At 58.0% G+C, this 56,622-nt stretch carries 55 protein-coding genes and 1 riboswitch (1 of these 56 cut by a window edge); of the genes, 31 read left to right on the forward strand and 24 right to left on the reverse strand.

Annotation, left to right across the window (positions count from 1 at the left end):
• Positions 1–131: 131 nt before the first annotated feature.
• The 3 genes from ftsX to ftsY are packed head-to-tail and all read right to left on the reverse strand — an operon-like array spanning position 132 to position 3,374.
• Positions 132–1,187 (reverse strand): permease-like cell division protein FtsX, encoded by a 1,056-nt coding sequence (gene ftsX / locus CWM54_RS19515; protein WP_008806965.1) that lies wholly within the window; start codon positions 1,185–1,187, stop codon positions 132–134.
• Entirely contained in the window at positions 1,180–1,848 is a 669-nt protein-coding gene (gene ftsE, locus CWM54_RS19520) for a cell division ATP-binding protein FtsE (protein ID WP_008806964.1), read from the reverse strand. The genes ftsX and ftsE overlap by 8 nt, the downstream gene beginning before the upstream one ends.
• A gap of 2 nt (positions 1,849–1,850) precedes the next feature.
• A complete protein-coding gene (ftsY, locus tag CWM54_RS19525; RefSeq protein ID WP_100680911.1) occupies positions 1,851–3,374 on the reverse strand; it encodes a signal recognition particle-docking protein FtsY in 1,524 nt (507 codons plus the stop codon).
• A 183-nt stretch (positions 3,375–3,557) separates the two neighbouring features.
• Between ftsY and rsmD the strand changes: the two genes are divergently transcribed.
• Both rsmD and CWM54_RS19535 read left to right on the forward strand, forming a co-directional pair.
• Positions 3,558–4,154 carry a 16S rRNA (guanine(966)-N(2))-methyltransferase gene (rsmD, locus tag CWM54_RS19530; RefSeq protein WP_002920820.1) on the forward strand — a complete coding sequence of 199 codons (597 nt, stop codon included), beginning with the start codon at positions 3,558–3,560 and terminating at the stop codon, positions 4,152–4,154.
• A complete protein-coding gene (locus tag CWM54_RS19535) occupies positions 4,144–4,419 on the forward strand; it encodes a DUF1145 family protein (RefSeq protein WP_002920822.1) in 276 nt (91 codons plus the stop codon). Before rsmD ends, CWM54_RS19535 begins: the two co-directional genes overlap by 11 nt.
• 13 nt (positions 4,420–4,432) lie before the next feature.
• Here CWM54_RS19535 and CWM54_RS19540 read toward each other — a convergent pair whose 3' ends face one another.
• Positions 4,433–4,783 carry a DUF2500 domain-containing protein gene (locus CWM54_RS19540; protein WP_165784227.1) on the reverse strand — a complete coding sequence of 117 codons (351 nt, stop codon included), beginning with the start codon at positions 4,781–4,783 and terminating at the stop codon, positions 4,433–4,435.
• A 150-nt stretch (positions 4,784–4,933) separates the two neighbouring features.
• Between CWM54_RS19540 and CWM54_RS19545 the strand changes: the two genes are divergently transcribed.
• Both CWM54_RS19545 and zntA read left to right on the forward strand, forming a co-directional pair.
• The gene (locus CWM54_RS19545) at positions 4,934–5,560 is read left to right on the forward strand and encodes a lysoplasmalogenase (protein ID WP_004173987.1); all 627 of its coding nucleotides are present in this window, start codon (positions 4,934–4,936) and stop codon (positions 5,558–5,560) included.
• Between the two features lie 78 nt (positions 5,561–5,638).
• Positions 5,639–7,849, forward strand: coding sequence for a Zn(II)/Cd(II)/Pb(II) translocating P-type ATPase ZntA (gene zntA, locus CWM54_RS19550; protein ID WP_100680912.1), 2,211 nt, complete (start codon positions 5,639–5,641; stop codon positions 7,847–7,849).
• 277 nt (positions 7,850–8,126) lie between these two features.
• Here the strand turns inward: zntA and tusA are convergent, their stop codons facing one another.
• A complete protein-coding gene (gene tusA / locus CWM54_RS19560) occupies positions 8,127–8,372 on the reverse strand; it encodes a sulfurtransferase TusA (RefSeq protein WP_002920858.1) in 246 nt (81 codons plus the stop codon).
• Between the two features lie 206 nt (positions 8,373–8,578).
• On the opposite strand from tusA, the gene CWM54_RS19565 reads away from it, so the two are divergent.
• Both CWM54_RS19565 and CWM54_RS19570 read left to right on the forward strand, forming a co-directional pair.
• Complete coding sequence (locus tag CWM54_RS19565; RefSeq protein ID WP_025710747.1) at positions 8,579–9,244, forward strand: 7-cyano-7-deazaguanine/7-aminomethyl-7-deazaguanine transporter; 666 nt, start codon at positions 8,579–8,581, stop codon at positions 9,242–9,244.
• 73 nt (positions 9,245–9,317) lie between these two features.
• Entirely contained in the window at positions 9,318–9,875 is a 558-nt protein-coding gene (locus tag CWM54_RS19570) for a DcrB family lipoprotein (RefSeq protein ID WP_025710746.1), read from the forward strand.
• Here the strand turns inward: CWM54_RS19570 and CWM54_RS19575 are convergent, their stop codons facing one another.
• On the reverse strand, positions 9,876–11,096 hold the full coding sequence (locus CWM54_RS19575; protein WP_100698188.1) for an MFS transporter: 1,221 nt from the start codon (positions 11,094–11,096) through the stop codon (positions 9,876–9,878).
• A 133-nt stretch (positions 11,097–11,229) separates the two neighbouring features.
• On the opposite strand from CWM54_RS19575, the gene CWM54_RS19580 reads away from it, so the two are divergent.
• A complete protein-coding gene (locus CWM54_RS19580) occupies positions 11,230–12,279 on the forward strand; it encodes an AI-2E family transporter (RefSeq protein WP_061153060.1) in 1,050 nt (349 codons plus the stop codon).
• Here the strand turns inward: CWM54_RS19580 and arnF are convergent.
• The 8 genes from arnF to CWM54_RS19620 form a co-directional block, all read right to left on the reverse strand.
• A complete protein-coding gene (arnF, locus tag CWM54_RS19585; protein WP_074387023.1) occupies positions 12,276–12,656 on the reverse strand; it encodes a 4-amino-4-deoxy-L-arabinose-phosphoundecaprenol flippase subunit ArnF in 381 nt (126 codons plus the stop codon). The genes CWM54_RS19580 and arnF overlap by 4 nt on opposite strands.
• Complete coding sequence (gene arnE / locus CWM54_RS19590) at positions 12,656–12,994, reverse strand: 4-amino-4-deoxy-L-arabinose-phosphoundecaprenol flippase subunit ArnE (protein ID WP_004202083.1); 339 nt, start codon at positions 12,992–12,994, stop codon at positions 12,656–12,658. Before arnE ends, arnF begins: the two co-directional genes overlap by 1 nt.
• Positions 12,991–14,646: a lipid IV(A) 4-amino-4-deoxy-L-arabinosyltransferase gene (gene arnT, locus CWM54_RS19595; protein ID WP_100698190.1), complete on the reverse strand. Its 1,656-nt coding sequence runs from the start codon at positions 14,644–14,646 to the stop codon at positions 12,991–12,993. Before arnT ends, arnE begins: the two co-directional genes overlap by 4 nt.
• On the reverse strand, positions 14,646–15,548 hold the full coding sequence (arnD, locus tag CWM54_RS19600) for a 4-deoxy-4-formamido-L-arabinose-phosphoundecaprenol deformylase (RefSeq protein ID WP_061153057.1): 903 nt from the start codon (positions 15,546–15,548) through the stop codon (positions 14,646–14,648). The genes arnT and arnD overlap by 1 nt, the downstream gene beginning before the upstream one ends.
• A complete protein-coding gene (gene arnA / locus CWM54_RS19605; protein WP_100698192.1) occupies positions 15,545–17,530 on the reverse strand; it encodes a bifunctional UDP-4-amino-4-deoxy-L-arabinose formyltransferase/UDP-glucuronic acid oxidase ArnA in 1,986 nt (661 codons plus the stop codon). The genes arnD and arnA overlap by 4 nt, the downstream gene beginning before the upstream one ends.
• Entirely contained in the window at positions 17,527–18,510 is a 984-nt protein-coding gene (gene arnC, locus CWM54_RS19610; RefSeq protein ID WP_008806952.1) for an undecaprenyl-phosphate 4-deoxy-4-formamido-L-arabinose transferase, read from the reverse strand. The genes arnA and arnC overlap by 4 nt, the downstream gene beginning before the upstream one ends.
• A 1-nt stretch (position 18,511) precedes the next feature.
• Positions 18,512–19,651, reverse strand: coding sequence for a UDP-4-amino-4-deoxy-L-arabinose aminotransferase (gene arnB / locus CWM54_RS19615; protein WP_100698194.1), 1,140 nt, complete (start codon positions 19,649–19,651; stop codon positions 18,512–18,514).
• Between the two features lie 395 nt (positions 19,652–20,046).
• Entirely contained in the window at positions 20,047–20,553 is a 507-nt protein-coding gene (locus CWM54_RS19620) for a phenolic acid decarboxylase (protein WP_012540376.1), read from the reverse strand.
• 97 nt (positions 20,554–20,650) lie between these two features.
• Here CWM54_RS19620 and CWM54_RS19625 point away from each other — a divergent pair, with 97 nt between their 5' ends.
• The 7 genes from CWM54_RS19625 to nikR all read left to right on the forward strand — a co-directional run bounded on the left by CWM54_RS19625 (position 20,651) and on the right by nikR (position 26,934).
• Entirely contained in the window at positions 20,651–21,511 is an 861-nt protein-coding gene (locus tag CWM54_RS19625) for a LysR family transcriptional regulator (RefSeq protein ID WP_061153054.1), read from the forward strand.
• A gap of 139 nt (positions 21,512–21,650) precedes the next feature.
• On the forward strand, positions 21,651–23,219 hold the full coding sequence (gene nikA, locus CWM54_RS19630; protein WP_100698196.1) for a nickel ABC transporter substrate-binding protein: 1,569 nt from the start codon (positions 21,651–21,653) through the stop codon (positions 23,217–23,219).
• Positions 23,219–24,163, forward strand: coding sequence for a nickel ABC transporter permease subunit NikB (gene nikB, locus CWM54_RS19635; RefSeq protein WP_100698198.1), 945 nt, complete (start codon positions 23,219–23,221; stop codon positions 24,161–24,163). The genes nikA and nikB overlap by 1 nt, the downstream gene beginning before the upstream one ends.
• Positions 24,160–24,993 carry a nickel ABC transporter permease subunit NikC gene (gene nikC / locus CWM54_RS19640; RefSeq protein WP_100698200.1) on the forward strand — a complete coding sequence of 278 codons (834 nt, stop codon included), beginning with the start codon at positions 24,160–24,162 and terminating at the stop codon, positions 24,991–24,993. The genes nikB and nikC overlap by 4 nt, the downstream gene beginning before the upstream one ends.
• Positions 24,993–25,757: a nickel import ATP-binding protein NikD gene (locus CWM54_RS19645; protein ID WP_100698202.1), complete on the forward strand. Its 765-nt coding sequence runs from the start codon at positions 24,993–24,995 to the stop codon at positions 25,755–25,757. Before nikC ends, CWM54_RS19645 begins: the two co-directional genes overlap by 1 nt.
• A complete protein-coding gene (nikE, locus tag CWM54_RS19650) occupies positions 25,754–26,545 on the forward strand; it encodes a nickel import ATP-binding protein NikE (protein WP_100698204.1) in 792 nt (263 codons plus the stop codon). The genes CWM54_RS19645 and nikE overlap by 4 nt, the downstream gene beginning before the upstream one ends.
• Complete coding sequence (nikR, locus tag CWM54_RS19655) at positions 26,533–26,934, forward strand: nickel-responsive transcriptional regulator NikR (protein WP_048330886.1); 402 nt, start codon at positions 26,533–26,535, stop codon at positions 26,932–26,934. The genes nikE and nikR overlap by 13 nt, the downstream gene beginning before the upstream one ends.
• A gap of 27 nt (positions 26,935–26,961) precedes the next feature.
• Here nikR and CWM54_RS19660 read toward each other — a convergent pair whose 3' ends face one another.
• Together CWM54_RS19660 and CWM54_RS19665 are read right to left on the reverse strand one after the other, a co-directional pair.
• Positions 26,962–27,321, reverse strand: a complete 360-nt coding sequence (locus CWM54_RS19660; protein ID WP_022066422.1) for a type II toxin-antitoxin system HicB family antitoxin — start codon at positions 27,319–27,321, stop codon at positions 26,962–26,964.
• Positions 27,318–27,593: a type II toxin-antitoxin system HicA family toxin gene (locus CWM54_RS19665; RefSeq protein WP_061153048.1), complete on the reverse strand. Its 276-nt coding sequence runs from the start codon at positions 27,591–27,593 to the stop codon at positions 27,318–27,320. Before CWM54_RS19665 ends, CWM54_RS19660 begins: the two co-directional genes overlap by 4 nt.
• A 158-nt stretch (positions 27,594–27,751) precedes the next feature.
• A riboswitch (M-box (ykoK) riboswitch) is annotated at positions 27,752–27,933 on the forward strand.
• 55 nt (positions 27,934–27,988) lie between these two features.
• On the opposite strand from CWM54_RS19665, the gene CWM54_RS19670 reads away from it, so the two are divergent.
• A complete protein-coding gene (locus tag CWM54_RS19670; RefSeq protein ID WP_100680922.1) occupies positions 27,989–29,002 on the forward strand; it encodes a magnesium transporter in 1,014 nt (337 codons plus the stop codon).
• 34 nt (positions 29,003–29,036) lie between these two features.
• On the opposite strand, the gene CWM54_RS19675 is transcribed toward CWM54_RS19670, so the two are convergent.
• Positions 29,037–29,312, reverse strand: coding sequence for a LysR family transcriptional regulator (locus CWM54_RS19675; protein WP_100680923.1), 276 nt, complete (start codon positions 29,310–29,312; stop codon positions 29,037–29,039).
• A 336-nt stretch (positions 29,313–29,648) separates the two neighbouring features.
• Between CWM54_RS19675 and CWM54_RS19680 the strand changes: the two genes are divergently transcribed.
• The 5 genes from CWM54_RS19680 (at position 29,649) to CWM54_RS19700 (ending at position 35,971) form a co-directional block, all read left to right on the forward strand.
• Positions 29,649–30,602, forward strand: coding sequence for a hydroxyacid dehydrogenase (locus CWM54_RS19680; protein ID WP_004204934.1), 954 nt, complete (start codon positions 29,649–29,651; stop codon positions 30,600–30,602).
• Between the two features lie 10 nt (positions 30,603–30,612).
• Positions 30,613–31,311, forward strand: a complete 699-nt coding sequence (locus CWM54_RS19685) for a methyltransferase (RefSeq protein WP_100698206.1) — start codon at positions 30,613–30,615, stop codon at positions 31,309–31,311.
• Between the two features lie 64 nt (positions 31,312–31,375).
• Positions 31,376–32,770, forward strand: coding sequence for a DASS family sodium-coupled anion symporter (locus tag CWM54_RS19690; RefSeq protein ID WP_100680925.1), 1,395 nt, complete (start codon positions 31,376–31,378; stop codon positions 32,768–32,770).
• Positions 32,771–32,782: 12 nt separating this feature from the next.
• The gene (locus CWM54_RS19695; RefSeq protein WP_100680926.1) at positions 32,783–33,946 is read left to right on the forward strand and encodes a metallo-dependent hydrolase; all 1,164 of its coding nucleotides are present in this window, start codon (positions 32,783–32,785) and stop codon (positions 33,944–33,946) included.
• 141 nt (positions 33,947–34,087) lie between these two features.
• Positions 34,088–35,971, forward strand: a complete 1,884-nt coding sequence (locus CWM54_RS19700; RefSeq protein WP_100680927.1) for a sigma 54-interacting transcriptional regulator — start codon at positions 34,088–34,090, stop codon at positions 35,969–35,971.
• 32 nt (positions 35,972–36,003) lie between these two features.
• On the opposite strand, the gene CWM54_RS19705 is transcribed toward CWM54_RS19700, so the two are convergent.
• Positions 36,004–37,197 (reverse strand): NAD(P)/FAD-dependent oxidoreductase, encoded by a 1,194-nt coding sequence (locus CWM54_RS19705; RefSeq protein ID WP_100698208.1) that lies wholly within the window; start codon positions 37,195–37,197, stop codon positions 36,004–36,006.
• A 230-nt stretch (positions 37,198–37,427) separates the two neighbouring features.
• Here CWM54_RS19705 and pitA point away from each other — a divergent pair, with 230 nt between their 5' ends.
• Positions 37,428–38,924 (forward strand): inorganic phosphate transporter PitA, encoded by a 1,497-nt coding sequence (gene pitA, locus CWM54_RS19710; RefSeq protein ID WP_061153045.1) that lies wholly within the window; start codon positions 37,428–37,430, stop codon positions 38,922–38,924.
• A gap of 60 nt (positions 38,925–38,984) precedes the next feature.
• Here the strand turns inward: pitA and uspB are convergent, their stop codons facing one another.
• Positions 38,985–39,320, reverse strand: coding sequence for a universal stress protein UspB (uspB, locus tag CWM54_RS19715; protein WP_061153044.1), 336 nt, complete (start codon positions 39,318–39,320; stop codon positions 38,985–38,987).
• A gap of 382 nt (positions 39,321–39,702) precedes the next feature.
• Between uspB and uspA the strand changes: the two genes are divergently transcribed.
• Together uspA and dtpB are read left to right on the forward strand one after the other, a co-directional pair.
• The gene (gene uspA / locus CWM54_RS19720; protein ID WP_004145166.1) at positions 39,703–40,140 is read left to right on the forward strand and encodes a universal stress protein UspA; all 438 of its coding nucleotides are present in this window, start codon (positions 39,703–39,705) and stop codon (positions 40,138–40,140) included.
• A gap of 255 nt (positions 40,141–40,395) precedes the next feature.
• Positions 40,396–41,868 carry a dipeptide/tripeptide permease DtpB gene (dtpB, locus tag CWM54_RS19725; RefSeq protein WP_100698210.1) on the forward strand — a complete coding sequence of 491 codons (1,473 nt, stop codon included), beginning with the start codon at positions 40,396–40,398 and terminating at the stop codon, positions 41,866–41,868.
• 145 nt (positions 41,869–42,013) lie between these two features.
• Here the strand turns inward: dtpB and rsmJ are convergent, their stop codons facing one another.
• The 3 genes from rsmJ to CWM54_RS19740 all read right to left on the reverse strand — a co-directional run bounded on the left by rsmJ (position 42,014) and on the right by CWM54_RS19740 (position 46,270).
• Complete coding sequence (rsmJ, locus tag CWM54_RS19730; RefSeq protein ID WP_061153042.1) at positions 42,014–42,766, reverse strand: 16S rRNA (guanine(1516)-N(2))-methyltransferase RsmJ; 753 nt, start codon at positions 42,764–42,766, stop codon at positions 42,014–42,016.
• 7 nt (positions 42,767–42,773) lie between these two features.
• A complete protein-coding gene (gene prlC, locus CWM54_RS19735; protein WP_032733902.1) occupies positions 42,774–44,816 on the reverse strand; it encodes an oligopeptidase A in 2,043 nt (680 codons plus the stop codon).
• Between the two features lie 182 nt (positions 44,817–44,998).
• Positions 44,999–46,270, reverse strand: a complete 1,272-nt coding sequence (locus tag CWM54_RS19740) for an acid phosphatase (RefSeq protein WP_100698212.1) — start codon at positions 46,268–46,270, stop codon at positions 44,999–45,001.
• A 193-nt stretch (positions 46,271–46,463) separates the two neighbouring features.
• Between CWM54_RS19740 and CWM54_RS19745 the strand changes: the two genes are divergently transcribed.
• Together CWM54_RS19745 and gorA are read left to right on the forward strand one after the other, a co-directional pair.
• Positions 46,464–47,306 carry a 23S rRNA (adenine(2030)-N(6))-methyltransferase RlmJ gene (locus CWM54_RS19745; RefSeq protein WP_008806933.1) on the forward strand — a complete coding sequence of 281 codons (843 nt, stop codon included), beginning with the start codon at positions 46,464–46,466 and terminating at the stop codon, positions 47,304–47,306.
• A gap of 72 nt (positions 47,307–47,378) precedes the next feature.
• Positions 47,379–48,731: a glutathione-disulfide reductase gene (gorA, locus tag CWM54_RS19750; protein ID WP_100680932.1), complete on the forward strand. Its 1,353-nt coding sequence runs from the start codon at positions 47,379–47,381 to the stop codon at positions 48,729–48,731.
• Positions 48,732–48,783: 52 nt separating this feature from the next.
• Here the strand turns inward: gorA and CWM54_RS19755 are convergent, their stop codons facing one another.
• Complete coding sequence (locus CWM54_RS19755; RefSeq protein WP_055323085.1) at positions 48,784–49,407, reverse strand: glutathione S-transferase family protein; 624 nt, start codon at positions 49,405–49,407, stop codon at positions 48,784–48,786.
• A 135-nt stretch (positions 49,408–49,542) separates the two neighbouring features.
• On the opposite strand from CWM54_RS19755, the gene CWM54_RS19760 reads away from it, so the two are divergent.
• From CWM54_RS19760 to CWM54_RS19770, 3 genes are all read left to right on the forward strand, one after another.
• The gene (locus tag CWM54_RS19760; RefSeq protein WP_100698214.1) at positions 49,543–50,691 is read left to right on the forward strand and encodes an iron-containing alcohol dehydrogenase; all 1,149 of its coding nucleotides are present in this window, start codon (positions 49,543–49,545) and stop codon (positions 50,689–50,691) included.
• Positions 50,692–50,930: 239 nt separating this feature from the next.
• Positions 50,931–52,583, forward strand: coding sequence for an alpha,alpha-trehalase (locus CWM54_RS19765; protein ID WP_100680934.1), 1,653 nt, complete (start codon positions 50,931–50,933; stop codon positions 52,581–52,583).
• 66 nt (positions 52,584–52,649) lie between these two features.
• Positions 52,650–53,183 carry a GNAT family N-acetyltransferase gene (locus tag CWM54_RS19770; RefSeq protein WP_100698216.1) on the forward strand — a complete coding sequence of 178 codons (534 nt, stop codon included), beginning with the start codon at positions 52,650–52,652 and terminating at the stop codon, positions 53,181–53,183.
• A 34-nt stretch (positions 53,184–53,217) separates the two neighbouring features.
• On the opposite strand, the gene CWM54_RS19775 is transcribed toward CWM54_RS19770, so the two are convergent.
• A complete protein-coding gene (locus tag CWM54_RS19775; protein WP_100680936.1) occupies positions 53,218–53,976 on the reverse strand; it encodes an SDR family NAD(P)-dependent oxidoreductase in 759 nt (252 codons plus the stop codon).
• A 119-nt stretch (positions 53,977–54,095) separates the two neighbouring features.
• Between CWM54_RS19775 and CWM54_RS19780 the strand changes: the two genes are divergently transcribed.
• The 3 genes from CWM54_RS19780 to CWM54_RS19790 form a co-directional block, all read left to right on the forward strand.
• Positions 54,096–54,995: a LysR family transcriptional regulator gene (locus CWM54_RS19780; protein ID WP_061153033.1), complete on the forward strand. Its 900-nt coding sequence runs from the start codon at positions 54,096–54,098 to the stop codon at positions 54,993–54,995.
• Positions 54,996–55,101: 106 nt separating this feature from the next.
• Positions 55,102–56,133, forward strand: coding sequence for an inner membrane protein YhjD (gene yhjD, locus CWM54_RS19785; protein ID WP_100680937.1), 1,032 nt, complete (start codon positions 55,102–55,104; stop codon positions 56,131–56,133).
• A 271-nt stretch (positions 56,134–56,404) separates the two neighbouring features.
• Positions 56,405–56,622, forward strand: partial view of an MFS transporter gene (locus CWM54_RS19790; RefSeq protein WP_100676313.1) — the beginning only. It continues 1,105 nt past the right edge of the window; the window shows 218 of its 1,323 coding nt (coding positions 1–218); the start codon lies at positions 56,405–56,407; its stop codon lies off the right edge, out of view.

The raw sequence follows: 56,622 nt of genomic DNA on the forward strand, positions 1-56,622 counted from the left end.
GTGAATAAATTACGCACAAAATGTGACACCACGATGAACAAGTGAGGGCAGGAAAAGGAGAACAAGCTTGCGGTATCTTTCCCTGCGAACAGGAACTCATTGCAGCAGGGAAAGATTATATCACGCTTTTTTTAATCGGGAGTAAAGTGACGTAAATGTTGCACTGTCGCCAGCCAGGCGGCGACCCAACCGATCATCGAGCAGACAATCAGCATCAACAGGCACTCGTCGAAGCCCAGGCCGCTCAGCTCAAACTGGGTACCGAACACTTTCGCCACTTCGGTCACCGCCGACGAGAGGCGCATCACCAGAATCTCCGACAGGATCAGCGATAAAAACGCGCCGGAGAAGCCCAGCATCGCCCCACCATAGAGGAACGGACGCAGGATAAAGCCGTCGGTGGCGCCGATTAGCTTCTGCACGTTAATGGTATCGCGGCGGGCGAAGATGCTCAGACGCACGCTGTTGCCGATCACCAGGAACACCGCCGCCACCATCAGCACGCCGATCATCGCCGACACGCGGCCCACCAGCCCGGTAAGCGAGGAGAGACGGGCAAACCAGCTGTCGTCCATCCTCACCTCATCCACCCCCTGGATCCGCGAAACCCGTTCGCGCAGGGTATTCAGCGCTTCCGTACTCTGGAAATCCAGCTTCGGCACTACGATGGCGACCGCCGGCAGCGGGTTCTCTTCCAGCATATCCAGTGCGCCGCCAAAGCCTGACCAGTTACGGAATTCACCCAGCGCCTCGTCACGGGACAAATAGTTTACCTTGTCAACGCCCTGCTCCGCCTGCAGTTGGCCCACCACCCGCGCCGCGGCGTCGTCATCCAGCGTTTTTTCCAGATAAACGGTGATCTGCGGCGATGGATAGTACTGTGACGCCGCGCTGCTGACGTTTTTGTAGACCATGTAGCAGACGCTTGGCAGGGTCAACGAAATGGCGATGACCATCACCGTCAGGAAGGTCGCCAGCGGCGTGCTTTTTAGATCCTGCAACGCGCCGTGCCAGGCATAGCGCACCTGTTCGTTGAACACGTTACTCTTACGCGAGGCCGGGTTAGGCGCCGCTTTCGGCCGTTTTGGCGCATTGCGCCCGCCGCCACTGCCGCCCGCCGCGTTGCGCAGGCGATCGAACTTACTGCCGAACTGGCGAATCTGGTTCATTGCGTCGCGCTTATTCACCCCGAATGCCTCCATGCAGATGGCCGTCGCTGAGCGACAGCACGCGGTACGGACGACTGGAGATAAGTCCCAGATCGTGTGTCGCCATCAGTACCGTCACCCCAACGCGGTTAAACTCTTCAAACAGACGTAAAATCCCCTCCGAGAGCGCCTCGTCGAGGTTACCGGTCGGTTCATCCGCCAGCAGCACCGCCGGCTTGTTGACCACCGCGCGGGCAATACCCACGCGCTGCTGCTCACCGCCGGAGAGCTGAATCGGAAAGTTCTTCGCTTTGTCCAGCAGGCCGACCTTGTCCAGCGCCGCCGAGACGCGACGACGAATGTCATCGCCGCTGGCACCGGCGATAATCAGCGGGATCGCCACGTTGTCATACACGGTTCGATCCATCAGCAAATGGTGGTCCTGGAAAATCATGCCGATCTGGCGGCGCAGGAACGGCACCTCACGGCTCTTCAGACGGCTGATTTCATGACCGCTGAAGAAGATTTTCCCGGCGCTGGGCCGTTCGATACCACAGATAAGCTTCAGCAGGGTACTCTTCCCTGCGCCGGAATGGCCGGTCAGAAACGCCATCTCGCCCGGCTGCAGGTGGAAGGTCACCCCCTGCAGCGCTTGTCTCCCACCGAGATAGGCTTTGCTGACTTGTTCAAAGCGAATCATTCTTAATCCTCTCGGGCAAAAAGTGCCTCAATAAAGTCGCCCGCATTAAACGGACGCAGATCCTCAATACGCTCGCCGACGCCAATATAGCGAATCGGAATGCCGAACTGATCGGCCACCGAGAAGATCACGCCGCCTTTGGCGGTGCCGTCCAGCTTGGTCAGGGTGATCCCGGTCAATCCTACCGCTTCATGGAACAGTTTGGCCTGGCTAATGGCATTCTGCCCGGTGCTGGCGTCAATAGTTAACATCACCTCATGCGGCGCGTCGACGTCCAGTTTTTTCATCACCCGGACAATCTTCTTCAGCTCTTCCATCAGGTGCGATTTATTCTGCAGACGCCCGGCGGTGTCGGCAATCAGTACGTCAACATGGCGCGCCTTCGCCGCCTGAATGGCGTCGAAAATCACCGAGGCGGAGTCCGCGCCGGTATGCTGGGCGATCACCGGGATATTGTTACGCTGACCCCAGACCTGCAACTGTTCCACCGCCGCCGCGCGGAAGGTATCCCCCGCCGCCAGCATCACCGATTTACCCTGCTGCTCAAACTGACGCGCCAGCTTGCCGATGGTGGTGGTTTTCCCCACCCCGTTTACGCCGACCATCAGAATAACAAACGGCGTTTTGCCTTCAACGTTCAGCGGCTCATCCACTTTGGCGAGAATCTCGCCCATCTCTTCTTTCAGCAGGCCGTACAGCGCTTCCGCATCGCGCAGTTGCTTACGGCTGGCACCTTCTGTCAGGTTGGTAATGATCTTGCGGGTCGTTTCCACCCCGACGTCGGCGATCAGCAGTTGCTCTTCCAGCTCTTCAAACAGATCATCGTCGATCTTCTTACCGCGGAACAGGCTGATAAATCCGGAACCGAGGTTCTCTTTGGTTTTCAGCAGGCTACGCTTGAGGCGGGCGAAAAAGCCTTCTTTCGTCGGCTTTTCCTGCTCCTGGGCCAGCGCTTCCACCGGCGCCTCGTCCTCGGGCTCCGGCACCACGACCGCCGCCTCTTCTGCCGCCTCGGCCGCCAGCGCCAGTGCTTCCAGCTCTTCATCGCTTAACGGGGCGTCCTCTTCAGGGACATCCGTCTCCTGCGGCTCGGCGATAACGTCTGCCACAGGCTGCTCTGCTACGGCTTCCGCCACCACCGCTTCGGCGATCACCTCTTCCGCCAGCGGCTCAACCACCGCAGGCTGTTCAAGCGGTTCGCTGACCGCGGGCTCCGGTTCAACAACAGGCGCGTCTTCGGCCAGAGCAGGCGTTTCCACCCCCTCTTCTTCCTGCACGCTGGCAGGCTCCGCGAGGTGCGCTTTTTCGCTTTCGACTACCGTCTCGGTCACTTCGACGACGTCTTCGGCAAACGCTTCCGGGTCTGCTTTCGGCGCGCTCGGCTCAGCAGGGGTTTCCGCTACCGGCGTCTCATCGGCAACCGCTTGTTGTTCTTCTACTTTTTGTTCAGTCTCGGTTTCCTGTGCCTGTTCTTTCTGTCCAAAGCCCAGCCAGGAAAAGAAGCCACGTTTTTTCTCTTTTGCCATTTGCGACCACACTCCTCGCTGTTTTATTCATGGCGCAGCTTCATCAGAAGCTGAAAAAATGATGAAATTAGTCGGATAGTCTATCACTTAACTTAACTCGCAGCACCGCCCCCGGATTAAGGTTTCGTCAACCGCCGTCGATCGCTAGAATAGCAGGCCGGAAGTTGAGACTTGAGCAGAGAGATGAAAAAACCAAACCACGCGGGCAGCGGCCAGATCCGCATTATCGGTGGGCAATGGCGCGGCCGTAAATTACCGGTGCCGGAGAGCCCGGGCCTGCGGCCGACCACCGACCGGGTTCGCGAAACCCTTTTTAACTGGCTGGCGCCGTCCATCGTTGACGCGCACTGCCTCGACTGCTTTGCCGGCAGCGGCGCGCTGGGGCTGGAGGCGCTGTCCCGCTATGCGGCCAGCACCACGCTACTGGAGATGGAGCGCGGCGTAGCCCAGCAGTTGCAAAAAAATCTCGCCACCCTGAAAGCGGATCGCGGCAAGGTGATCACCACCAACACCCTCAGCTTCCTGAGTCAGCCGGGGACACCGCACCAGATCGTGTTCGTCGACCCGCCGTTCCGTCAGGGGTTGCTGGAAGAGACGCTACGTCTGCTGGAGACACAAGGCTGGCTGGCCGATGAGGCCCTGGTGTATGTCGAAAGCGAAGTCGAAAACGGCTTACCGCCGGTGCCAGCTAACTGGCAGCTGTATCGTGAAAAAGTGGCCGGACAGGTCGCCTACCGTCTTTACCAACGTGAGGCCCAAGGAGAGCACCATGCTGATTAATTTAGGCCGCCTGCTGATGCTGTGCGTCTGGGCCTTTCTGTTATTGAATCTGTTTCAGCCCTTCCCGAAGCCGCTGAATATCTTCGTCAACGTCGCGCTGATTTTCATGATCCTGATGCACGGGCTGCAGTTGACGCTGCTGAAGGCGACGCAGCCGAAAGAGGCGCCGCCGCTGAGCCGCTTTGAGCAAATCCGCATTTTTATCTTCGGCGTGTTTGAGCTCGTCGCCTGGCAGAAAAAACTGAAGGCGACGCTGAAAAAGTAGTCCTGAAAAGGGCTCAGTGATCAGGCGTAAACGCCACGAACGCTGTGCCCTTATAACTCAACATCCCGCGATCGCCCACGCTCAGCGCATGATATTGCGGCGCTTCAAGGCGAAACACCACCTCCAGCCCACCGTTTTCGGGGCGAAAGCTCGCTTCATAGCGCATTTCACTGCCTGCAGGCGTCACCGTCTGCTGCCGCGAGCGCCGATCGTTAATCACTTTTTCCCGTTTATTGCTGACGATAACCCGCTTTTGCAGCAACGGCGCGGCGTCATTCGCCTGTTTCTCACGGCGCTGCTGTACATAGCGAAACGAAGCCGCCACCACAATCACCGCGACAACCAAAACAAAAAAGAGGGGCACTTTACTCATTAAGGTTACCCATAAAAAATATCAGGAATCAGCATACTGCGTCGGGAATAACATTGTCATCTGCTACGCCAAACCACTACACTGAGTTGTAGCATCACGCATCCGTAACTTTCTTTATGATAACAGATACAGGGACTTACTATGCTTTGGTCATTTATTGCTGTCTGTTTCTCCGCATGGCTTTATGTCGATGCATCTTATCGTGGGCCGGCCTGGCGACGCTGGGTATTTAAACCAGTCACCCTGATTCTGTTGCTGTTACTGGCCTGGCAGGCGCCGATGTTCAATGCCATCAGCTATCTGGTGCTGGCTGGCCTGTGCGCCTCGCTGCTCGGCGACGCCCTGACCCTGCTGCCGCGCCAGCGGGTGATGTACGCGGTGGGCGCTTTCTTCCTGTCACATCTGCTGTATACCATCTGGTTCGCCAGCCAGCTGACGCTGTCGTTCTTCTGGCCCCTGCCGCTGGTGCTGCTGGTATTCGGCGCCCTGCTAATGGCGGTGATCTGGAGTCGGCTGGAAGAGATGAAAATGCCGGTGCTGACCTTTATTGGAATGACGCTGGTGATGGTCTGGCTGGCCGGTGAGCTGTGGTTTGCCCGCCCCACCAACACCGCGCTGTCCGGTTTCGCTGGCGCGGCCCTGCTGCTGCTGAGCAATGCCGTATGGCTGGTGAGCCACTATCGTCGCCGCTTCCGCGCCGATAACGCCATTGCCGCCGCGTTCTACTTTGCCGGCCACTTCCTGATCGTGCGCGCGTTATACCTGTAATTTAGTCCTTGACTCTGGAGTCGACTCCAGAGTGTATCCTACGGCTAATGAGAAAATTATCATTTCCCGGAGGGTGCCATGTCGACTCCAGACGCGCAGGATAAAAAAGTCCCACAATTCTCGTCATTCACCATGCGGCCAGCGACCGCGCCGGCGGAGAGCTGCTGTACAGATCACGCCTGCGCCACAGAATCCGCCCCTGCCGCCGAAGCGCTCGACGACGCCCGCTATAGCTGGCAGGTTGATGGCATGGACTGCGCCGCCTGCGCCCGCAAGGTGGAAACCGCGGTTCGCCAGGTACCCGGCGTCAGTCAGGTCCAGGTGCTGTTCGCCACAGAAAAGTTGCTGGTTAACGCCGAGGGCGATATCCGCGCTCAGGTTGAGAACGCGGTCCGCCAGGCGGGCTATACGCTGCGCGATGCCGATGCTCCCGCAGCAGAGAAAACCCGAGGGTCGCTGCTGCGCGACAATCTGCCGTTACTGACGCTGTTTATCATGATGGCCCTGAGCTGGGGGCTGGAGCAGGCCAACCACCCTGCCGGTCAGTTGGCCTTTATTGCCACCACCCTGGTTGGCCTGTGGCCGGTTGCTCGCCAGGCGCTGCGCCTGATCAAGAGCGGGAGCTGGTTTGCCATTGAAACGCTGATGAGCGTCGCCGCCATCGGGGCGCTGTTTATCGGCGCCACTGCGGAAGCGGCGATGGTCCTGCTGCTGTTCCTGATCGGCGAGCGTCTCGAAGGCTGGGCCGCCAGCCGCGCACGGCAGGGGGTGAGCGCGCTGATGGCGCTGAAGCCCGACACCGCCATCCGTCTGCGCAACGGTGTGCGGGAAACCGTCGCCCAGCGCGACCTGCGTCCCGGAGATGTGATTGAAGTGGCCGCCGGCGGGCGTCTGCCGGCGGATGGCCAGCTGCTGTCGCCGTTTGCCAGCTTTGATGAAAGCGCCCTGACCGGCGAGTCGGTGCCGGTGGAGCGTCAGGCCGGGGAACGGGTAGCGGCGGGCGCCACCAGCGTCGATCGCCTGGTGCAGCTTACCGTGATATCCGAACCGGGCGACAGCGCCATCGACCGCATCCTGAAGCTGATTGAAGAGGCAGAGGAGCGTCGGGCGCCGATCGAGCGCTTCATCGACCGCTTCAGCCGGATCTACACCCCGGCCATTATGGTCGTAGCCTTGTTGGTCGCCATTGTCCCGCCGCTGTTCTTTGCCAGCGCCTGGCTGCCGTGGATTTATAAAGGACTGACGCTGCTGCTGATCGGCTGTCCGTGCGCGCTGGTCATCTCCACACCGGCGGCCATCACCTCCGGCCTGGCGGTCGCCGCCCGACGCGGAGCGCTAATCAAAGGCGGTGCGGCGCTGGAACAGCTGGGCCAGGTGCGGCAGGTGGCGTTCGATAAAACCGGCACCCTGACCGTCGGCCAGCCGCAGGTGACTTCGGTTATCGCCACAGCTGAGGTTGACGCCAACGCGCTGCTGGCGCTGGCGGCGGCGGTGGAGCAAGGCTCCAGCCACCCACTGGCGCAGGCCATCGTCCGTGAAGCACAGCGGCGTCAGCTGAGTATTCCGCTTGCCAGCGGCCAGCGGGCGCTGGCGGGCTCCGGTATCGAAGCCGAGGTGAACGGCAGCCACATCTTGATCTGCGCCGCCAGCAAAGCCTCCCCGGCAGAGCATGAGGCACAGATCCAGCAGCTGGAGAGCGCCGGGCAAACGGTGGTGCTGGTGATGCGCGGCGAGACGCTGCTCGGCATCCTGGCGCTGCGCGACACCCTGCGCGATGACGCGCGTCAGGCGGTGGATGCCTTACACCAGTTGGGGGTGCAGGGGGTGATCCTCACCGGAGATAACCCGCGCGCCGCGGCGGCCATCGCCAGCGAACTGGGGCTGGAATTCCGCGCAGGTCTGCTGCCGGAGGACAAAGTGAAAGCCGTCATGACGCTGAATGCCGATGCGCCGCTGGCGATGGTTGGGGACGGCATCAACGATGCTCCGGCGATGAAAGCGGCCACCATCGGCATCGCCATGGGCAGCGGCACCGACGTGGCACTGGAAACCGCCGACGCCGCGCTGACCCATAATCGTCTGACCGGCCTGGCGCAGATGATTTCCCTGGCGCGCGCCACCCATGCCAATATTCGCCAGAACATCGCGATTGCCTTAGGGCTGAAGGGGATTTTCCTCGTCACCACCTTGCTCGGCCTGACTGGCCTGTGGCTGGCGGTGCTGGCGGATACCGGCGCCACCGTGCTGGTAACGGCTAACGCGCTGCGGTTATTGCGTAAGAAGTTGTAGCATAGATACCGACTTCCCTGCTCGCGCTACGCTTAGCAGGGCTACAGTTCCAGACCGTCGGGTAGCCCGGATAAGACGCAACGCGCCGCCATCCGGGATATTCCCTGCTCGCGCTACGCTTAGCAGGGCTACGGTTCCGGACCGTCGGGTAGCCCGGATAAGACGCAACGCGCCGCCATCCGGGGTATTCCCTGCTCGCGCTGCGCTTAGCAGGGCTACGATTCCGGACCGTCGGGTAGCCCGGATAAGGCGCTACGCGCCGCCATCCGGGAAAAACTCAGTGGCTTTTGCGGATCAGATAGCGGTACGGCAGGGCTTCGGTTTCCTGGGCCACCAGCTCATGCTCCATAAAGCGGCAGAATCCCGGGATATCGCGGGTGGTGGCCGGATCGTCAGCAATAATCAGCAGTGTCTCGCCGACCGGCATCGTCCGCACGGTTTTACGCACCATCATGACCGGCTCCGGGCAGCGGAGCCCCAGGGCATCCAGGGTGTGGTCAGGAGTGGAGAAAAGTTCGCTCATTTTAGTCTCACGTCAACAAAACGGCCCTAGTTTACCCCCAGTTCGCCAGTACGCAAGCCAGGTTAACGTTTGCGCGAAAAACAACCATTGCATTACGCCGGTAACGCAGTATCATGCAGCCGTTTTTTATTGGGTTCCCTCACCCCAACGTTTCGCTGCCGATTGCTCCTTAACCTGAAGCATGACGGGCATAAAAAGGTCACAATATGAATCCCTTTACTACCGTACAGCGCAAAAAAGCGCTCGTCTGGCTTTCGCTATTTCATCTGCTGGTGATCACCTCCAGCAACTATCTGGTTCAGCTGCCGATCTCCATTTTTGGTTTCCATACCACCTGGGGCGCGTTTAGTTTTCCGTTTATCTTCCTCGCCACCGATCTGACGGTACGCATTTTTGGCGCACCGCTGGCGCGACGCATCATTTTCGCGGTGATGGTCCCGGCGCTGGTCATTTCGTACGGTGTCTCCGCCCTGTTTTACATGGGCGAGTGGCAGGGCTTTGCCGCGCTGGGCACTTTTAATCTCTTCGTCGCGCGTATCGCCATCGCCAGCTTTATGGCCTATGCGCTGGGGCAGATCCTCGACGTCCACGTCTTTAACCGCCTGCGGCAGAGCCGCCACTGGTGGCTGGCCCCCACCGCCTCAACGCTATTCGGCAACATTAGCGATACCGTCGCATTCTTCTTTATCGCTTTCTGGCGCAGCCCGGACCCATTTATGGCCGCCCACTGGGGGGAAATCGCCCTCGTCGACTACAGCTTTAAAGTGCTTATCAGCATCATTTTCTTCCTGCCGATGTATGGCGTGTTGTTAAATATGCTGTTGAAAAGACTGGCGGATAAATCTGATTTGTCGGCATTGCAGCCGAGTTAAAGGTACTCGCGGGCTGATGTGTTAAGATAGCCGGATGAGCCATTAGTGGCCGTTTATCGAAAGGAAGATGTCAATGCGCAATTTGGTTAAATATGTCGGTATTGGCCTGCTGGTGATGGGGCTTGCCGCCTGCGATAACAGCGATTCAAAAGCGCCAACCGTTGGCGCAGCAGCGGAGAGCAATGCCAGCGGCCAGGCAATCAGCCTGCTGGATGGCAAGCTGAGCTTCACCCTGCCTGCGGGCATGGCCGACCAGAGCGGCAAACTGGGTACCCAGGCGAACAACATGCACGTCTACTCTGACGCTACCGGCCAGAAAGCGGTCATCGTCATCGTCGGCGACAGCACCAATGAAGATCTGGCGGTGCTGGCGAAACGTCTGGAAGATCAGCAGCGTAGCCGCGACCCGCAGCTGCAGGTGGTGAGCAATAAATCGCTGGAGATCAAAGGCCATACCCTGCAGCAGCTGGACAGCATCATCTCCGCCAAGGGGCAGACCGCGTGGTCTTCCGTACTGCTTGGCAAAGTGGATGACAAACTGCTGACCCTGCAGGTGACCCTGCCGGCGGACAACCAGCAGCAGGCACAGACCGAAGCAGAAAGCATCATCAATACCCTCACCATTCAGTAATTACTGACCTGGTGCGATGGCCTCCGGTTCGCTAACCGGGGGCCGTTTTTTTAGCCGCCAGCCCAACAGCAGCGCCGCCATCACCAGCCCCGCCGCGGCGAGATAAATCATCGAGATCCCGGTCCACGCCATCAGCAATCCGGCCAGCGGCCCGGTGACGCCCAACGACAAATCCATAAACACAGTATAGGTCGCCAGTGCCGACCCCTGATTGTGCTGCGGCACCGCTTTGACCGCCACCACCCCCAGCGCCGGGAAGACCAGCGAGAACCCCGCCCCGGTAAGGAAGGTACCGATTTTCGCCAACAGCGGCGTATCGGCAATGCCAACCAGCAGCAGTCCGATAATCTCCACGCTAAAGCAGAGCATCGCCACGTTCAGTCCACCGAGGCGATGAATGCCGTTAGGAAACAGCAGCCGCGTGCCAACGAACGCGCAGCTGAATAACGTCAGAGCGAAAGCCGCTCCGTCCCAGCCTTTGGCGTCATAAAACAGCGTGATAAAGGTGGCGATCACCCCGAAGCCGGCGGAGGCCAGCGCCAGCGCCATGCCGTAGGGCCAGACCCGGCCAAGCACCGCGCGAAACGACATCGCTTTACCTTTGGCTGCCTTCACCGCCGCGCGGGGCAGCGCACAGAGGATCGCCACCAGCGCCACCGCCATAATGACCACCGCCAGGCCGCTGAGGCCAATATGCGAATAGCACAGCACGCCGAGCGGCGCGCCCATCGCCATCGCCCCGTAGGTCACAATCCCGTTCCACGAAATCACCCGCCCGATATGCAGCGAACCGACCACGCCGACGCCCCACAGCGTCGACCCGGTGCCGGCAAAGCTCTGGCCGATACCAAGGATCACCCGCCCGAGGCATAACAGCAGCAGGCTAACCAGTGGCCAGCCGCTGCTGCAGGCCGCCAGCAGATAGCTCAGACCGCTCAAAAAACAGCCGCAGAGACCGAAGACAACAATCTTTTTGGGCCCCAGCAGGTCGGCGTAGCGCCCGGCGTGCGGGCGGCTGAGCAGCGTGGCGAAATATTGCAGACTAATCACCAGCCCGGCCCAGAAAGTGCTAAAGCCCATGACATCATGAACATAGCCGGGCAACACCGCCAGCGGCAGGCCGATGGTGAGATAGCTGGCAAAGTTAAAGATTACGACAGAGACAATCCGCAGATTGAGGCGCAGTCCATTGAGCGCCGGTTCGGCGACGGGTTCGGGCATCAGGTTCCACCAGATTTCGACAACCAGCTTTCACTATTACCACGCTGTCGGCGGAAAAGCAGCCCTCCTTTCGGAATATTGGCAGTCGGCGAACCGCTACACTTATCTGGCGCGACTCATAAAAGGAATCCCTATGTCCTCTCCGCAGGCTGATAAAGCCGGGCTCCATATTCTACTTAAGCTGGCAGCGCTGGTGATTATCCTCGCCGGGATCCACGCCGCCGCCGATATCCTGGTGCAGCTCCTGCTGGCGCTGTTTTTCGCTATTGTCCTCAACCCGTTGGTTACCTGGTTCATTCGCCGCGGGGTGCGGCGTCCGTTCGCCATTACCCTGGTGGTAACGGCGATGCTGGTGATGCTCACCGCGCTGCTTGGCGTACTGGCGGCGTCGCTCAATGACTTCGTCGCCATGCTGCCCGATTTCAACCGCGCCCTGACGCGCAAGATCCTCCAGCTCCAGGAGTATCTCCCCTTCCTTAACCTGCATATCAATCCGGAGCGCATGCTGCGGCGCATGGATTCAGAACGGCTGATGACCTGGGCCACGACGCTAATGACCCAGCTTTCCGGGGCGATGGCCAGCATCGTGCTGCTGGTGATGACGGTGATCTTTATGCTGTTTGAGGTTCGCCACCTGCCCTACAAACTGCGTTTTGCCCTCAATAACCCTCGCCTGCATATCGCCGGATTGCACCGGGCGCTGAAAGGCGTCACCCATTATCTGGCGCTGAAGACGCTGATTAGCCTGTGGACCGGGCTGATTGTCTGGCTGGGGCTGCTGGCGATGGGGGTACAGTTCGCCCTGATGTGGGGGGTGCTGGCGTTTCTGCTGAACTATGTGCCGAACATTGGCTCCGCCATCTCCGCTATCCCCCCCATGCTGCAGGCGCTGCTGTTTAGCGGCATTTATGAGTGCCTGTTGGTCGGGGCGCTGTTTCTGGTGGTGCATATGGTGCTGGGCAACATGGTGGAGCCGCGCATGATGGGCCACCGGCTGGGGATGTCGACCCTGGTGGTGTTCCTGTCGTTGCTGGTCTGGGGCTGGCTGCTGGGGCCGGTGGGGATGCTGCTCTCGGTGCCGTTAACCAGCGTCTGTAAAATCTGGATGGAGACCACCGTCGGGGGCAGCAAGCTGGCGCTCCTGCTCGGCCCGGGGCGTCCCAAAAGCCGGCTCCCCGGCTAGCGGCGTTTGACCGGCCAGAAGATCGTTAATACGCCGGCGACGATGATTGCCACGCCCAGCAGCGATTGCCAGTAGAACGGCTCATGCCAGCCGGGCAGCCAGATGGCGGCGGCCCACACGAGGATATAGCTCAGGCTCAGCAGCGCATACGCTTTCGACAGCGGCAGGCGATGCAGGGCAAAGTACCAGCAGACCATCGACAGCAGGTAGCCCAGCAGGCCGAAAAACAGGCCGAAGGTACCTGGCTGGAAATGCAGCAGATGTTGGATAAATACCAGAATATCGGTCAGCGGCGGCAGGGCCACCATGGCGCTGCGCAGCAGGAGCTGCGCGGCGCTGACGAGGCCGACACTGAATAATGCCCAGAGAAAGCCCATCAGACGCTGGTCCCCAGAATGACGATGCCCACGACGATCAACCCGACGCCAAACCAGTGACGACGGGCGACCGGCTCATGCCAGATACCCCAGCCCGCCAGGGTAACCCAAACGAAGTTCAGGCTCAGCATTGGGTAGGCGATGCTGACCGGAATAGACTGCAGGACGCTCAGCCACAGCAGCATGCCGCAGCCCAGGCATAACAGCGCCATCCCCAGCCAGAAGAGTATATGGCGACTCCGCCGTCCGCGACGGGACGGGCGGGTCGCCTGTTTCTGGCAGAGTTGTCCGGCGCAGCTCAGCAGGCTGGCGAACACCAGACAGATCCAGACACTCATTTCGGCAGGTACTGAAGGAAGACCACCCGACCCAGCTCGTAGGCGTTATCCGGTTTCGGTAACGGTAAGTCGACCATACTCTCTCCTTTATCCATCAACAGCACCAGCGAGACCGGCCCCTGCTGACGATGCGTGGCCAACCAGTCGGTAAACCCGGCCTGGCTGACAAAGCTTCCCTGAGCGTCCGGCCAGTCGAGACCGTACTTCAGCTCACCCTGTTTGTCGAACATAATAATATCGCTGCGCTTCAGCTCCCAGGCCAGGCCACCGGCGATCCCAACGTTGTTGGTCAGGACGTAACGGCTGGGCTGCAGGGACTCGCTCACAATATCCACGAGGAACTGCGGCTGTTTGCTGTCGATAACCCGGTCCGGGATAGCGAAGCCCACCAGCAGCGCCAGGCCGAGCGGACAGAGCGCGGCGAGAGTCCAGCGACGGCCATTGTTTTTCATCGCCAGCCAACCCATCAGCGCCCAGACGGCGAAGGCGATCGCCGCCAGCAGACATTTATACAGCTCAATCTTGGTCCACACCGGCTTGTGCATCACGCCCCAGGGTGAGACCACCAGCACGGCGACCAGCCCCAGCAGGCCAAATCCCAGGTTGATCATGCCGTTGATGCGCAGCGCTTTCGCGCCGTTCTTTGCGGCCTCCAGCGCGTAGCGGGCCATCAGAATCGACAGCGGCGCAAAGCACGGCAAGATATAGGTCGGCAGTTTGCCTTTGGCGATACTGAAGAACAGGAACGGCATTGCCACCCAGCCCAGCAGGTATAGCGCCCCTCGCGCCTCATCGCGCTCGCGCCAGCCGCGCTTCAGTGCCCCCGGCAGCAGGGCCAGCCACGGCAGGCTGCCGGCAATCAGGAACGGGATGTAGTACCAGAACGGCGCTTTGTGCTGGGCATCTTTTTCGGCAAAACGCTGAATATGCTCGACCCAGAAGAAGTAGCGCCAGAAGTCCGGCTCACGCTGGGCGATAGCCAGCCCCCAGGGCAGCACCACCAGCGTACAAACGACCACCGCCAGCCAACCGTAGGTCAGCACTTCACGCCAGCGTTTACGGGCGATCACCCACGGCAACACGCCCACCACCGGCACCGCCAGCGCAAGGAAGCCCTTGGTCATCACCCCCATACCGCAGGCGACGCCCAGCAGCACGTAGCCCAGTATTTTGCCGCTGCGGGTCTGCGCCTGCGCCGCGCCCCAGAAGCTGCACATCGCCAGCGCCAGCCACAGGGTGATCATCGGGTCCAACACCGCATAGGTGCCAATCGCATACACCAGCATCGCAGTGAGGAAAATAACCGGCGACAGGACGGCTACCCGCTTGTCGCGAAAGATCCGCCACGCCAGCCAGGCCACCAGCACAGCGGTCATGGTGATGGCGAAGACCGACCCAAAGCGTACGCCGAAGTTATTATGACCAAACAGCCACTGACCGATACTGTTGATCCAGTAACCGGCAATCGGCTTTTCGAAGTAGCGCAGTCCGAGAAAATGCGGCACCACCCAGTCGCCGGTGGCCAGCATTTCACGACTGATCTCCGCGTAGCGGGTTTCATCGGGTTGCCAGAGCAAACGGAAATTGAGCGGCAGCAGGTAATACAGCGCAAACAGCGCAATCAGAGAGACGCCATAGCGAATGCTTTTCATCAAACACCCGAAGTCAGTAATTGTTCACGTCCGAGCCAGCCTTCCCGGCCAGCCAGTTCACCCCGAACCACTTTGCCAGACGGCAGCTCGCTAAAGTCAGCGGGCAGCAGCTGGCTCAGTGGGCAAAACTGAATTTCTTCTTCCGCCGCCATGGTCAGCAGTTCATCGAACTGATCGGCGTAGGCAATACCTTCCACTTCGGCGTGAATGGTATAGACCGGCACGCCCGGGTCGCGATGGATGCAATCCAGCAGGTAGCGGTTAAAGCCAGCGATATCGACCGCCGTGCCCACCGCCTCGTCCCAGGTCGGCAGCGTGACCGGGATCTGCACCGTACCGGACGTGCCGCTACCGAGCTGGGGCAGAAACGGCCGCGTGCCGCGACAGTCGCTGTTGTAGAGAAAATCGAAGGATTCTTTGGCTTTGACTACCCGCTGATCGGCGCGCCAGCCCGCGACAGCCGAGCAGGTGACCGGACGGCCGATAATGCGCTCGAGCTCCAGCAGACCGCGCTCAACCTCCAGCGTTAACCGCTCGGGCGGCCAGACGCCGCTCCATGCCTGCCAGCTGTAATGATCCCAGGCATGCAGCCCGACTTCATGAGACTCGGCGGTCGCGCGGATCACCGCTTCGTTACCCGCGCCGATGCGGCGTCCCGGCCAGGCGGTGCCGGCCAGCAGAATATCCCAGCCGTACAGCGAAGCCGCTCTGGAACGCAGCATCTTCCACAGAAACTTCGGTTTTATCAGGCGCCACAGATGGCGCCCCATATTGTCCGGCCCGACGCTGAAGAAGAAGCTTGCCTGAATCCCGTGCTGGCCCAGCAGGTCCAGCAGCCGCGGAACGCCGTCCCGCGTTCCGCGAAAGGTATCGACATCTATGCGTAAGCCGACCTGTTTCATGGATTTTTATCGTCCACCAGTTCAACCGTGCGCAGGAAGAAGTCCAGCGTATGCTCAACGGTCTCTTCCATCTCGACGGTCGGTTCCCAGTTCAGGCAGCGTTTGGCGTTGCGAATGCTCGGCTTACGATGCTCAACGTCCTGGTAGCCCTTCCCGTAGTAATCGCTGCTTTCCACTTCACGGAAGCCGGCAAACGGCGGGAAGCGATCGCGCAGCGGATGGCGTTCGAAGCAGGCGAGCAGCATTTCGGCCAGCTCTTTGATGCTCGCTTCGTTTTCCGGGTTGCCGATGTTGATGATCTGCCCGTCGCAGCGGCCGTCTTTGTTCTCGATGATGCGGAACAACGCTTCGATACCATCGCTGATATCGGTAAAGCAGCGCTTCTGCTTGCCGCCTTCGATGAGCTTGATCGGCGACCCTTCCACCAGGTTGAGGATCAGCTGGGTGATGGCGCGGGAACTACCGATACGCGCGGCGTTGAGGTTATCCAGGCGCGGACCCATCCAGTTGAACGGACGGAACAGGGTGAACTTGAGATCGTACTTATCGCCGTAGGCCCAGATCACGCGATCCAGCAGCTGCTTGGAAACCGAGTAGATCCAGCGCTGTTTGTTGATCGGCCCGACCACCAGGTTGGAGGTGTCTTCGTCGAAGTTTTTGTCGGTGCACATGCCGTACACTTCAGAGGTCGACGGGAAGATGATGCGCTTATTGTATTTCACGCAATCGCGGATGATCTTCAGGTTCTCTTCGAAATCCAGCTCGAACACGCGCAGCGGGTTACGGGTGTATTCGATCGGGGTCGCGATGGCCACCAGCGGCAGCACCACGTCGCATTTCTTAATGTGATATTCGATCCACTCGGAGTGAATGCTGATATCACCTTCCACGAAGTGGAAACGTGGGCTCTCAAGGAAACGGCTGATGGCGTCGGAGCCGATATCCAGGCCGTAAATTTCATAGTTGTCGTCCTGCAGCAGGCGCTCGGTCAAATGGTTACCGATAAAGCCATTGACGCCGAGGATCAGCACGCGGGTGCGACGCTTAATCGCCACCACCGGTTTGCTGCTGATCACTGCCCCGGACACCAGGCCAAGCGCCTGCGCCAGCTGAGTGCCCTGCATGTACACACCGCGTTCGGTCTGGCCGGTGACAATTTCCAGCGCCCCGTCCTGACACGCCACGATCAGCGGCGCAACGGAGATAACGGTGCCCGGTTTGGCTGCCGGCAGATCGCGGCGTACACGGGATTTCCAGACAATAAATTTGTTTGCGCCGGCGTAGCCGAACGCGCCCGGCCACGGGTCAGAGACGGCACGCACCAGATTGTGCAGCGTCTGCGCCGGCTGCTCCCAGTCGAGGCGGCCATCTTCAGGGGTACGACGCCCCACGTAGGTCGCCTGGCTGTGATCCTGCGGGCGCTCTGTGGTTTTTCCTTCAAGGATAGCCGGCAGCGCCTGGCCCAGCAGCTCAGTGGCAGCGGTGCACAGCTTACGATGCAGCGCCAGGGCGGCGTCATCCGGGCCAATCGCCACGGTTTGCTGGGCGACGATATCGCCGGCATCCGCGCGGTTCACCATGCGGTGCAGGGTCACGCCGGTTTCGCTTTCGCCATTGACCAGCACCCAGTTCAGCGGCGCACGGCCACGATATTTCGGCAGCAGCGAACCGTGCAGGTTAAATGCCCCTTTCGGCGCCAGATTGAGGATCTCATCGCCCAACAGGTTGCGGTAGTAGAACGAGAACAGCACGTCCGGCTTCATCTCGCGGATACGCTCAATCCACAGCGGATGGTTCACGTCTTCCGGCGCCCACACCGGAATGCCCTGCTCGGCAGCAAGGCGCGCCACGGAGCCAAAGAAATGGTTTTCGCCAGGGTTATCCGGGTGGGTGAAAATAGCAACGATATCATACCCAGCGTCCAGCAGGGACTGGATACCTGTGCAACCCATATCGTGATAAGCGAAGACTACGGCTTTCATGAACGATCTTCCTCTTTAGATGCCGTTTCCGGCTGGCGAACAACACGTTGAATAAAGTAGCGGGGACGAGCGCGAACGTCGTTATAGATGCGTCCGATATACTCCCCGAGCAGGCCCATACCGATAAACTGGGCGCCGATGAACATAAACAGCACGGCGAAGAGCATGAACACCCCTTCCGCCGCCCACTGCGGGCCAAAGGCCAGACGCAGCACCACCAGCAGCAGGCCGAAGGCGAAGCCCAGCAGGGCAATGACGCTGCCGAAAATGCTGAGCAGACGCAGCGGCGTGGTGGTCAGACAGGTCACCAGGTCGTACATCAGGTTGATCAGGCGCATGAAGCTGTATTTGGAGTCGCCAAATTCGCGCTCGGCATGCATCACCGGGATCTCGACCGCGCGCCGGGCGAAGGTATTCGCCAGGATCGGGATAAAGGTGCTGCGCTCGTGGCAGTTGAGCATCGCGTCGATAATATGGCGACGGTAAGCGCGCAGCATGCAGCCGTAGTCGCCCATCGCTTTGCCGGTGGTGCGCTGGATCAGGCGGTTAATCATCTTCGAGGCGCTTTTGCGGAAGATGCTGTCCTGACGGTTCTGGCGGACGGTGCCCACCACGTCGTAGCCTTCATCAGCCTTCTCTACCAACCGCGGAATTTCCTCCGGCGGGTTTTGCAGATCGGCATCAAGGGTAATAATCAGATCGCCCGTCACATGGCTGAAGCCGGCCATGATCGCCGAGTGCTGGCCGTAGTTACGGTTTAACAGTACAGCGACGACGTGACTGCCTTCCGCCTCAGCGGCTTCGGTCAGCATGCGCGCGGAATCGTCGCTGCTGCCATCGTCGATCAGCAGAATTTCATATTGCCGCCCCAGCGTGGCGCAAGCAGTATCCGTACGACGAAGCAGTTCCGGCAGGCTATCCTGTTCGTTATAAACCGGGATAACCACCGAAACCTTCTTCACGGGAGGGTATGTAAGCATATCAACGTCCTGACAGCTGGCGCAGTGCGGAAATAACGCGAGTGACATCGTCATCGGTCATGTCCGGGAACAACGGGAGAGAACAGATGCGGGCGCTGTTCCATTCGGTATTCGGCAGGGAAACCTCAGGGAAGCGCTCGCGGTAATATTTTTGCGTATGAGCCGCACGGAAATGCAGACCCGTACCGATACCCATCGCCTTCAGTTTTTCCATCAGCGCGTCGCGGCTGATGCCGCATGCGGCCTCATCGACGCGGATGATAAACAAGTGCCAGGCGTGCTGGTGATCCCATGCCGGGACGGTCAGCGGTTTAAACGGCGTGTCCGCCAGCTCGCGCAGGTAGCGCTGGGCAATCTCCGTCCGGCGCTGATTGGCGTGGCTCAGTTTTTCCAGCTGTACCAGCGCCAGAGCGGCGTTGATATCGGCAAGGTTGTACTTAAAGCCCGGGGTGATCACCTCCGCCTGCGGCGCGCGGCCGTGGGTCTGGCGGTCATAAGCGTCCACGCCCAGGCCATGAAATTTCAGGCTGCGGATGCGGGAGGCCAGCTCGTCGTCGTCGGTGACAATCAGCCCGCCTTCGGCGCAGGTCATGTTTTTGATCGCGTGGAACGAGAAAATGGCGGTCCCCTGCCAGCCAATGTGGCGGCCTTTATAATGGGTACCCGCCGCATGGGCGGCATCTTCGATCACCGGAATGCCGTGGCGCTCACCCACCGCGCGAATGGCGTCGATGTCGGCTGGCGCGCCCGCGTAGTGCACAGGAATTATCGCTTTGGTACGCGAGGTGATCGCCGCTTCCACCGCCTGCGGGGTAATCATCAGATTGTCGTTATCGACATCGATCATCACCGGCGTGGCGCCCAGCAGGCAGATCATATTGAGAGTAGAGACCCAGGTCTGGGAAGGGGTAATGACTTCAGCGCCGGGGCCAATACCCAGCGCCATCAGGGTCACATGCATCCCGCCGGTCGCTGAACTGACGGCAATCGCGTGGCGGTTGCCGGTCAGCTGGCAGAATGCCGCTTCGAGTGCCTGATTCTTCGGTCCGGTAGTGATCCAGCCCGACGCTAAAACTTCACGCAGCGCAGCCAGCTCTGCGTCGCCCATCGACGGGCGCGAAAACGGCAAAAAATCGCTCATCATCATCCTGTTCTGTAGATGACCCACGCACAAATCAGGGTCGTTAGAATAAAATATCCTGCGCCTGCGGACTTAAACGAAATTAAAATGAAGTGAGTTCAGCGCGGCATTCCATTTCAGGGTATTTCGACCACTATTAATGTAGTCGACCTTGCTTAGGATAATATTAAGAAATTAATATTTTCCCAACACAAGTAATAACTCATTATTAAACAGTATGATAGGATTTTTTTATGGCAGGGGTATGACAGAAAAGCGTTCCTGTTAGCGGGGATAAACAGGAACGCAATAGCAGAAAGTAAACGGAGATTAAACCAATACACAATACTTTAATTAGCGATCGTCACGCTTAATGACAAAAAGTTAGCGCAGATCACAAATTTATTTCTGCTGTATTACAAATTTGCAGGGAAATCAGCTGGCAATTCGCTCGCCGGGCAATTAATAACCTCGTCATTATCGGCACCACAGTCGCGAATGAAGGTGATGGTGGCGAACTCGTCAATCACTTCCGTCGGGTAGGCCGGGCCGGCATCACGGTACGAATTCATCAGCGGAATATGGTCGTTCTGGAAACAGACGGTTTTTTCCGGGTTATTCATGATCCAGCGCGGGAAGAAAATGGTGCCGTGGAACAGTTTGTCGCCCAGGTTGACGATCAGGCTGACGTCGGTGCCGGTCGGTTCGGTCCAGGAGATTTTGTAGATACTTTCCCCCACCCGCACAATGTACGCTTCCTGATCTTTCACCCAACGATTGCCGACGATGCCGCTGTGAATACGGTAGTCGAGGGTGTGGCCATTTTTGACGTAAATCTCGTAGTTCCAGCCGTTGTCGTAGGTGTAGACCAGATGTTTACCGATAAAGCCGCTGAGGTCATGTTTGTCGAAAGTGCTCATCATTTATTCTCCTCTGTTTCGTTGAGGACAGCATACGTCTTTAAAAAATGAATGAATAACGCTATGTTTGGATTAAATACATCCAAATTTTAGATTGATTATGCACAAGACAACCCTGGAGCAGTGGGCGTTACTCGAAAAGGTAGTGGAATTGGGGAGCTTTGCCAGAGCGGCGGAGGAGACCAACCGCAGTCAGTCTTCGGTGAGCTATAATCTCGCGCTGCTGCAGGAGCGCTTAGGCGTGGCGCTACTGGCGCCATCCGGCCGGCGGGCGGTACTCACCCCCGCGGGTGAACTACTGCTGAATCAGGTCAAACCGCTCCTGCAGGCCTTTGCCTACGTCGAGACGCACGCCGCCACTCTGCGCAACGGGGCGCGCACCCGCCTGGATCTGGTGGTCGACAGCATTTTCCCTCGTCAGCGACTATTCGCCATTCTGCGCCAGTTTCAGCAGCGCTATCCGCAGACCCAGGTCAGACTCACCGAAGTGCTGGAAAACCTTGATGACGAGCGCGCGGCGCGGACGGAAGCCGATGTGATGGTGCTGACCCGCCGCCAGGATATTACCGGCCGCGGAGAGTGGCTGATGAATATTGATTTCATTGCCGTCGCCCACCGCGACCACCCTCTTGCCGCGCTCGATGGGCCGCTGGAGGATAGCGCGCTGGCGCCGTGGCCGCTGGTGCGCATTGCCGATCAGACCGGCGATGGCCAGGCGACGCGTGACGCCTGGACCTTCTCCACCATTGACGCCGCCATTGATGCGGTGATGTATCAGGTCGGGTTCGGCTGGCTGCCGGAGGAGCGCATTCGTTCCCATCTCGATCAGGGCGTGCTGAAGCGGCTGCCCCTCAGCCACGGCGCGCGCCGCGCGACGCCGCTGCATCTGATCGTCAAGCGGGACCTGGCGCCGATTGACGAACAGGTGGCCACGCTGCTGGGCTTATTCCGGGCGCCCTGAGAGGCGCAGGCGGCGTTTACCGCCTGCGCGTAATGATACGATTTTCTTATACTTTCCAGCGCAATATTGATCCAGGTTACTCCCAAAGTATGATGAATCACTAAAATCGTCATACTTTCCTGTCGCTGAGATCGCTGTCTTGTCTATTATCCGCCTCACCCTGCTGGCGCTGGTCGCCTGCGTCCCTCTGCTGGCTCAGGCCACGCCGCACCAGCTCACCACCGCCTGGCCGGTTAACGTCGGTCCGCTGAATCCGCATCTCTATACGCCCAACCAGATGTTTGCCCAAAGCATGGTCTATGAACCGCTGGTGAAGTATCAGGCTGACGGCAGCGTACAGCCCTGGCTGGCGACCCGTTGGCGTCACGCCGCCGATGGCAAAACCTGGTGGTTCACCCTGCGCGACGATGTGACGTTCTCCAATGGCGAACCGTTTAACGCCCAGGCCGCGGCGGCCAATTTCCAGGCGGTGCTGGCCAACCGCCAACGCCATGCCTGGCTTGAGCTCGCCAACCAGATCACCGACGTACGAGCGCTCAGCGCCACTGAGTTGCAGATCACCCTGAAAAGCGCCTACGCGCCCTTACTACAAGAGCTGGCCCTGCCCCGTCCGTTCCGCTTTATCGCCCCCTCGCAGTTTATCGATGGCGGCACAGCCAGGGGCATAAAAGCCCCGGTCGGCACCGGCCCGTGGCGGCTGGCAAGCTCGCAGCTCAATCAGCGCGATGTGCTGGTACGCAATGAGCGCTACTGGGGTAGCAAACCGGCACTGCAGCAAATCACCATCAAGGTGATCCCCGATGCCACCAGCCGGGCGGTGGCGTTCGAAACCGGGGAAATCGATATGCTCTACGGTGACGAAGGGCTGCTGCCGCTGGATACCTTCGAACGCTTTCGTCATCACCCCGGCTACGTGGCTCGTCTGTCCGCCCCGGTGGAAACGGTGATGCTGGCGCTGAACGCCAGCCAGGGCCCGACCCGCGAGCAGGCGGTTCGCGAGGCACTCAACTACGCTGTCGATAAACAGACCCTTGTCGATAGCGTGTTGTATGGCACCCAGCAGGTTGCCGACACTCTGTTTGCCCCCTCGGTCCCCTACGCGCCGCAGGATCTGACGCCGCGCCGTTACGACCCGGCAAAAGCCCGCGCCCTGCTGGAGCAGGCTGGCTGGCAGCAGCCGGATGGCCAGCCCTGGCGACAAAAAGCCGGGCAACCGCTGGCGATTGAGCTGGCGTTTATCGGCACCGATGCGCTGGCCAAATCGATGGCCGAAATTATTCAGGCCAATCTGCGGCAGGTTGGCGTCCAGGTTACCCTGGTGGGTGAGGAGGAGAGCAGCATCTACGCGCGCCAGCGCGAAGGCCGCTTCGGCATGATCTTCAATCGCACCTGGGGCGCGCCCTACGATCCGCATGCCTTTTTAAGCTCGATGCGCGTGCCGTCGCATGCGGATTACCAGGCCCAGCGAGGGCTGCCGGACAAGGTGCTGATTGATAAAGAGATTAGCGAGGTGCTGACCACAGGGGACGAAGCACAGCGGAGAAAACTGTACCACGACGTGCTGACCCGCCTGCATCAGGACGCGGTGTATCTGCCCATCAGCTATGTCTCGCTGATGTCGGTTGCGCACCAGGAGGTCGGGGAGATCCCGTTCGCCCCGGTGACCACCGAGATCCCTTTCGATCAGATTAACCCGGTAACGCCATAATGGTACGCTATATTTTACGCCGCCTGCTGCTGCTGATCCCGCTGCTGCTCGCCGCCTCCGCCATCATCTTTCTGCTGCTGCGGCTCGGCACTGGCGACCCGGCGCTGGATTATTTACGCCTGTCGAACCTGCCGCCCACTGAAGAGATGGTTGCCTCTACCCGCGAGCTGCTGGGGCTCAACCAGCCGCTCGCTATGCAGTATCTGCACTGGCTGTGGCGGGCGCTGCACTTGGATTTCGGTCTCTCCTATGCCACCCAGCGCCCGGTCCTGGATGACCTGCTGCACTTCCTGCCCGCCACCCTGCTGCTCACCGGCGCGGCGCTGGCGCTGATCCTCGTCACCTCCCTGCCGCTGGGCATCTGGGCGGCGCGCCATCGCGATCGCCTGCCGGATTATGTCGTACGGCTGATTGCCTTTCTCGGCGTCTCAATGCCGAACTTCTGGCTGGCCTTTCTGCTGGTGATGCTCTTTTCCGTGCATCTGCAGTGGCTCCCGGCGATGGGGTATGGCGACTGGCAGCACCTGATATTGCCCGCCGTCTCCATCGCCTTTATGTCGCTGGCGATCAACGCCCGCCTGCTGCGCGCCAGCATGCTGGACGCTTCCAGCCAGCGTCACGTGATGTGGGCGCGCCTGCGCGGATTAAGCGATCGCCAGGTGGAACGGCGGCATATCCTGCGCAACGCCACCTTGCCGGTGGTGACCGCCATGGGCATGCACATTGGCGAGCTGATCGGCGGCACCATGATTATCGAAAATATCTTTGCCTGGCCCGGTGTTGGCCGCTACGCGGTTTCCGCCATTTTCAATCGCGATTACCCGGTGATCCAGTGCTTTACCCTGATGATGGTGACGGTGTTCGTGCTGGCCAATCTGGCGGTGGATGTGCTTAACGCGGCGCTCGACCCGCGCCTGCGCCGCCACGAGGAGGTGAGCGCATGAGATGGCTACGAAGTTTTCGCTGGCCGGTAAAACTGGCCATGCTGGTTATCGCGCTGTTGGCAGTCATCGCTATCGGCAGCGGCTGGTGGCTGCCCTGGGATCCAGCGGCGATTGACCTTCAGCAGCGGCTGCTGCCGCCGGGTGAAGCGCACTGGCTTGGCACCGATCATCTCGGCCGGGATATTTTCTCACGCCTGCTGGCCGCCACCCGCGTTTCGCTGGGGGCGGTGATGGCTTGTCTGCTGCTGGTGCTGCTGATCGGTCTGGCGGTCGGCGGCGGCGCCGGGCTGCTGGGCGGCCGTGCCGACCGCGGCCTGATGCGCCTCGCCGAACTGTTTATGACCTTTCCGACCTCGATCCTGTCTTTCTTTATGGTGGGGGTGCTGGGTACCGGGTTGACCAACGTGATCCTCGCCATTGCGCTGTCGCACTGGGCCTGGTATGCCAGAATGGTGCGTAACCTGGTGGTTTCCCTGCGCCAGCGCGAATTTATCCTCGCCGCCCGTCTGAGCGGCGCCAGCCAGTGGCGGTTATTCAGCGACCATCTGGCCGGGGCGGTGATCCCCTCGCTGCTGGTGCTCGCCTCGCTGGATATCGGTCATATGATGCTTCACGTGGCCGGCATGTCGTTCCTCGGTCTCGGCGTCAGCGCGCCGACGGCGGAATGGGGGGTGATGATCAACGATGCCCGGCAGTATATCTGGACGCAGCCGCTGCAAATGGTCTGGCCGGGACTGGCGCTGTTCATCAGCGTGATGGCTTTTAACCTGCTGGGCGACGCGCTGCGCGATCGTCTCGATCCCCACCTGATCGCGGAGCATAGCCACTGATGCCGCAGAAGATCCAACTGGAACAGATCTCGCTTGCCGCCGACCGACCGCTGGTCAGCGACGTTTCCTTCACCCTACGCCGCGGGCAGGTGCTGGCGCTGCTCGGCAGCAGTGGCTGCGGAAAATCGCTGACCTGCGCCGCCGCGCTGGGCATGTTGCCGCCCGGCGTCAGGCAAACCGCCGGCCGGGTGCTGCTCGACGGCATTCCGGTGCACGGCGAACAGCTGCGCGGCGCGACTATTGCCACCATCATGCAAAACCCACGCAGCGCCTTTAATCCACTGCAGACCATGGCCGCGCACGCCCGGGAAACCTGCCGGGCAGTTGGCCGTGAAGTGAATGACGCCGTGCTGCTGGCAGCGATGGAGGAAGTGGGTCTGGACAATCCTCGGGCGTTGCTGAAGCGCTACCCCTTTGAGATGAGCGGCGGCATGCTGCAGCGGATGATGGTCGCTCTCGCCCTGCTCAGCCGCGCGCCCTTTATCATCGCCGACGAGCCGACGACCGATCTCGATGCCATCGCCCAGGCGCGCATCCTCGATCTGCTGGCGGATATCGTCGCCAGGCGCGGTCTGGGGCTGCTGCTGGTGACGCATGACATGGGCGTCGTAGCGCGGCTGGCGCATCACGTGACGGTCATGGAGAACGGTCGCCTCGTTGAACACTGCGATGTGAATACGCTATTCAGCGCCCCGCGGCACCCGCTCAGCCAGCGCCTGCTGGCCGCGCATCTGGCGTTATATGGCCTGGAGAAAACACCATGAATTTACTCAGCGTCACCGGGGTGAGTCACGATTATCCTCACCACGGCAGAGTCCTGCACGAGATACAACTCGCCATCGCCCCCGGCGAAACGGTGGCCCTGCTCGGACGCAGCGGCTGTGGGAAAAGCACCCTGGCGCGGATGCTGGTGGGTCTGGAAACGCCGCAGCACGGCGATATTGCCTGGCGCGGCACGCCGCTGCCCGCCCTGAAGGGCGAGGCCATCGGTGCCTTCCGTCGTGACATTCAGCTGGTGTTTCAGGATGCCTTCAGCGCGGTGAATCCGCGCAAAACGGTGCGCGAGATCGTCAGCGAGCCGCTACGCCATCTGTTACGCTTGTCGCGTGAGGCGCGTGCGCGGCGGGTGGAAGAGATGCTGCTGGCCGTCGACCTCGCGCCGTCGCTGCTCGATAAGCGCCCGGCGCAGCTCAGCGGCGGGCAGCTGCAGCGCGTCTGCCTGGCACGCGCCCTGGCGGTGCGGCCGCAGCTGTTGATCCTGGATGAAGCGGTTTCGAATCTTGATCTGCTGCTGCAGGCGGAGATTATCGCCCTGCTGAAGCGCCTGCAGGCGCAGTTTGACACCGCCTGCCTGTTTATCACCCACGACCTGCGGCTGGTCGAGCGCTTTTGCCAGCGAGTGCTGGTGATGGAGCACGGGCGCATCGTCGAAACCGCGACGGTCAGCTTACCGCTGCGCCTGCACTCCCCTGCAGGTCAGGCGCTGCAGCGCGCGGTGCTCCCCCCTTTTCCTGCCACTCTGCTAAACGAGGCCATGCCATGCAGCGCGTAACCCTGACCCTTGATGATGATCTGCTGGCCGCCCTCGATGCGCTCAGCGCCCGCCGTGGCTACCACAATCGTTCGGAGGCGGTACGCGATATTCTGCGCGACGCCCTCAACCAGGATCCTGCGTCGCCGGAATCACGGCGCGGGTATGCCGTCCTGTCGTACGTGTATGAACATGAGAAACGCGAACTGGCGAGCCGGCTGGTGGCCACCCAGCATCATCATCACGATCTCTCCGTCGCCACGCTGCATGTGCATATCAGTCATGACGACTGCCTGGAGATTGCGGTGCTGAAGGGAGACATGGCCGAGGTACAGCATTTTGCCGACGACGTGATTGCCCAGCGCGGCGTGCGCCATGGGCATTTGCAGTGTTTAGCGGATGAAAATTAAAACGATGGCGATCTGCTGCAGACTGTTTTAAGCCTGTTTGAGACGTTCATTGAGCGTCTCGAGGATCCAGGTATTTACGGAAACCTGTTCCTCCGCAGCGGCGGAGCTAAGACGCTCACCAAATGACTCAGGATAGCGCAGCGTGAAGGTTTTCAGCTTTTCCGGGTGAGCATAAGGCTCAATCCCCGCTTCATGACAATCTGCGAGGTATTCCTGTAATGATATCTCACCCTCCTGTTGTAACCCTTGAATGCTATCGGAAACAAAATCGCAATATCCTGATAATCCAAGGAACTTACCGCGGAATGCATTGAGCTCAGGCACGTAATTGATAACGGCGGGTTGCCCGGCAATCTCCATTGAGTTTGGCGTTTTAGGTTTGATCATGGTTTTACCCCTATAGTGATTAACCAATCGCGCACGCTCTCCACGGCGCCTTTGTCGGTATCCGGCGAAGGATGAGGTCTGTGAAAGCTGGCAATGCTGTGGTTCAACAAAAATTTACAGCGCGAGCCGCGTCCTTCTTTAATCTCCCCGCCTAACGCTTTCATTAGCGATTCAATGTCGGCCCATTTAATGCCCTGCGGGACAGGGATTTTAAACAGTTGCTCCAGCGTGTGGCGCTGTTTATTACGTAAAGATAAAACCTGCTGGTCCATCGCCCTGCCCCATGACTTCATCCATTGAAGTCAACCTAATGATAGCACAAGATGAAGTCAAGCCAAATCCTGATGAAGTTTGTTTATCAACAGTTGATAAACCACATAAATTATACGCTTTGTAAATTATCCCGCTTCGCCAATAATGGCGCCTCATTTAACGATCTCGTTATGGCGAGGCTCCTGCATAAATACAAGTTACCGCCCTGTTGGTATCGAGAGAGACCACTCAGGGAAATACAGGCTTCCATCGAATCAAGGTGTTGCCAAGGTAACTTCTGGCGGTATTAACCGTTCAGATACGTTATGCAGTGCTAAAACCAGGACGTAGGGATCTGCCTGCGCTAACCCTGTCTTGTTCGCCCCTATGAGTGATTTTTATAGGGATTTTAATCATGTCTTCCATTCAACTCTGCGCCGCCCATCAGGCAACCTCTGGCTTCGACGGCGATGCGATCGCCCAGTACATGCGTACCGATTTTATTACGCTGCAGGAACATCTCAGCATCCATGAGGCGCGCGAACACTTTATCTCCCAGCTGGACAGCGATGATATTCCCGGCCAGGTGTTTGTCGTCGCCGGCAGGAAACTGCGCGGCAGCCTGTCGGTCAAAAAGCTCCTGCAGGAAGGGGATGTCGGGCAGTCTATCCGCTACCTGATGGACAGCTGCCTGTTTCGCGTCAAACCTGACGACGAGCGCCCGCAGGTGATTGCCGAGCTCAGCGAGCGCGGCCTCGACCTGGTACCGGTTGTCGATAAAGGCGAGCTGGTCGGCTGCCTGATGGAAAAGGAGATCGCCCATCTGCTGGAGGATGACGTCACCGAAGACGCCCAGCTGCAGGGGGCGACGCTGCCGCTGGAAAAACCGTACCTCGAGATCAGCCCCTGGACGCTGTGGAAGAAGCGCTCGGTGTGGCTGCTGCTGCTGTTCGTGGCCGAAGCCTACACCAGCAGCGTGCTGCAGCATTTCGAAGAGGCGCTGGAATCGGCCATCGCGCTGGCCTTCTTTATACCACTCTTGATCGGCACCGGCGGCAACAGCGGAACGCAAATCACCTCGACGCTGGTACGCTCGATGGCGCTGGGGGAAGTGCGGCTGCGCGATATGGGGCGGGTGATCCGCAAAGAGGTGTCGACCTCATTTCTGATTGCCGTGACCCTGGGTCTGGCGGGCTGCCTGCGCGCCTGGATGATGGGGATTGGCATGGAAATCACGCTGATCGTCAGCCTGACGCTGGTATGTATTACCCTGTGGAGCGCGATTGTCTCGTCGATCATTCCGATGGTGCTTAAGCGGATCGGCATCGACCCGGCGGTGGTTTCCGCGCCGTTTATCGCTACGCTGATTGATGGCACCGGGCTGATTATCTATTTCAAAATCGCCCAGTATTTTCTTGGGTTGAACTAACATCACGTAACAGCCCGGCCGATTTGCGCCGGGCTTATTCAACCAGGTTCTGGGCGCAACGAATCGTGGCGATAGCATTCAGTATACAAAGGATCTCCGGCGTGAGTTTGTAAAAAGCCCTTCCCTTTTCCGTTAATATCACCTTCCTGATATTTTTCCCTCGCACGATGAGATTAAAACCAATCTCGTTTTCCAGCGCACAAATACTGGTGGTAATGGAAGCGGCATCGATACCAAAATGTTGAGCTGTATGATGAATATTCCCCGTTTGTACCATAGCACTGAACATTTCAATCTGGGCATTATTCATAGTCAATACCCCCTTTTTATTTATTCATTCCGCCATCGTTTTATTTAACCGCAAACAAAATGTCAATCACTCACTGCCAATGCCCTGTCGCGCAACAATGTGAAATGCATAACACCGTTATTTAATTTTGCAATCCAGCCATTTCATAATGAAAAAATAAGACGATAACCCCTAATATAAATTTGTGATACCCATCAACATAAAAACAATTTACCAATAATTAACAAAATAAAAATCACTTTAATTTCAATGAATTATAAAATTCACCACACTATAAATAATTTGTGGCATAGGGCATGCACTTATCTCCACGTAAACAACACTGGAGAAATTGACATGACGTATAAAATTCTACTCCCGCAAGAGATCATGGCCGAAGGGAGAGAGTATCTGGAAAGCCGGGGTTATCAGCTAATTAATGGTTCCGGGATGGAAGAGGAAGATATCATCCGCGATATCGGCGACTGCGACGGTATCATCGTGCGCCTTTCAAAAATGTCCGACCGCGTTTTTGAAGCGGCTAAAAAGCTCAAAGTGGTGGCCCGCCATGGCGCAGGTTACGATACCGTAGATCTGGAGTCCGCCAAACGTCATGGCGTTGTGGTATTAAATGCCCCGATAGCCAACAGCATGTCAGTTGCGGAACTGACCATATTTTATATGCTGCACTGCTCACGTAATTTCAAGCTGGTCGAAGAAAAAATGCTTGAAGATTATTACTGGGCAAAACTGCGCACCCCGAAAGTTGAACTTGATGGTAAAACCCTGGGTTTAATTGGCGTAGGAAATATCGGCTCGCGCGTCGCGTTAAAAGCATTGCACGGCTTTAATATGAAAGTCATTGCCTATGATCCCTATAAAACGCAGCAGCAGATCCCCGAGGGTGTCGAACTGACTGACGATTTCGACCGAATTTTCAAAGAGAGTGATTTCGTTTCGCTGCACTGCCCAACAACAGCGGAAACCACCGACTTCGTCGGCGAAAAACAGTTCTCGATGATGAAGCCCAGCGCCTATTTCATTAATACCGCCCGCGGCAAACTCGTCGATGAGCGCGCACTTTATCACGCCTTAAGCCAGCAAATTATCGCCGGCGCCGGTGTTGATGTTTTGAAGAAAGAACCCTTCGATGCCAACGATCCTATTTTCGCGCTGAGCAATATCGTCATCGGCCCCCATATCGGCGCCGCCACTATCGAAGCAACCGACAGGGCGTCTCTACATTCCGCCATCGGCATTGACGAAGTGTTATCGGGTAAAAAACCGTCCTGGCCGGTCCCAGGTTTTTAAGGAGCAAGAGATGACTATTGGTAACCGTGTATTTTTAAAACGTCCGGCAGGAAATATTGCCCTGCTGAAAGAATATGAGCACCTGCCGGCGGCAAATATTGCTGACACCATGAACCGTATCGCGGTATTAGGCAACGGCATCAAGCGTATTTCCTCACCCAAAAAACCGATTATGGCCGGCTTTGCCATTACGGTAAAAGTTCGCGCCGGCGATAATTTGATGCTCCATGCCGCCCTGGATATGGCGGGGGAAAATGACGTCATCGTGGTCTCCAACGAAGGGGATCGCTCGCGGGCATTGATGGGCGAAATCATGGTGGCGTATGCCCACCACATGAAGAAAATTGCCGGTATCGTGCTGGACGGGCCGATTCGCGATATCGATGCCCTATCGGTGCTTGATTTTCCGCTCTATGCCACAGGCTCGAATCCGGCAGGCCCTTTCAAAATGGGACCCGGGGAAGTGAATACCCCCATTGCCGTCGGCGGCGTCGCGGTCTGTCCCGGCGATCTGATTGTCGGCGATGCGGATGGCGTCATTGTCATCCCACTGAGCGATGCAGAAACGGTGCTGGATAAAGCAAAAGAGTACGCCAAATTCGATGCCAGCAAAGTGGACGCCGCCAAAAACGGCACCGCCAACCGCCAATGGGTTAGAAAATCGCTGGATGCAACCGGCGTCGAATTTATCGACGACACGTATCGTTAATTCGATTAAATAATATAAGCCACGGTGGTTTATCTGCCGTGGCCTTAAAGCAAAGGTAACAAAAATGCTTTATTTAAAACTCTTGCCGATTATCTTTTTCCCTGTTTTATTTTGGATAATACCGCATCCGGAAGGCGTTGCCGCCCCGACCTGGCATATGGTTGGTATTTATCTGGCCATGCTCTGTGGCCTGGTTTTACGCCCGTTTACCGACGCGGTGATTATGCTGATTATTCTGGGATTCGCCTCTCTGGTACTCGACCCCGGTCCGCTATTCGCTGGATTTGGTAGCCCGATGGTATGGTTTATTATCAGCGCCTTTATTATTTGCAAAGCGTTTGTCATTACCGGGTTAGGTAAACGCATTGCTTATCTGTTACTCAAACGCTACGGCAAAAATACCCTGACGCTCGGCTATCTGATGATGGTCACCGACACGGTGCTGGCCCCGGCGACCGGTTCAAACATGTCGCGTTCGGGAGGCATTACCTACCCTATTTTCAGGAATATCGCTGAAGCGTTGGGTTCGAAACCCGACGAGGGGAGTCGCAAAATCGGTGCCTATCTGACTATCCTGATGTACGTCGTCTCGATGGGGACCTCCAGCCTGTTCCTGACCGGGATGGCCACCAACTCGATCACCGTTTCATTAGCCAATGAAATTATGAAGGTCAATCTTGAGTGGATGACCTGGTTTAAAGCCGCCGTTGTCCCGGCGGGACTGGTGCTCATTCTGGCGCCCTGGATCCTGTATAAAATCTATGCCCCGGAACTCAAAGTTATTGAGAACGTGAACGAAATTGCGGAAAAAGGCCTCAATGAATTAGGCCCGGTAAAACGCGAAGAGAAGCTGTTAATCGTGTTCTTTATTCTCGGCGTGTTAGGCTGGATGACCGGGTCTATCACCGGTATTGCCTTTATTCCGGTAGGGCTTGCCTTCCTCGCCTGTCTGCTGCTTTTCGGCGTTCTGAGCTGGAATGACGTGGTCAGCGAAAAATCAGCCTGGCAGACCTTTGTCTGGTACGGCGCCTTCTACGGTTGCGCGGTGGCGCTGTCAAAAGGGGGCTTCTATGTTTACCTGGTCGACGTGATTAAAAATTATCTCGATCTCTCGCATTTGAGTGAAATCAGCGCGATTGCCGTGCTGGTGTTTATCAGCCTGGCGGTCCGCTATTTCTTCGTCTCAAACAGCGCCTTTGTCGTCTCTTTCTATCCGGTACTTTTTACCCTGGGTATGACCACGCAGGCACATCCGATGTACGTAGCGCTCTCCCTGGCCTTCTCCGCAGGCTATGGCGCGTTATTGACCCACTATGGCAATGGGGCTGGCGTATTTACATTCTCCAGCGGCTACGTGCCACAGAAAACCTTCTGGATGCTCGGCACCATTATGGTTGTGGTTAACGTGTTAATCTTCTTCTTAATAGGTATTCCTTACTGGAAGCTTATCGGCATCTGACAGGAGCATAAAATGAAACTGGATATAGTGATTAAAAACGGCCAGATCGCCGATAGTGAAAACCGTACGTATCTTAACGGCGATATTGGTATTAAGGGTAACCGCATCGTTGATATTTCTCATCATAGCGACCTGCAGGCAGAAACCGTTATTGATGCCGCGGGCTGTATTGTTCTTCCCGGCCTCATCGACTTTCATGGCCATGTTTTCCATGGCGGAACGGCGATTAGCGTTAACCCTGATATCGTCTGTTTACCAAATGGCGTCACCAGCATGGTCGATGCCGGGAGCAGTGGATGGGTAAACTATCCGCTCTTTCGCAATAGCGTTATTCATCCAGCGATGGTGAAAATTAAGAGCTATTTAAACGTGGTCAACGTTGGTCTCTCCACCCTCGGCGGCGGGCCCACCGGCTACCTTGAAAATACCAATCCGGCAAATTACAACGAGGAAAAAATTGCCCAAACGCTGAGTGACAATAGAGACAACATATTGGGTTTGAAATTACGCTATAGCCAGGATATCGCCCGAGGCAAACAGTATGCCAGCGATCCGCTGTTAGCCACGGTCGCCCTCGCACGCAAACTGGAAACCTCGATTTGCGTGCATGTCACCGACTCCCTGTTGTGCGCCGATGAACTGATCCGCTATTTTGAAGAGGGCGACATCTATGCGCACTGTTTCCACGGTACCGGTCATTCCATTCTCAACGAACAAGGGCAGGTGTATGCCGCCATCAAAGAAGCACAGTCCCGGGGGGTGATCTTCGATTGTTCAAACGGTGTCGCCCACTTTGATTTCAAGGTGGCGCAATCGGCGATGGAGCAGGGATTCTACCCTGATATCATCAGTACCGATTTAACCCTGCGCAATAGCTTGCGTACTGATAAGGTCTATAGCCTGCTGCATGTGATGTCGAAATATCTCAATATGGGCATGCCGTTCTTTGACGTTATCCGCGCCGTGACCGCCACGCCGGCTCGCCTGATGAGAATGCAGGGGCAGATTGGTACCCTGGCGGCAAACGCGATTGCCGATATTTCCATTGTGAAATTACGCAAAGATAAGATCACCTTTGAAGATACCCGGGGAAAAACCCTGGAGGGTGATTGCTACCTCGATAACTGCGCCACTATCTGTAACGGACAGATTGTTTATCGCCGTCTGCGTTTCTAATTCGCAAGCCACCAGCCATACGCCTTTCCAGGCGTATGGCTGGTATGATAAAACCCCTCTTCTATGACCTTCGTCATTATTTATCTGCGCCTTAAAATTATAATGATTTTAGCCAATCCTGAGCCGATAAGTGAATAATGTATGAAGAATAATGAAATTGTCATCTTCTCAGTTTCCAGCACCATTACCCAACGGATAATGAATGTTCTTATTGAGCGTAAACTGGAAATCCCCGTCTATGAATTTCGTTATTCTGACGTTCTCAATAAAGCTAATGAAATGATCCAGTCCGGCACCAGAATCATTATTAGCCGGGGCGGCACCGCGGCCCTGCTTCGCAATAACATCCCTATTCCGGTTATCGAAATTGCCCATGATTTTCATGGCGTATACCGCATCCTGCAGGAAGCCAAGAATAAATCACAGAAAATTGCTGCCATTGGTTTCCCTCAGTTTTGCCGGGCGCTGCGGCATTACCAAAGCATGACCAACGACGAGTTTAAAATCTGCCAGGTCTACAATCACCATGACATTGAAAATGTTATAAAAAATCTGTCAGAAAATGGTTATCATATGGTCATTGGTGGTTTGACTGTCGCCGAAATGGCCAAGAAATACAATCTCAACGTCATTGAAGGCGACGCCGACAACAATTCCATTGAACAAGCTATTAATGAAGCTCATGGCTTACTAAAGTATATTAATCGGGAAAATTTAAAGTTAGTCATGAGCCATGCGGCATTGAATCAATCACGCGAAGGCATTATGTGTGTTGATCAACTGGGTGAAATCATTAATATCAATGCTATCGGCATGACCTTATTTCAATGTCAGGTGGGTGACAAAATCTTTAAAAAAGAAGCTTTTAAAGATATCTATGCCAGCATGATTAATGAGTCCAACATCAAAGAGCAAACTATCGAAATTAATGGCACACTTGTTTGTATCTCAGTCCGTCATTTTTCCAATCGCCAAAACACCTATGCCATTATCACTGGCTTAAGCCAGGAAAGTACGCTCTGGCAGCAGACTAACAGTAAAAAAAGTAAATTACGCGGCTATGCCACCAGCTATTCTTTTGACAATATTATTGCTCAATCGCCGATCATGCATCAGGTGATACAAAAAGCCAGGCTGTGCGCTCAGCATGATCTTCCGGTCCATCTCTTAGGGGATACCGGCACGGGGAAAGAACTGTTTGCTCAGAGTATTCATCACGTCAGCGCCCGCAGCCATGGTCCTTTTATCGCCCTCAACTGCGCGGCTATTCCGGAGAGCCTGCTGGAAAGTGAACTTTTCGGTTATGCCGAAGGCGCATTTACCAACGCGCGGAAGGGAGGCAAACCAGGGGTCTTTGAAATGGCCACTAACGGAACGGTATTTATTGATGAAATCAGCGAAGCCCCGCTGTCGGTTCAGGTCAAACTGCTGCGCGTATTGCAGGAGAAGCAGTTTTCCCGTCTTGGTGGCGACGCCCTGCTTTCAGCCGATTTCCGCCTGATCACCGCCAGCAATAAAGATCTGGGTCAGCTCGTCGCCAGCGGGGAGTTCCGCCAGGATCTCTATTACCGAATCAATATCCTTGAACTGCAGCTCCCGCCATTACGCGAAAGACCCGAAGATATTATGGTGCTGATTCACCATCTTCTGCAGCAACAGAACAAGCACCTCACCTTTACCCCGGATGCCGTGAACTGCTTACAGAACTATGACTGGCCAGGCAATATCCGTGAGCTGCAGGCGGTCATTTATCGCCTCATCGTCTTGCTGGAGGGTGATACGGTGGATAAAGCGGTATTGCAGCAGATCAGTCACCTCTCACCGCCCTGTCACCAGGGCGTGTCTCTTGTTACTGACCTCGCGGTGGTCGCGGATGAGAGCGATCTGCTAAAAAAACAGGAGAAAAAGCTGATCGCGAGCGTGATTGAAAAAACGGATGGCGACAGAACCAAAGCCTCGGCCATCCTCGGCATCAGTCCTACCACCCTGTGGCGTAAACTGAAGCAACATAACATCAGCGGATAAACCGACGCCTGTCCGCCGGAATAAAACCGCCGTTACCCTTCCACCAGCGCCTGCGCGCAGGCCCAGGCGCTTGACCAAGCCCACTGGAAGTTATAGCCGCCGAGCCAGCCGGTGACGTCCATCACTTCGCCGATAAAGTAGAGACCCGACGCCTTACGCGCCTCCATGGTACGTGACGAGAGTTCGTTAGTGTCGACGCCGCCGAGCGTCACTTCCGCCGTCCGATAGCCTTCGGTGCCGTTCGGCTGCACGCGCCAGGCGGTTAACGTCTCCACCAGCGACTGCTGATCGCGAACGTTCAGTTGCTTCAGTGTCACATCAGGTATCTGCCCAAGCTGTTGTAAACATTCGACCAGCCGCTTCGGCAGCTGCATCGCCAGGGTATTTTTCAGGCTTTGGTTAGGATGCGCGCTGCGCTGCTCGTTCAGGAATTCGTCAAGATGACAGTCCGGCAGCAGATTGACGGTGACGAACTCGCCGGGCTGCCAGTAGCTGGAAATCTGCAGCACCGCCGGCCCGGAAAGGCCGCGATGGGTAAACAGCAGATTTTCGCGGAACAGGGTGCCATCCTCGGCGGTAATGGTAGAAGGCACTGAGACGCCGGAGAGCACCTGCAGCTGCTCGAGCAGCGGCTTATGCAGGGTAAACGGCACCAGCCCGGCGCGGGTCGGCAGCACCTTCAGGCCAAACTGCTCGGCCACCTTGTAGCCAAACGGCGAGGCGCCGAGCCCCGGCATCGACAGGCCGCCGGAGGCGATCACTAGTTTCTTCGCCGCCAGCGTTTCGCCGTTCACCTGTAGCCGGTAACCTTGTTCGTCCCGCTCCACGCTGAGGATTTCGCTGCGCAGGCGGATCTGCACGCCGCCCTTTTCGCATTCCGCAAGCAGTAGATTGACGATCTGCTCCGCCGAATCATCGCAAAACAGCTGGCCGAGGGTCTTCTCATGCCAGGCGATGCCATATTTGCCGACCAGCTCGATAAAATCCCACTGGGTATAGCGCGCCAGCGCAGATTTGCAAAAATGCGGGTTTTGGCTCAAATAGGCCGCCGGCTCAACATACATGTTGGTAAAGTTGCAGCGGCCGCCGCCGGACATCAGGATTTTGCGCCCCGGCTTTTTGCCATTATCGAGCAGCAGGACGCGGCAGCCCAACTGCCCTGCCTGCGCTGCACAAAACATTCCCGCCGCACCGGCGCCGATCACAATGGCATCAAACCTTTCCACTCAACTTTCCTCATTCCCCAATTGTCGGGAATTGTAAATATTTCACTCTGGTCGCACCAGCACGATAAAAACAGCATTCAGTTACGTCTTTGAAAGATATAGGATTACTCTCAACAGGGTAGAAACCAGACAGGAAGAAAATCAAAAAAAGTCTATATTTCACTTTGCCCGCGCCGCTAAAGTCACTGATAATGCGCCGCGTTCATGTCCTCAAAATGGCGTAACGTCCTATGCTACATTTATTTGCCGGTCTGGATTTACATACCGGACTATTATTATTGCTTGCTTTAGCTTTTGTACTGTTTTACGAAGCGATTAACGGTTTCCATGATACCGCAAACGCGGTGGCTACGGTTATCTACACTCGCGCAATGCGGTCGCAGCTCGCTGTGGCGATGGCGGCGCTCTTCAACTTTTTCGGCGTTCTGCTGGGCGGTCTCAGCGTAGCCTATGCCATTGTGCATATGCTGCCGACCGATCTGCTGCTTAACATGGGTTCCGCGCATGGCCTCGCCATGGTGTTCTCAATGCTGCTGGCGGCGATCATCTGGAACCTCGGCACCTGGTATTTCGGCCTCCCGGCCTCCAGTTCTCACACCCTGATTGGCGCCATCATCGGTATTGGTTTAACCAATGCGCTGATGACCGGTACTTCAGTGGTTGATGCGCTGAATATCCCGAAAGTGATTGGTATTTTTGCTTCGCTTATCATCTCGCCGATCGTCGGTCTGGTGATTGCGGGCGGCCTGATTTTCATTCTCCGTCGCTACTGGAGCGGTACCAAGAAACGCGCGCGTATTCACCTGACCCCCGCAGAGCGTGAAAAGAAAGACGGTAAGAAAAAACCGCCGTTCTGGACCCGTATCGCCCTGATCCTGTCCGCTATCGGCGTGTCGTTCTCCCATGGCGCCAACGATGGGCAGAAAGGCATTGGTCTGGTGATGCTGGTGCTGATTGGCGTCGCCCCGGCGGGCTTCGTGGTGAATATGAACGCCTCCGGTTACGAAATCACCCGTACCCGCGATGCGGTCAACAACGTGGAAACCTTCTTCCAGCAGCGCCCTGACCTGCTGAAGAAAGCCACCGGTGTTGACCAGTTGGTTCCGTCTCCGGATACCAATACCGCGGCCAACGGTGAGTTTCATTGCCATCCAGCAAATACCATCAACGCGCTTGACCGCGTGAAGACTATGCTGACCGGCGTTGAAACCTACGATTCACTGTCACCGGATCAGCGCGGTCAGCTGCGTCGCATTATGCTCTGCATCTCCGACACCACCGATAAAGTGGCGAAGCTGCCGGACGTCAGCAATGACGACCAGCGTCTGCTGAAGAAACTGAAAACCGATATGCTGAGCACCATCGAGTACGCGCCAATCTGGATTATTATGGCGGTCGCGCTGGCGTTAGGTATCGGCACCATGATCGGCTGGCGCCGCGTGGCGACCACCATCGGTGAGAAAATTGGTAAGAAGGGCATGACCTACGCACAAGGTATGTCGGCTCAGATGACCGCGGCGGTTTCTATCGGCCTGGCGAGCTACACCGGGATGCCGGTTTCCACCACCCACGTGCTCTCCTCCTCAGTGGCGGGGACAATGCTGGTGGATGGCGGTGGTCTGCAGAAAAAGACCGTAACCAGCATCCTGATGGCCTGGGTGTTGACCCTTCCGGCAGCCATTATCCTTTCAGGTGTCCTTTACTGGCTCTCCCTGAAACTGATTTAAACGGCATTCGATCAAAACGGGTCAGCTTGCTGGCCCGTTTTTTTTATCCCGAAGATGTCGTTAGTGCCAGATTATCAGCGCAATCATACTCACCAGCACCAGACCACACAGCGCGCTGGTCAGGATGAACTGCCGGCGAACACGTTCACAGCGACGAATAAATTCATCATCGTGATGGTCACGGTAACGCTGGGCATAGATATACCAGACCAGCCGCATTTGTTTACTGGGCTGCCCATGCGAGGTAAAAAAACCACCGCCATCAACATACTGATAGAGCAAGGGATCGCAACCACGTAGCACCACCAATAATGCACGCAACGATGAGAAGTAGCGTGCCATATTCACCACACAAACGACACACAGGGCCCAAAACAGCGCAATAGTGCTGATCATACCTCCTCCCCGGCGACCCGCCCACGGAGAAATCCTCCGCGGCTACCGCTCCCCAAATAACCCACGACGATACCGTAAAGAGTGCGATTCCGATCACATTTATTTTTCCGACCGGCTCATTAAATAGTGTAGGAGATCCATTAATTTTTTTACCACAAGGTTATTCGTTATCAATACGTAAGACGGATAAATTTGTTTAACTTTTAGGTGAACCCAGTGCATTGACGGAGTGCGGGGGGCGCTATAAGGTAGGAAATATCTTCTACAATGAAGTCCTTAAAGGCTACCCTCCCGCGAATGTAGCACGCAGGACGCGGGCGAAACGGCAGCGCCAGCTGCCAGGTCCAATGGTCATCGACAAACTTATGGAAGGAGTAACACTATGGCTTACAAACATATTCTTATTGCAGTAGACCTGTCCCCGGAGAGTAAAGTACTGGTTGAAAAAGCCGTTTCTATGGCCCGCCCGTATAACGCGAAAGTGTCCCTGATCCACGTGGATGTGAATTACTCCGACCTCTACACCGGGCTGATTGACGTTAACCTCGGCGACATGCAAAAACGCATCTCCGAAGAGACCCATCACGCGCTGACCGAGCTCTCGACCAACGCGGGCTACCCGATCACCGAGACCCTGAGCGGCAGCGGCGACCTGGGTCAGGTGCTGGTCGATGCGATCAAAAAATATGATATGGATCTGGTGGTCTGCGGCCACCATCAGGACTTCTGGAGCAAGCTGATGTCCTCCGCGCGTCAGCTGATCAACACCGTTCACGTTGATATGCTGATCGTACCGCTGCGCGACGAAGAAGACGAATAACCTTCGCTTTTTCCACACCCAAGACGCCCGCCGATGCGGGCGTTTTTTATTTCAGTCCTCCGCCGCCCACAACAGAGCTTCAATCCATAAACAAGCCATTCAATTAGTGTGATCAACCAGTTATTCGCCAAAACATCTATATAATAATCTATTCATTAAGCCAATAACCGCAGCATGGCGAGTTATCAGACATTTTCAGCGCGTTCTGGCATACGCGTTCATACTTTTTGGGAAAGTAAAACAAGGCGAAGGAATATGAATACAACTGCACCTACGGGCTTGCTGCAGCAACCTCGTCCGTTCTTCATGATCTTCTTTGTGGAGCTCTGGGAACGTTTTGGCTATTACGGCGTTCAGGGGATCCTGGCGGTCTTCTTTGTCAAACAGCTGGGCTTCTCTCAGGAACAGGCCTTTATCACCTTCGGCGCCTTCGCGGCGCTGGTTTACGGGCTGATCTCCATCGGCGGCTACGTGGGCGACCATCTGCTGGGGACCAAACGCACGCTGGTGCTCGGCGCGATTGTGCTGGCGATCGGCTACTTTATGACTGGGATGTCGCTGCTGAAACCGCAGCTGATCTTTATCGCCCTCGGCACCATCGCCGTCGGTAACGGCTTGTTTAAAGCCAACCCGGCGAGCCTGTTGTCAAAATGCTATCCACCGAAGGACGCCCGTCTCGACGGGGCATTCACCCTGTTTTATATGTCGATAAACATCGGTTCACTGCTGTCGCTCTCACTGGCGCCAGTGATCGCGGAAAAGTTTGGCTATGCCGTGACCTATAACCTGTGCGGCGCGGGACTGATTATCGCGCTGCTGGTCTACGTCGCCTGCCGCGGGATGGTGAAAGATATCGGCTCTGAGCCGGATCACCGTCCCCTCAGCCTGCGCAATCTGGCGCTGGTGCTGGCCGGTACCGTAGTGATGATTTTTCTCTGCGCCTGGCTGATGCATAACGTGATGGTCGCCAACCTGGTGCTGATTGTCCTGTCGATCGTGGTCATAGTGTTCTTTTTCCGCGAAGCGTTTCGCCTCGATAAAACCGGACGCAACAAAATGTTCGTCGCCTTTATCCTGATGATCGAGGCGGTACTGTTCTACATTCTGTATGCCCAGATGCCGACCTCGCTGAACTTCTTCGCCATCAACAACGTCCATCATGAGATCCTGGGCTTTACCATCAACCCGGTCAGCTTCCAGGCGCTCAATCCCTTCTGGGTGGTGGTTGCCAGTCCGGTGCTGGCGGCGATCTACACCCATCTCGGTCACAAAGGGAAAGACCTGACCATGCCGGTGAAGTTTACCCTCGGGATGTTGCTCTGCGCGCTGGGCTTCCTGACCGCCGCGGCCGCCGGGATGTGGTTCGCCGACGCCCAGGGATTAACCTCGCCGTGGTTTATTGTGCTGGTCTATCTGTTCCAGAGCCTGGGCGAACTGCTGATCAGCGCCCTGGGGCTGGCGATGGTTGCCGCGCTGGTGCCGCAGCATCTGATGGGCTTTATTCTGGGGATGTGGTTCCTGACCCAGGCCGCCGCGTTCCTGCTGGGCGGCTATGTGGCGACCTTTACCGCGGTGCCGGAAAACATCACCGACCCGCTGCAGACGCTGCCGGTCTATACCGATGTGTTCAGTAAAATTGGCCTCGTGACGCTGGGCGTCACGGTGGTGATGGCGTTGATGGTGCCGTGGCTGAACCGGATGATTAATACCCCGGCTGGCGCCGAGTAACCGCTTAGGATGGCCGGTCCGCACTGGCGCCGTTTGTTCAGATATTGCGGTTCCCGGCTTGCGCTACGCTGAGCCGGGCTACGATTCGGTAGCCCGGATAAGGCGCATTGCGCCGCTATCCGGGAGATACCACCACGGCGTAATATTACTCCGGCGTACCGGTGTAAATATCAAACCGATGCCCTTTGGTCACTACCGCGTTCGGCGTGACGACCTCCGCCAGCGGCGGCGCATAATCCGGGCGCTTTACCACCACCCGTTTGGTCGCCAGCTGGCGCGCCGGGGCCAGCAGGCCATCGGCGTCTAAATCGGGCCCCACCAGCGACTGAAAGACGCGCATCTCTTTCTTCACCAGCGCGCTTTTCTGCTTATGCGGGAACATCGGATCGAGGTACACCACCTGCGGACGCGGCATGATATCGGTCAGTGCATTGAGGCTGGAGGCGTGGATCAGCTGCAAGCGCTCCTGCAGCCAGCCGCCAATTTCCGCATCGGCATAGCCGCGCGTCAGGCCATCGTCGAGCAGTGCGGCGACCACCGGATTACGCTCAAGCATCCGCACGCGGCAACCGACCGACGCCAGCACGAAGGCATCGCGTCCCAGCCCGGCGGTGGCGTCGACGACATCCGGCAGGTAATCGCCTTTAATGCCCACCGCTTTGGCGACCGCTTCACCGCGGCCGCCGCCAAACTTGCGCCGGTGGGCCATCGCCCCGCCGACAAAGTCGACGAAGATGCCGCCAAGTTTGGGCTCATCGCGCTTACGCAGCTCCAGATGCTCCGTCGTCAGCACCAGCGCCATCAGGTTATCGTCATCCTGCTCCAGCCCCCAGCGGGCGGCTAAAACAGATAAGGCGCCGTCTCCGGCGCCTGTTTCATCAATTAAGCAGATCTTCACCGCAGACTTAACCCTTGATCCCGTAGTGCTCCAGCATCGCGTCCAGCTGCGGCTCACGCCCGCGGAAGCGTTTGAACAGCACCATCGGCTCTTCGGAACCGCCACGGCTCAGGATATTGTCGAGGAACGACTGACCGGTTTCGCGGTTGAAAATCCCCTCTTCTTCGAAGCGTGAGAAGGCGTCCGCCGCCAGCACGTCGGCCCACAGGTAGCTGTAGTAGCCCGCCGCGTAGCCGCCCGCGAAGATGTGGCTGAAGGCGTGCGGGAAGCGGCCCCAGGTCGGGCCCGGCACCACAGCGACCTGCTTTTTAATCTCGGCCAGGGTCTCAAGGATTTTCGCCCCCTGCTCCGGCTTGTATTCCGCGTGCAGGCGGAAATCGAACAGACCGAACTCCAGCTGGCGCAGAATAAACATCGCCGCCTGGTAGTTTTTCGCCGCCAGCATTTTCTCCAGCAGCTCCTGCGGCAGCGGTTCACCGGTTTCATAATGGCCGGAGATAAACGCCAGCGCTTCCGGCTCCCAGCACCAGTTTTCCATAAACTGGCTTGGCAGCTCGACTGCATCCCATGGCACCCCGCTGATGCCGGAGACCCCGGCGGTATCAATGCGGGTCAGCATGTGGTGCAGACCATGGCCAAACTCGTGGAACAGGGTGATCACTTCATCGTGGGTGAACAGCGCCGGTTTGCCGTTGACCGGGCGGTTGAAGTTACAGGTCAGGTAAGCGACCGGTTTCTGCAGGGAACCATCCAGTTTACGCATCTGGCCGACGCAATCGTCCATCCACGCCCCGCCGCGTTTATGTTCACGGGCATACAGGTCAAGATAGAAGCTGCCGCGCAGCTCGTTATTTTCGTCATACAGCTCGAAGAAACGCACTTCCGGATGCCACACATCGACATCGGTACGCTCTTTGGCAGTAATGCCATAAATACGCTTCACCACTTCAAACAGACCGTTAACGGCTTTGTTTTCCGGGAAATAGGGGCGCAGCTGCTCATCGCTGATGCTGTAAAGGTGCTGCTTCTGTTTTTCGCTGTAGTAGGCGATGTCCCACGGCTGCAGCTCATCGACGCCGAACTCAGCTTTGGCGAAGGCGCGCAGCTGGGCCAGCTCTTTTTCGCCCTGCGGACGGGCGCGTTTGGCCAGGTCGGTGAGGAAGTCGAGCACCTGCTGGGGATCCTCCGCCATTTTGGTGGCGAGGGATTTAAACGCATAGCTGTCAAAGCCCAGCAGCTGCGCCAGCTCGTGGCGCAGGGCGAGGATCTCCGCCATCACCGGGCTGTTATCCCATTTACCGGCGTTCGGGCCCTGATCGGAGGCACGCGTGGAGTAAGCACGGTACATCTCTTCGCGCAGCGCCTGGTTGTCGCAGTAGGTCATCACCGGCAGGTAGCTCGGGATATCCAGGGTCAGCAGATACCCTTCCTGCTCTTTCGCCTGGGCCTGAGCCTGAGCGGCGGCCAGCGCGCTTTCCGGCATACCGGCCAGATCGGCGACGTCGGTCACCAGCTTGTTCCAGCCCATGGTGGCGTCGAGGACGTTGTTACTGTACTGGTTGCCCAGCTCAGAGAGGCGCGCGGCGATTTCACCGTAGCGTTTCTGCGCCTCAGGCGGCAGGCCAATACCGGATAATTCAAAATCGCGCAGCGCGTTGTCGACCGCTTTTTTCTGCGCGGTATTCAGCGTGGCGTAGTTATCGCCATCGCGCAGGTCGCGGTAGGCTTTATACAGGCCTTCGTGCTGGCCGACCCAGGTGCTGTACTCGGAGAGCAGCGGCAGGGTCTGTTCGTAAGCTTCACGCAGTTCCGGGCTGTTTTTTACCGAATTCAGATGGCTGACTGGCGAGAAGATGCGTCCCAGCACATCGTCCACTTCCGCCAGCGGCTGGCAAAGATTTTCCCAGCTATACGGCGCGCCGTGCGCCACCGCGCTTTCCACCGCGGCCCGGCAATCATCCAGCGCTTTGGTGACCGCAGGGACCACGTGCTCCGGTTTAATCGCAGAAAAAGGCGGCAGGGAAAAAGGCGTCAGTAATGGATTGGTCATATGCGCTGTCCTGTTGAAAAGGGTGAATGAAGCGCGCGTCCGGCGCTTATGCATGAGATCTAGAATGGGGGATAGTTGGGGGAATTTCAATGACGGGCGGTGCGTCATCCTGGGTATTGCTGCGATAAGTCCGCCCGTTGCAGGAAAAGGCCGACACGCGGTGCAGCGTGCCGGAAACCGCATTAATGCCTTTTTTGCGCCATCTCCCAGGCCGCCGACAGATTCAGCCGCTGCCAGAACTGCTGTTCGGGGGTAGCGCCAGAAAGGGGGTAACCCGCCGGCAGCGCGGTGTTGACCATCAACGCCCGACGCTGGGCCGCTGACAGCTGCGGCAGGGCATCTTCCAGCAGTACTTCCGCCCCCTCAGGCACCTGCAGACGCGGCTGCGGCCCCTTCTGCTGCGGCAGATCGTAGGTCATGGTGAAACGAGAGAAATCACGCATCGCCGGATCGCGCCAGGGATCGTCTTTCACACTGCTCTTCGCGCACTCGGCAAGCGACGTGCCGCAGGCTTTCGCCAGCGCAGCGCGCAGCTGATCGCGGGCTTCGTTAAATAACACCCGGTAGTGCGGATCGTTAAGATAATGGGCCACGTTGCGCTCGGCCACCATCCGCGAGCCGATCACGTCCAGCGGATAGTGGACGCCCAGCACGATGCGCGAGTAGCCATAGCGGGCGCCGCGGGTTACCAGCGCGTCGTAGCGCTCCGGGATCATCGCCGCCAGCAGCAGCGCATCGGTATAGCCGGTGTTGGTGTGGCCGCTGGGGAACGAGCCGCCGTCAGCGGTGTAGGGCTGGTTATCCTTCACCACTACATCGTCAGGCACCAGGTGAATGGTGTTGCCCTGAACCAGAAACGGCCGCGGATTGTTGAAGTGCTTTTTCGCTTCGCCGGTGCTGACTTCCGAGGCTTTGATCAATGCTGCCGCTTTCCCCAGCGCACCCTGGTCATAGGCGGCCAGAAACGCTTTGCCAAGCCGTGGCCCCAGCGCATCGCTGAGGAAGTAGAGGTAGCTAATCCCTTCCGCATCGGCCAGTGCCTGACGGCGTGTCGTCTGCACGGCATCGCGATTGATGGCGGTCACCGTCGCCAGATTCTGCTTCACGACGGTCTCCGGCAGGGTGCTAAACGCCGACAACAGCGCAATACCCGCCTGCTGGTTGGCCCGGGTCTGGAAGTCATAGCCGCTGGCCTTCAGCCAGGCGGTATCGGCCTGGGTTTTATTTTGTTTCGTGTGCGCTAACCGATCGCGGGTCAGCGTGGCGGCATCCCCCTGCAGAGCGTGACGTAGCTGCGTCAGCGCCTGTTGCTCAAGATCGTCATACGCCTGGCTGGAGGCAGCCGGCGTCACGCTATTGGCGAGGGCCGCCGCCCTGTCCAGCGGGATGTCTTTGGCCAGAACCGGTTGCGCCAGCAGCAGCGCGACGGCCAGCAGTGAGAGTTGCCTTTTCATTATTTTTCCTTTTATTCAAATAATTACCTTGCCTGCACCCGACGCTAGCGCGGCCGTTTGACGTTTTTATGACAGCGTTATGTTTTGCAACGCTTTTGGCACAAATGAAACAGCACGGCGGCGCAGCGGTAATCTCGGCCGATCTGCGGTAAACTATCGGTTAACTTGTTTACTTCCCGGAATCTCTGTATCCATGCTCAGTTATCGCCACAGCTTTCACGCAGGCAACCACGCCGACGTCCTCAAACACACCGTTCAGAGCCTGATCATCGAAGCGCTGAAAGAGAAAGAAAAACCGTTTCTCTACCTGGACACCCACGCTGGCGCGGGCCGCTATCAGCTGAGCGGCGAGCACGCCGAGCGTACCGGCGAGTATCTCGAAGGCATCGCCCGCATCTGGCAACAGGACGACCTGCCGGCAGAGCTGGAGCCGTATATTTCCGTGGTCGAACACTTCAACCGTAACGGCCAGCTGCGCTACTACCCGGGCTCCCCGCTGATCGCCCGCCAGCTGCTGCGCGAGCAGGACAGCCTGCAGATGACCGAGCTGCACCCGAGCGACTTCCCGCTGCTGCGCGCCGAGTTCCAGAAAGACAGCCGCGCGCGCGTTGATAAAGCCGATGGCTACCAGCAGCTGAAAGCCAAGCTGCCGCCGGTATCACGCCGTGGTCTGATTCTGATCGACCCGCCGTATGAAATTAAAACCGACTATCAGGCGGTGGTGACCGGGATCCACGAAGGCTACAAACGCTTCGCCACCGGCACCTACGCCCTGTGGTATCCGGTGGTGCTGCGCGCACAGATCAAGCGCATGATCAAAGAGTTAGAAGCCACCGGCATTCGCAAAATTCTGCAGATTGAGCTGGCGGTGCGTCCGGACAGCGACCAGCGCGGTATGACCGCCTCCGGGATGATCGTCATCAACCCGCCGTGGAAGCTGGAGCAGCAGATGAACAATGTGCTGCCGTGGCTGCACAGCAAGCTGGTTCCGGCCGGCACCGGCCACGCCACGGTCAGCTGGATCGTACCGGAGTAATCGCAACCATCGGTGGAACCTTTTAAGCCTCGCGCTACAATCGCGGCAATCAACGATTAAGGACATATGGGCATGAGCAAACATTATGATTACCTCGCCATCGGCGGCGGTAGCGGCGGTATCGCCTCGATTAACCGCGCGGCTATGTACGGCCAGAAGTGCGCGCTGATTGAAGCCAAAGCGCTGGGCGGCACCTGCGTCAACGTCGGCTGCGTGCCGAAAAAAGTGATGTGGCATGCGGCGCAGATCCGCGAAGCGATTCATCTTTACGGCCCGGACTACGGTTTCGATACCACCATCAACCATTTCGACTGGGACAAGCTGGTCGCCAGCCGTAGCGCCTACATCGACCGCATCCATACCTCCTACGACAACGTACTGGGTAAGAACAACGTCGACGTCATCAAAGGCTTCGCGCGCTTTGTCGATGCCCACACCGTGGAAGTGAACGGCGAGACGATCACCGCTGACCATATCCTGATCGCCACCGGCGGCCGTCCAAGCCACCCGAATATTCCGGGCGTCGAATACGGTATTGATTCCGACGGTTTCTTTGAACTGCCGGCGCTGCCGAAGCGCGTGGCGGTAGTGGGCGCTGGCTATATCGCCGTTGAGCTGGCGGGGGTGATTAACGGCCTCGGCGCCGAAACCCACCTGTTCGTGCGTAAACACGCGCCGCTGCGCAGCTTCGATCCGCTGATCGTGGAGACGCTGGTGGAAGTGATGAACGCCGAAGGCCCGCAACTGCATACCAACGCCATCCCGAAAGCGGTGGTGAAGCATGCCGACGGCAGCCTGACGCTGGAGCTGGAAGATGGCCGCAGCCAGACTGTAGATTGCCTGATTTGGGCGATTGGCCGCGAACCGGCGACCGATAACTTCAATCTGGCGGCTACCGGCGTGAAAACCAACGATAAAGGCTACATCATCGTTGATAAATTCCAGAACACCAACGTGCCGGGCATCTACGCGGTGGGCGATAATACCGGCGCCGTCGAGCTGACCCCGGTAGCGGTTGCCGCAGGCCGTCGTCTGTCCGAACGGCTGTTTAACAACAAGCCGGAAGAGCACCTGGACTACAGCAACATTCCGACCGTGGTCTTCAGCCACCCGCCTATCGGCACCGTCGGTTTAACCGAGCCGCAGGCGCGCGAGCAGTACGGCGACGACGCCGTGAAGGTCTACAAATCTTCTTTCACCGCGATGTACACCGCCGTCACCTCTCACCGCCAGCCGTGCCGCATGAAGCTGGTGTGCGTCGGCCCGGAAGAGAAGATTGTCGGGATCCACGGCATCGGCTTCGGGATGGATGAGATGCTGCAGGGCTTTGCGGTGGCCCTGAAGATGGGCGCCACCAAAAAAGACTTCGACAACACCGTCGCCATTCACCCGACAGCGGCAGAAGAGTTCGTCACCATGCGCTAAGACGCGATCGCCGGATGATAAAAAGAAGCCCCAGGGGCTTCTTTTTTTATGCTCAGGCCACGCCGTTATTGCCGTGGCGCATAAACGCCGGGCGCTGATTGAGCGCCATATACCAGCGCTCCACGGCCGGCATCTCCGGATGGGCAAAAGGGGTCATCTTCCAGCGATGTACCGACAGCCCCAGCACGATATCGGCGAGGGTGAAGCGCTCGCCGGCTATCCACGCCCCGGTACGCTGCAGTTGTGCTTCGACAATGCGCACGCACTGGGTCCAGGTGGCAATACTCTCTTTAATTGCCGCCGGATCCTGAAAGCGCGGATCTTTGCGCACCAGCCCCATAAAGGCATGGCGCCAGGCAGTGTTGAACTCGGTCGCCTGCCAGTCCATCCAGTGCTCCACCTCGGCGGCGGGCTGTGGCTCGGCGGGCAGCAGATCCCAGCGCTCCGCTTTCCGCGCCAGATAGCGGCAGATACTGTTCGACTCCCAGAGCACAAAGTCGCCGTCCAGCAGCACCGGCACCAGGCTGTTAGGATTCAGGCGCTGAAACTCAGGCGTATCCAGAGGCTTAAATCCGCTGCCGTAATCCTCCTGCTGGTACGCCAGCCCGGCTTCCTCGCAGGTCCACAACACTTTCCGTACATTGATTGAAGAGCGTTTGCCCAGAATTGTTAGCATTGTCAGCGATTCCTCAGCCATAAAAGAGAGATCTTTCACTCTACTCTATTGTCAGCCTTGCCAGCCAGCAACAAGGCAGAGTAGTGGATAATGTGTATAGTTGATTCCAGCCTGTTTGCCGAAAAGGAACCCGACATGTTGACCCCTTTTACCGTTTTGATGCCCGCAAATATTCGTTTTGGCCGTGGTCAGGCCCTGAGCGCTGCCCCCTGGCTGGCGCAGCAGGGCGGCCCCATTCTGCTGGTGCATGGCGCCAGCCCGCAGCGGGCGGCGTTTCTGCGCCATCAGCTGGAGGCGCTGCAGCTGGAGGTCACGACGCTGGCGATAAGCCGCGAACCCTGGCTTATCGATATCGAGCAGGGTGTCCAGCTGGCGCGCGAGAAAGGCGTCCGGGCAGTGGTCAGCCTCGGCGGCGGCGCGGTGATTGACGCCGGTAAGGCGATTGCGGCGCTGGTGCCCGCCGCCGGCCCGCTGGTCGACTATCTGGAGGTGGTGGGAACGGGTCGTCAGCTGGAAGCCAGTCCGCTGCCGTTCGTGGCGATCCCGACCACCGCCGGGACGGGCGCGGAAGTCACCAAAAATGCGGTGATCAACGTCCCGGAACAACAGCGAAAAGTGAGCCTGCGCGACGACCGAATGCTGCCTGGCCTGGCGATTGTCGACCCGGCGCTGACCGACAACGCGCCGCGGAGCATCACCCTGAGCTCCGGCCTCGATGCCCTGACCCAGGTGATCGAGCCCTGGCTCTGCAGCCGGGCCACTCCCTTTACCGATGCCCTCTGCCAGCAGGCGATCCCGCGGGGCATCCGCGCGCTGAAAATCCTGATGGAAAAAGAGTGTCCGGCCAGCCGCGACGAGATGGCATGGGTCAGCCTGTGCGGTGGACTGGCGCTGGCGAACGCCGGGCTGGGGGTGATCCACGGCCTCGCTGGCCCGCTGGGCGGCCTGAGCCGCGCCTCGCACGGCGCCTTATGCGGCAGCCTGCTGCCGTTTGGCCTGGCGCTCAATGAGTCGCAGATAAGCGACCCTGCCCTGCGCCAGCGCTTCAACGACGTTCGCCGCTGGCTGGCAGACGGGCTGGACGTCCCTGTGGAACAGGTCTGGGACAGTCTGCGGGAATGGAGCCATCGCGCCGGTCTTGGCACCCTGCGCGACCTCGGCGTGGCGCGTGATGCGCTGGAACCGGCGGCGCTGGCGGCTAGCACCTCCTCGTCGATGAAGGCCAACCCGGTCAGCCTGAGCGGCGAACAGCTGCTGGAGATGCTGGAGGCGGCGTGGGAGTGAGCGCGGCGGGATAAAATTTTGTTGCATAATGAATGCTCCGAATTTCATCTGTGCCAGGATGTACAATTTTTAATTACTTATCAACAGCATACTTTAAAATGACAGCTTTTCTTCTCGGCGGAAAAGCGTGATCTCACGCACAGTTTGCTTCACACTCACCGAAGCGACTGTCTACGCTTAATAGACAAGGCCGGGTATGCCCGGCCCCGAACTCACGCTATCCGGAGGTCCGTATCGCTATGTTCAGCCAGAAATTACGCCACGTTGAAGACGACGAGTTACGGATCGACATCGATCCCTGCTACGAAGCCGATCCGTACGAATTAAAGCTGGATGAAATGATTGACGCTGAACCGGAGCCTGAGGTGATCGAGGGGCTTCCGGCGTCCGATGCCCTTACCCCGGCGGATCGCTATCTTGAGCTGTTTACCAACGTGCAGAAATCACGCATCTTTGCCGACAGCAAAACCTTCCCCGACTGCGCGCCGAAACACGATCCGCTGGACATCCTGCGGCACTACCGGAAGGCCAAGCGTCAACCCGACTTCGACCTGCGCCAGTTCGTTGAAGACAACTTCTGGCTGCCGGAGAACCAGACCGACGTCTACACCTCGGACCCCAGCCTGACGCTGAAAGAGCATATCGATAAGCTGTGGCCGGTGCTGACCCGCGAGCCTCAGGATCATATCCCCTGGTCTTCACTGCTGGCGCTGCCGCAGGCCTATATTGTGCCCGGCGGTCGGTTTAGCGAAACCTATTACTGGGACTCTTATTTCACCATGCTGGGGCTGGCGGAGAGCGGCCGGGAAGATCTGCTGAAATGCATGGCCGATAACTTTGCCTGGCTGATTGAAACCTACGGCCACATTCCGAACGGCAATCGCACCTACTACCTCAGCCGTTCGCAGCCGCCGGTGTTTGCCCTGATGGTCGAACTCTTTGAAGAGGACGGCGTGCGCGGCGCGAAGCGCTATCTGGACCATCTGAAGATGGAGCACGCCTTCTGGATGGACGGCGCCGAGTCGTTGATCCCTCACCAGGCGTATCGCCACGTGGTGCGCATGCCGGATGGCTCCCTGCTCAATCGCTACTGGGACGACCGGGACACGCCGCGGGATGAGTCCTGGCGCGAGGACGTGGAGACCGCCCGACACTCCGGGCGGCCCGCCAATGAAGTGTACCGCGACCTGCGGGCGGGCGCCGCGTCCGGCTGGGACTACTCCAGCCGCTGGCTGCGGGATATCACGCGGCTGGCCAGTATCCGCACGACGCAGTTTATCCCCATCGACCTGAACGCCTTCCTGTTCAAGCTGGAGACGACCATCGCCAACCTCTCCGGCCTGAAGGGCGATCGCGAGACGGAGGCGGCCTTCCGCCAGAAGGCCCAGGATCGGCGGGCGGCGGTCAACCGCTATCTGTGGGACGATGAGAACGGCTGTTTCCGCGATTATGACTGGCGCCGCGAACAGCTGGCGCTGTTTTCCGCGGCCAGCATCGTCACCCTTTACGTCGGCCTGGCGACTCACGAGCAGGCAGAACGCCTTGCCGATGCGGTGCGGGCCCGCCTGCTCACCCCCGGGGGGATCATGGCCACCGAATATGAAAGCGGTGAGCAGTGGGATAAACCCAACGGCTGGGCGCCGCTGCAGTGGATGGCGATCCAGGGATTTAAACGTTACGGCCAGGATCCGCTGGGGGATGAGATTGCCTGGAGCTGGCTGCAGACGGTCAATCACTTTTACAAGCAGCATCACAAGCTGATTGAGAAATACCATATTGCCACCGGCGTCCCCCATGAGGGTGGCGGTGGTGAGTATCCCCTGCAGGATGGCTTTGGCTGGACCAACGGCGTGGTGCGCCGACTGATTGGCCTGTACGGTGAGCCAACCTAGTCGGGCTGTTCCCGGCGGCGTTCTCCTGCTATGTTCAGAGGATTCGCCCTGCCCGGAATGACGCTTATGCCTGAACTCCTGACGCCGCGCCTGCGCTGCTCACCGCTGCAGCTGGATGACTGGTCGTTTTTTCTCGCCCTGCTGCAGGATCCGCAGGTCATGCTTTACGTCGCCGATCCCCGGCCGCAGGCGGCCATCCGCGAGGCGTTTGATTCGCGCCTGCCGCCGTGGGCGCCGGGGGACGAACACTGGCTGTGTCTGGTGGTGCGCGACAGGCTCACCCATGCCCCGCTCGGCCTGACCGGTTACCAACATCATCACCGCGACATTGCCGAGGTTGGCTTTCTCTTCGCTCCGTCGGCGCAGGGTCGGGGCTACGGCTACGAATCGCTGCGCGCGCTGTGCGACTACGCCTTTACCACCGGCGGCGTCCGCCGCCTGACCGCCAGCGTCACCGCCGGCAACGAGGCGTCTAAGCAGTTACTGCTCAAAGCCAGGTTCAGGCTGGAAGGGGAGCTGCGGGAGAACTACTGGCTGAACGGGCGCTGGCACAACGACTGGCTGTTCGGTCGGCTACGTGGGGAGGGCGATGCGCCGTAGCGCACCGCCGGTCACACGCTGGGGGCTGTCAGGATCAGAGGAACATCCCGCCCGAGACTTCCACGCGCTGCGCGTTCATCCACGCCAGCTCATCGCTGAGCAGGGCGGCGATGGCATCGCCTATATCATCCGGTAGCCCAACCCGCCCCAGCGCGGTCTGGGCGGCAATATGCTGATTCACCTCGGCGTTATCGCGCACCACGCCGCCGCCAAAGTCGGTCTCGATGGCCCCCGGCGCGATGATATTCACCGAAATACCGCGCCCACCCAGCTCTTTCGCCTGATAGCGGGTCAGGACCTCCATCGCTCCCTTCATCGCAGCGTAGGCCGCATAACCCGGCAGGGCAAAGCGCGCCAGGCCGCTGGAAACATTGAGGATCCGCCCCCCGTCCTGCAGGAGAGGCAGCAGCCGCTGGGTCAGGAAAAACGGTCCTTTGAACTGGATGTTCATCAGCTCGTCAAACTGCGCTTCGCTGGTCTCGGCGAAGGGCACGTTGAGGCCAATCCCGGCGTTGTTCAGTAAATAATCAAAGGTGGTGCGCCCCCACTTCTGCGCCAGCACCTGCACCACCTCGCTGGCGAAAGCGTCAAAACTTGAGGTATCCCCGACGTTCAGCGCTAATGCTGCCGCTTTGACCCCTTTTTGCTCTATTTCTGCTACCACATCGAGGGCCGCCTGGCGGTTGCTGTGGTAAGTCAGAAGAATATCGGTTCCCTTCGCCGCCAGCTTCAACGCGGCGTTTTTACCCAGACCGCGGCTGCCGCCGGTCACTAAAGCGATACGTTGTGTCATCAGAAGACCCCTTTCAGGTTGCGTTGTGATTGTGTTCTAGCTTATTAACTGCCAGTGAAACAATAAATACGCTACATTACGTTTTACTGTTTCATCCATAACAACAATAGGCGATCGGCATGGATAAAATTCATGCAATGCAGTTATTCATTCGCGTAGCGGATCTGGAGAGTTTTTCCCGCGCCGCCGAGACCCTTGCGCTACCTAAAGGCAGCGTCTCGCGGCAGATTCAGGCCCTGGAAAGTCATCTTGGCGTGCGGCTCCTGCACCGCACTACCCGCCGGGTTCAGCTCACCCAGGATGGGATGGTCTACTATGAACGGGCAAAGGATCTGCTGAGCAACCTCGATGAACTGGACGGTATGTTCCAGCACGATCCGGCGAGCATCAGCGGCCGGCTGCGGGTGGATATGCCGGTCGGTTTTGCTAAAAAACTGGTGATCCCTCATCTGCCGACTTTTTTACAGCAGTATCCGGGCATCGAACTGGAGCTGAGCAGCAGCGATCGGCTGGTGGACGTGATCCGCGAGGGGTTTGACTGCGTGGTGCGCGTCGGCGCGCTCAAAGACTCGGGGCTTATCGCCCGCCCACTGGGCAAGCTGACGCAAATTAACTGCGCCAGCCCGGACTACCTTGCGCGATTTGGCTACCCGCAATCCCTGGAGGATCTGGCGGATCATGCCCTGATCCATTACGCCAGCACCCTCGGGGTCCGGCCTTCCGGCTTTGAGGTCATGCTGGATGGCGCCGTCCGCTGGGTAAAAACCGGCGGCATATTGACGGTCAACAGTACGGAAACCTATCAGGCAGCCTGTATCGCCGGGCTGGGGATCATTCAGGTTCCGCGCACCGGCGTGCGCGAGGCGTTACGCGCTGGCGACCTGATTGAGATCCTGCCCCAGTACCGCGCCGAGCCGCTGCCGGTCTCGCTTATCTACCCTCATCGGCGCAATCTCTCCCGCCGCGTGCACTTGTTTATGGAGTGGCTGGGCGGGTTGATGAAAGATTATGTCGATTGATCCCCGCGGATGGTGAACGGGTGGCGGGCAGATGGGTTCCTGCAAGATACGGCATTTAAGGTATACTTTTTGCTGAATCTCGCTGTAAAAAAGGAAGAAATCACGTATGACGCCGGAAAACGACGATCGACGCCCACCACAGGAACCGGACACACAGCCGGAGAAAAACAAAAGTACGCTCGAGGCCCTCAATGACACGGCCGTCGGGCAAAAAGCCAGCCAGGCGTTGAAGACCGTCACCGGAACGGCGGCCAAGGTACAACGCAACCCGGTGATTGCCCATCTGTTACGCGCCGCAGAACGTTTCAATGACCGACTGGGCAATCAGTTCGGCGCGGCCATCACCTACTTCTCGTTCCTGTCGATGATCCCGATCCTGATGGTCTCCTTTGCCGCCGCCGGCTTCGTGCTGGCCTGGCACCCGACCCTGCTGCAGGACATTTTCGACAAAATTCTGCAAAACGTCAGCGACCCAACGCTGGCGGCGACCTTGAAAAACACCATCAACACCGCGGTGCAACAGCGTACCGCCGTCGGTCTGGTCGGCCTGCTGGTCGCGCTCTATTCCGGTATTAACTGGATGGGCAATCTGCGTGAAGCGATCCGCGCCCAGTCGCGCGACGTCTGGGAACGCCGACCGCAGGACGAGGAGAAAATCTGGATAAAATACTTCCGCGATCTTATCTCGTTAATCGGTCTGCTGGTGGCGCTGATCATTACGCTGTCGATCACCTCTGTCGCCGGTTCCGCCCAGCAGTTGATTATCTCCGCGCTGTATCTCGACAACATTGAATGGCTGAAACCCGCCTGGCGGCTGATCGGCCTCGCCATCTCGATTTTTGCCAACTATCTGCTCTTTTTCTGGATCTTCTGGCGTCTGCCGCGCCATCGTCCGCGGCGCAAAGCCCTGTTTCGCGGCACGCTTATCGCAGCGATTGGCTTTGAAATCATCAAAATCGTCATGACCTGGACGCTGCCGGCGCTGGTGAAATCCCCCTCCGGGGCGGCATTCGGTTCGGTGCTGGGGCTGATGGCCTTTTTCTATTTCTTTGCCCGTCTGACGCTATTCTGCGCCGCGTGGATCGCCACCGCGGAGTATAAAGACGACCGGCGGATGCCGGGCAAAACCCACCGTTAACGCATTGCGAGGATGAATTGAAGAGACAAAATTCATCCTCGCGCTTTATTTCAGTAGATAAATCCACCCATTAACTTTTATTTAACTCAAAACTGGTTTTATCCTCTATCTTTTTAATTGTGTGAAGCATTTCATAGAACTATTTTTACTGGTGTAAAAATTATCCGCTTTTTGCCTGTTTTTTGGCCATTCCCGGCGTTTGTTACAGATTGAAATGTCCCTGTGGCTGTGGCTATATGGCTTTTCGTTCGCGCAAAAATAAGAAAGATCTATGCAAGCCACAGCCACCACACTCGAAAACTCGCAGGAAACCGCCCCGGTCAACTCACGCAACAAAGTCGTTGTCGCCTCGCTCATTGGCACCGCCATTGAGTTTTTCGACTTCTACATCTATGCCACTGCCGCGGTCATCGTCTTCCCGCATATCTTTTTCCCGCAGGGTGATCCCGCCGCGGCCACCCTGCAGTCGCTGGCCACCTTCGCCATCGC

This window comes from Klebsiella sp. D-Nf1 (assembly GCF_002810515.1).
GTDB lineage: Bacteria > Pseudomonadota > Gammaproteobacteria > Enterobacterales > Enterobacteriaceae > Klebsiella > Klebsiella variicola.

Coding starts and splice junctions, on each gene's coding strand:
- ftsE (WP_008806964.1), bottom strand. CDS start 1,848: ATGATTCGCTTTGAACAAGTCAGCAAAGCCTATCTCGGTGGGAGACAA.
- ftsY (WP_100680911.1), bottom strand. CDS start 3,374: ATGGCAAAAGAGAAAAAACGTGGCTTCTTTTCCTGGCTGGGCTTTGGA.
- rsmD (WP_002920820.1), top strand. CDS start 3,558: ATGAAAAAACCAAACCACGCGGGCAGCGGCCAGATCCGCATTATCGGT.
- CWM54_RS19535 (WP_002920822.1), top strand. CDS start 4,144: ATGCTGATTAATTTAGGCCGCCTGCTGATGCTGTGCGTCTGGGCCTTT.
- CWM54_RS19545 (WP_004173987.1), top strand. CDS start 4,934: ATGCTTTGGTCATTTATTGCTGTCTGTTTCTCCGCATGGCTTTATGTC.
- zntA (WP_100680912.1), top strand. CDS start 5,639: ATGTCGACTCCAGACGCGCAGGATAAAAAAGTCCCACAATTCTCGTCA.
- tusA (WP_002920858.1), bottom strand. CDS start 8,372: ATGAGCGAACTTTTCTCCACTCCTGACCACACCCTGGATGCCCTGGGG.
- CWM54_RS19565 (WP_025710747.1), top strand. CDS start 8,579: ATGAATCCCTTTACTACCGTACAGCGCAAAAAAGCGCTCGTCTGGCTT.
- CWM54_RS19570 (WP_025710746.1), top strand. CDS start 9,318: ATGCGCAATTTGGTTAAATATGTCGGTATTGGCCTGCTGGTGATGGGG.
- CWM54_RS19575 (WP_100698188.1), bottom strand. CDS start 11,096: ATGCCCGAACCCGTCGCCGAACCGGCGCTCAATGGACTGCGCCTCAAT.
- CWM54_RS19580 (WP_061153060.1), top strand. CDS start 11,230: ATGTCCTCTCCGCAGGCTGATAAAGCCGGGCTCCATATTCTACTTAAG.
- arnF (WP_074387023.1), bottom strand. CDS start 12,656: ATGGGCTTTCTCTGGGCATTATTCAGTGTCGGCCTCGTCAGCGCCGCG.
- arnE (WP_004202083.1), bottom strand. CDS start 12,994: ATGAGTGTCTGGATCTGTCTGGTGTTCGCCAGCCTGCTGAGCTGCGCC.
- arnT (WP_100698190.1), bottom strand. CDS start 14,646: ATGAAAAGCATTCGCTATGGCGTCTCTCTGATTGCGCTGTTTGCGCTG.
- arnD (WP_061153057.1), bottom strand. CDS start 15,548: ATGAAACAGGTCGGCTTACGCATAGATGTCGATACCTTTCGCGGAACG.
- arnA (WP_100698192.1), bottom strand. CDS start 17,530: ATGAAAGCCGTAGTCTTCGCTTATCACGATATGGGTTGCACAGGTATC.
- arnC (WP_008806952.1), bottom strand. CDS start 18,510: ATGCTTACATACCCTCCCGTGAAGAAGGTTTCGGTGGTTATCCCGGTT.
- arnB (WP_100698194.1), bottom strand. CDS start 19,651: ATGAGCGATTTTTTGCCGTTTTCGCGCCCGTCGATGGGCGACGCAGAG.
- CWM54_RS19620 (WP_012540376.1), bottom strand. CDS start 20,553: ATGATGAGCACTTTCGACAAACATGACCTCAGCGGCTTTATCGGTAAA.
- CWM54_RS19625 (WP_061153054.1), top strand. CDS start 20,651: ATGCACAAGACAACCCTGGAGCAGTGGGCGTTACTCGAAAAGGTAGTG.
- nikB (WP_100698198.1), top strand. CDS start 23,219: ATGGTACGCTATATTTTACGCCGCCTGCTGCTGCTGATCCCGCTGCTG.
- nikC (WP_100698200.1), top strand. CDS start 24,160: ATGAGATGGCTACGAAGTTTTCGCTGGCCGGTAAAACTGGCCATGCTG.
- CWM54_RS19645 (WP_100698202.1), top strand. CDS start 24,993: ATGCCGCAGAAGATCCAACTGGAACAGATCTCGCTTGCCGCCGACCGA.
- nikE (WP_100698204.1), top strand. CDS start 25,754: ATGAATTTACTCAGCGTCACCGGGGTGAGTCACGATTATCCTCACCAC.
- nikR (WP_048330886.1), top strand. CDS start 26,533: ATGCAGCGCGTAACCCTGACCCTTGATGATGATCTGCTGGCCGCCCTC.
- CWM54_RS19660 (WP_022066422.1), bottom strand. CDS start 27,321: ATGATCAAACCTAAAACGCCAAACTCAATGGAGATTGCCGGGCAACCC.
- CWM54_RS19665 (WP_061153048.1), bottom strand. CDS start 27,593: ATGGACCAGCAGGTTTTATCTTTACGTAATAAACAGCGCCACACGCTG.
- CWM54_RS19670 (WP_100680922.1), top strand. CDS start 27,989: ATGTCTTCCATTCAACTCTGCGCCGCCCATCAGGCAACCTCTGGCTTC.
- CWM54_RS19675 (WP_100680923.1), bottom strand. CDS start 29,312: ATGAATAATGCCCAGATTGAAATGTTCAGTGCTATGGTACAAACGGGG.
- CWM54_RS19680 (WP_004204934.1), top strand. CDS start 29,649: ATGACGTATAAAATTCTACTCCCGCAAGAGATCATGGCCGAAGGGAGA.
- CWM54_RS19685 (WP_100698206.1), top strand. CDS start 30,613: ATGACTATTGGTAACCGTGTATTTTTAAAACGTCCGGCAGGAAATATT.
- CWM54_RS19690 (WP_100680925.1), top strand. CDS start 31,376: ATGCTTTATTTAAAACTCTTGCCGATTATCTTTTTCCCTGTTTTATTT.
- CWM54_RS19695 (WP_100680926.1), top strand. CDS start 32,783: ATGAAACTGGATATAGTGATTAAAAACGGCCAGATCGCCGATAGTGAA.
- CWM54_RS19700 (WP_100680927.1), top strand. CDS start 34,088: ATGAAGAATAATGAAATTGTCATCTTCTCAGTTTCCAGCACCATTACC.
- pitA (WP_061153045.1), top strand. CDS start 37,428: ATGCTACATTTATTTGCCGGTCTGGATTTACATACCGGACTATTATTA.
- uspB (WP_061153044.1), bottom strand. CDS start 39,320: ATGATCAGCACTATTGCGCTGTTTTGGGCCCTGTGTGTCGTTTGTGTG.
- uspA (WP_004145166.1), top strand. CDS start 39,703: ATGGCTTACAAACATATTCTTATTGCAGTAGACCTGTCCCCGGAGAGT.
- dtpB (WP_100698210.1), top strand. CDS start 40,396: ATGAATACAACTGCACCTACGGGCTTGCTGCAGCAACCTCGTCCGTTC.
- prlC (WP_032733902.1), bottom strand. CDS start 44,816: ATGACCAATCCATTACTGACGCCTTTTTCCCTGCCGCCTTTTTCTGCG.
- CWM54_RS19740 (WP_100698212.1), bottom strand. CDS start 46,270: ATGAAAAGGCAACTCTCACTGCTGGCCGTCGCGCTGCTGCTGGCGCAA.
- CWM54_RS19745 (WP_008806933.1), top strand. CDS start 46,464: ATGCTCAGTTATCGCCACAGCTTTCACGCAGGCAACCACGCCGACGTC.
- gorA (WP_100680932.1), top strand. CDS start 47,379: ATGAGCAAACATTATGATTACCTCGCCATCGGCGGCGGTAGCGGCGGT.
- CWM54_RS19755 (WP_055323085.1), bottom strand. CDS start 49,407: ATGCTAACAATTCTGGGCAAACGCTCTTCAATCAATGTACGGAAAGTG.
- CWM54_RS19760 (WP_100698214.1), top strand. CDS start 49,543: ATGTTGACCCCTTTTACCGTTTTGATGCCCGCAAATATTCGTTTTGGC.
- CWM54_RS19765 (WP_100680934.1), top strand. CDS start 50,931: ATGTTCAGCCAGAAATTACGCCACGTTGAAGACGACGAGTTACGGATC.
- CWM54_RS19770 (WP_100698216.1), top strand. CDS start 52,650: ATGCCTGAACTCCTGACGCCGCGCCTGCGCTGCTCACCGCTGCAGCTG.
- CWM54_RS19775 (WP_100680936.1), bottom strand. CDS start 53,976: ATGACACAACGTATCGCTTTAGTGACCGGCGGCAGCCGCGGTCTGGGT.
- CWM54_RS19780 (WP_061153033.1), top strand. CDS start 54,096: ATGGATAAAATTCATGCAATGCAGTTATTCATTCGCGTAGCGGATCTG.
- yhjD (WP_100680937.1), top strand. CDS start 55,102: ATGACGCCGGAAAACGACGATCGACGCCCACCACAGGAACCGGACACA.